This window comes from Roseobacter sp. MED193 (assembly GCF_000152965.1).
In the GTDB taxonomy this organism is placed as follows: domain Bacteria; phylum Pseudomonadota; class Alphaproteobacteria; order Rhodobacterales; family Rhodobacteraceae; genus Pseudophaeobacter.
The window spans coordinates 420,813-476,599 of sequence record NZ_CH902583.1 but is presented as its reverse complement, the minus strand read 5'-3'; the positions used below and the strand labels follow the sequence as shown (position 1 = coordinate 476,599).

Sequence of the window (55,787 nt, the reverse complement as noted above, 5' to 3'; positions counted from 1 at the left end):
TTCGCGATGGCGCCTTGATGGCCCATCTCGGGGCCCCGGATATGCGCCATGCCATTGGCTATGCGCTACACTGGCCCGAGCGCCGCGACCTGCCAGTTGCACGGCTGGATCTGGCGGCCATCGGCCAGCTGAACTTTCGCCAGCCCGATCTGGCACGCTACCCGGCACTGGCGCAGGCCCGCGACGTCATGCAGCGCCGCGGCCTGATGGGCGCCGTGTTCAATGCTGCAAAGGAACGCGCATTGGACCATTTCATTGCCGGAAGCATCCGGTTTACTGACATGGCGGAGATCACCGCCCGGGTTTTGGAACAAATTGAGACGCAAAGCAGCCTCATTGATTCCGCAATGACCCTTGATAGTGTCACTCAGATTGACCACATCGCCCGCAAGGCGGCTGATGTGGCTGCAGCTCAAAGCATAGGGTAAAGTTTTGGACCTAATCGCACTTCTCCCGCAGCTGAGCGGGCTTTTTTATACTGTTGTCAGTTTTGTTGTAGCGCTTTCGGTGATTGTGGCGGTGCATGAATATGGCCACTATATCGTCGGGCGATGGTCCGGCATTCATGCCGAAGTTTTTTCGCTCGGCTTTGGTCCAGTGCTGTGGAGCCGCCAAGACAAGCGCGGCACTAAATGGCAAATCGCAGCCTTGCCGTTTGGGGGGTATGTGAAGTTTCTGGGGGATGCGGATGCGGCCTCTGGCAAGGATTCAGACGTGATCAAGGCAGCAGCGGCCGATCCGGTGCAGCTGCGGCGTACGATGCATGGGGCGCCGCTTTGGGCGCGTGCCGCTACCGTTGTCGCGGGGCCTGTGTTCAACTTTGTCATGTCGATCGCCGTTTTTGCCTCCCTGTCACTCTATTTTGGAATGGTGCGCGACCCTTTGACTGTTGGGGCTTTGGTACCTGTTCCGGGCGTTGAAAACACGCTGCGCTCAGGAGATGAGTTGTTGGAGGTTGGTGGCAAACCTGTTCCTGCGCTGAGCGACACAGTGGCTTGGACTGAATTTCGTGATGCATTGCCGCTCACTCCAAGTCTGGACTATCTGGTCCGCCGCGATGGGATGGAACTTAGCCTCACGGACACCCATTTTGCTCCAGCCTATGTCGCGTCTGTGACGCCACGCAGTGCTGCTGCGGATGCGGGGCTGCAAGCGGGAGATTTCATCACTGCGGTGGACGGCGAGCCGGTCTTTGCCTTCGGTCAACTGGTCGATAAGGTCGCAGAAACAAAAGGGTCGGAGCTGTCTCTAGAGATCTCGCGCGAGGGAGCAACGCTGGAAATGTCGCTGTCGCCGCGCCAAATGGACCTGCCCACAGCGGATGGAGGGTTCACCAGTCGTTGGCTGATCGGCATTGGCGGCGGCAACCTTATTGAATATGAGACCGTACCAACCTCCATTGGCCGGGCGCTTTCGACAGGCGTCGGCCAGGTCTGGACTGTCGTCCACTCTTCTATTTCGGGGCTTGGTCATATCATTACTGGCGCGATCAGCACCTGTAACCTGTCTGGTCCTATTGGTATCGCCAAAGCCTCTAGTGATACAGCAAGCCAGGGTGCGGCCAGTTTCATCCGGTTTATTGCGGTTCTGTCGACGGCTGTTGGACTGCTCAACCTGTTTCCAATCCCAGCCCTGGATGGGGGCCATCTGGTTTTTTACGCCTATGAGGCCGTGGTGGGGCGCCCGCCCAGTGACCGTGCCATGCAGATCTTGATGACCGTGGGCATTGCGATGATCCTGTCATTGATGGTCTTTGCGCTGAGCAACGACATCTTCTGCTGACAGGGGGCTCAGTCCCTCCTAATGATGCGGTGAGATCAAAGAGGGGCGCCCCTTCCTCATTCGGGCCGTGCCAAACTCATGCCACATTCTTGGATTAGTGATTTGGTAATCTGCATTAACGCGCAGGGTTTGACCGACCAGACCTGGTGAAAGGCCCTATAGGGGCCCCAGGGAGCACGTCAGAACCTGAGCCTGTCCTTGGGGGAACTTGTCATGCAAAGCCAGATGTTAAAACCGGCTGAAACTGAAAATGGACTTGCTCTATTATTGCGTCTGAATTGGGATCGGGCGCTCTCTGCAACCTTCATCCTGTTGTCCCTCTGCGCTGGCAGTTGGCTGGCCGCTTTGTAATATCATCATAAGTTTGAATTTTCTCAGCCAGTCAACGCGCGGGTTCCTGCTCGCGTGTTTTTTTCTTGGTTTTGACAACCGCTCCCAAACCCGGTACGCACAGTGTTAAGCTGCTATTAATTTCGGGTAAATACTGATGGTCTGGGGCAAGAACGTGGGCATATCCTGCGGTAAGCGCGTGAAGCGTACCAATATTTTGTATCGGGGTGTATCTGTTATCGCCCTAACCGTTACCTTCGGGCTTGGGCTGTCACCCAACTTTGCCGAAGCGCAAAACTACCGGTTCAACAATGTTCAGGTCGAGGGTAACCAGCGTATCCAAAGCTCTACTATTGTTGCCTATACTGGTATCGAGCGCGGCAAGACCGTCTCTGCCGGTAAGCTGAACGACGCCTATCAGAATATTCTCGACAGTGGCGTTTTCGAAAGCGTCGAGCTGGTTCCCAAGGGGAATACTCTGGTCATCAAAGTGACCGAGTTCCCGACTATCAATAAGATCAATTTCGAAGGCAACCGCCGGATCAAGGATGAGAATCTCTCTGAGATCATCGAATCATCCCCGCGCCGTGTGTTCGATCCTGCCGTCGCAGAACAGGACGCTGCCGCAATTGCAGAAGCCTACGGTGTGCAGGGGCGGCTTGCCTCGCGTGTGACCCCACGGATCATTCGCCGCAGCGATAACCGGGTGGATCTGGTGTTCGAGATCTCCGAAGGCGACACTACAGAGGTTGAACGCGTTTCCTTCCTTGGCAACCAGGTCTATTCTGATCGCAGGCTGCGGCGGGTTCTGGAAACCAAACAGGCCGGTTTCCTGCGCGCCTTTATCAACAAGGACACGTTGATCGAAGATCGGATCGATTTTGACAAACAAGTCCTGCGTGATTTCTACCTGTCGCGCGGCTATGTCGATTTCCGGGTCAATAGTGCCAATGCAGAAGTCACCCGTGAGCGCGATGCCGTGTTCCTGGTTGTTGATGTCTCTGAGGGGCAGCAGTTCTCCTTTGGCGATATCACGGTGACCAGTGATGTGCCTGAGGCCGATGCGGATGAATTCCGGGCCGCGCTTAAATCCAAACCGGGCATCATCTATTCGCCAACGATCGTCGAGAGAGAGATTGAGCGGCTTGAAAATCTGGCGCTGCGTCTGGGGATTGATTTCCTGCGTATCGAACCTCGGGTGACGCGCAATGACCGCGATCTGACCCTTGATGTGGAATATACCCTTACCCGCGGGCCGCGGGTCTTTGTTGAGCGTATCGATATCGAAGGCAATACCACGACTTTGGATCGGGTCATTCGTCAGCAGTTCCGCACCGTAGAGGGTGATCCGTTCAATCCGCGTGAAATTCGGCGCACCGCGGAACGCATTCGGGCGCTTGGGTTCTTCTCTGAATCCGACGTCGATGTGCGCGAAGGCAGCTCTCCGGAGCAGGTCGTTGTTGATGTTGATGTCGCCGAGCAGCCAACGGGCTCTTTGAGCCTTGGCGGGTCTTATTCTGTGAACGATGGTTTAGGCATTGCAGTTGGCCTGACAGAGAACAACTTTTTGGGCCGTGGGCAACGTCTGTCCTTCTCCATCGCGACCGCAACTGAATCAGATGAATATATCCTGGGCTTTGTGGAGCCGCATCTCTTAGGCCGGGATCTTCGTTTCAGTTTTGACCTTGGGCTTGCGGAATCGGATTCTAGTTTTTCTGAATATGATACCAAGCGGGCGTTCTTTTCCCCTGCGCTTTCGTTCAAGCTGAGCGAGAGTTCGTCATTACGGATGAGCTATCGTTGGGAAACCTCAGAGATGATTGCTCGGGCAGATGGGACCTTTACTGGGGGCACTTACCCAGCTGCGGCACCCACAGTTGTCAACGAAATCGCACAAGGGGAGCGGTCCAGCAGTATTGTGGGGCTCAAGTATACCTATGATAGCCGGTTGACGGGACTGGATCCCAACGCAGGATTTCTTTTTGAAGTCGGCGCAGACTATGCCGGACTTGGTGGTGATAACGAGTATCTGAAAACCAGCACAAAGTTTGTGGCTCAGAAAATGATCCTGAACGAAGAGGTGACCCTACGGGCCACCTTGGAAACCGGGGCTCTGCACTGGATGGGCAATAACAGCAGCCGGTCGTTGGACCGATATGTTCTGTCTCCTGCTATTATGCGCGGTTTTGAACCGGGCGGGATTGGCCCTCGGGACGTTTCGGCGCGCGCTGATGGCGGGACGTATAATGACTTCCTGGGCGGCAACGTTTTTGCCGTAGCCCGGTTTGATGCCGAGTTCCCGCTGGGACTTCCAGAAGAACTGGGGCTGCGCGGGGCGCTTTTCTATGATGTTGGCAATCTTTGGGGGCTCAACGATGTTGATACCTCCGGCAGTACCAACATTGTTGGGCGCGATGGGTCTTTCCGGCATGTCGTTGGGTTTTCTATCTTGTGGACAACCGGACTGGGTCCGCTGCGGTTCAACTTCTCCAAAGCGCTCAAGAAAGAAGACTTTGACCAAGAACAGAGCTTCGACCTAACTCTGCAGGCGCGGTTCTAACGCCTTGAATGGGCATGTGATGACATATCTGCCTGTTCGAAAATACCAAGCGCTGGCCTTCGGGCTGGCGCTTACTGCGCTGATGTCAGGGGGGATGCCATCCCATGCGCAGCAGGCTCTGCCGCTTGGCGGGTTCGAGCTGGGGCGCGAAGTTCAGCTTGGAACGCCCCAAAGCGGTTTGCTGACCATTCAGCCTGACCGGCTGTTCTCAGAAAGCCTGTTTGGCAAGAGGGTCGCCCGAGAAATCGAAGCAGAAGGTGCTGTTTTGACAGCAGAGAACCGCAATATCGAAGCCGATTTGCGCGCTGAGGAGCAAGACCTGACCCAGCGGCGTAGCACCATGGAGGCAGAGGCCTTTCGTACCCTCGCGGATGCCTTTGACCGGAAGGTGCAAGAAACCCGCAGTACACAGGATCACAAGCTCCGCGAGATCAACCAGATGGGAGAGACCGCGCGCCATGAGTTCTTTGTCGCCTCGCTGCCAGTGCTGGAGGGGATCATGCGTGAAACCGGCGCTGGTGCGATCCTAGACCATTCCACCGTTTTTTTAAGCGCCGATGTTGTGGATATTACCGATCTTGCCATTTCCCGGATCGATAAGGTTCTTGGAGATGGGCTTGGCCAGCCAGAGGTGGCTGAGGACCAATAGAGCGCCGCGAGCTTGCTCAAAATTGCCCTAGTTGATAGGGACGTTTCAAACACATCAAAGACAGGATACTTGCCATGACCGCTGATCTGCAAAGCGCCGATATTCACCTGATCCAGCGGATCCTGCCGCATCGCTACCCGTTTCTCTTGGTTGATAAGGTTGTGGACATTGATGGCATCAACTCAGCACGTGGCATCAAGAATGTGACCATGAACGAGCCCCATTTTCAGGGTCATTTTCCTGGCACGCCAATCATGCCGGGGGTTACCATCGTTGAGGCCATGGCTCAGACCGCTGGTGTGATGTTGGGGGTTGCGTTGGATATGGTCGACCGCGACCTGTTGATCTACTTCATGAATATCGACAAGTGCAAATTCCGCCGCAAGGTTATTCCTGGCGATGTCCTGGAGATGAAGGTTGAAATTCTGCGCGGCAAGCCTGGCGGCAAAGTCTTCAAATTCAAAGGGCTTGCCACGGTTGAGGGGGAAACCGCGGCGGAAGCAGAGTTCACCGCCATGGTGGATGTGCAAAAGGATTGAATAAGATGAGCCAAATTCATCCCAGTGCCGTAATCGAAGAGGGCGCCACAATCGGCGCGGGCTGCGAGATCGGCCCCTTCTGCCATATTGGCCCTGAAGTGGTACTGGGGGAGCGGGTCACGCTGAAGTCTCATGTGGTCGTGGCTGGCGACTGTGAAATTGGCGATGACACTGTTGTGTTTTCTTTTGCTGTTCTTGGCGAGATTCCACAGGATTTGAAGTTCCAGGGCGAAAAAAGCCGTACCGTTATCGGCAAGCGTAACCGCATTCGTGAACATGTCACGGTGAATGCCGGGACCGAAGGGGGCGGCGGTATCACCCGAATTGGCGATGATGGGCTGTTTATGGCGGGCTGTCATATTGCCCATGATGCCATCATCGGCGATCGGGTCATTGTGGTGAACTCCGCTGCTGTGGCCGGGCATTGTGTGCTGGAAGACGATGTGATTATTGGCGGCTTGTCCGGCATTCATCAATGGGTGCGCATCGGCCGTGGTGCCATTATTGGCGCTGTCACTATGGTGACCAATGATGTGATCCCTTACGGCCTGGTGCAGGCACCGCGTGGCGGTTTGGATGGTCTCAATCTTGTGGGCCTCAAGCGCCGCGGAGTCACGCGCTCAGATATTACTGCCTTGCGGGCGGCCTTTCAGATGCTGGCCCAGGGCGAAGGGACTTTCCAGGAACGGGCCCGCCGTTTGGGGGAGGAGACCGAGAGCGCTTATGTCGAAGAAATCGTTACCTTTATCACTGGTGAGACTGATCGCTCTTTCCTGACGCCCGGAGGCTAAACCCATGCTCGCAGTCATTGCCGGAACCGGCCTCTTGCCCAAGGAAGTCTGTGATCGTCAGCTCAAGCGACCTTTGATCTGTGCCATGGAGGGCTCTGAGCCGGACTGTGTTGATGCGGAGATTTCTTTTCGCATCGAACATCTGGGTAGTTTTTTGGCGCGGCTGAAATCAGCCGGTGTTACTGAGGTCTGCCTCGCCGGGGCGGTCAATCGCCCACCTATTGATCCAACGGCCATAGACGCCGCTACCTTGCCCATGGTGCCAGTGATCCAGGCTGCTTTGGGGGCCGGGGATGATGGCGCATTGCGGGCTGTCATGGGGCTTATTGAGCAGGCGGGTTTTACCCTGCGGGCAGCCCATGAGGTCGCTCCAGAGCTGTTGATGGCAGAGGGCGTGGCCAGCAAGTTTCAGCCCGGGGCCTTGGACAAGGCGGATGCGGATCGGGGCGCTGAGGTGGTTGCCGCCATGAGCGCAGCGGATATTGGTCAGTGTTGCGCCATTCGCGCCCGGCAGGCCATTGCGGTTGAGAACACATTTGGCACCAATTGGATGCTACAGAGCCTCCGGCAGCGTCCCGATGGGCAGGGGGGCATTTTGTTCAAAGCGCCAAAGCCCGGTCAGGATCGGCGGGCGGACCTGCCTGCTGTGGGGCCGCAGACCGTTGAACTGGCAGCGCAGGCTGGATTGTCCGGGATCGTGCTTGAGGCTGGGAGCGTCATCGTGCTGGAACAAGAAGAAGTGGTTGCTGCCTGTGACCGCCTTGGTCTGTTCCTCTGGTTGCGCGCCTCGTGAGCCTCAAGGTCTTTATCCTGGCGGGTGAACCCTCGGGAGACAGGCTGGGGGGAGCCTTGATGGCTGGGCTGAGGGCCCTGCGCCCCGACCTGTGCTTTGAGGGCATTGGCGGCGCCCTGATGGCAGAGCAGGGGCTGCGCTCTCGCTTCCCTATGGAAGAACTGTCGGTAATGGGACTGGCTGAGGTCCTGCCAAAGTACCGCCATCTGAAACGTCGCATTCGTGAGACAGCAGAGGCGGTGATCGCCCAAAAGCCTGACGTTTTGATCACAATCGACAGCCCAGATTTTTCTCTGCGGGTGGCTAGCCTGGTCAAGGCGGGCAGCAACATTCGCACGGTCCATTATGTGGCGCCTTCGGTCTGGGCCTGGCGGCCCAAGCGGGCCGTGAAGATGGCAAAGAGCATTGATCAGGTTCTGGCATTGCTGCCTTTCGAGCCCCCACTGATGGAAGCGGCGGGGATGGAATGTGACTTTGTTGGCCATCCGGTGGTGGCAGAACCCTTGGCCACAGAGGCGGAGATAAGCGATTTTCGCATCCAGTTTGATCTTGGCGATGCGCCGCTGGTCCTGGCTTTGCCCGGCTCCCGACGATCCGAGGTCACACGGTTGGGGCCGGTTTTTGGGGAGGCTCTGCAAGCTTTTGCGCATTTCCACCCTGGCTACCGGGTCGTTGTTCCCTGTGCTGCCCCCGTGGCTGATCTCGTGCGGGCCCAGGCCGCGAACTGGCCCGAAAACACGCTGTTTCTGGACCCCAATGCCTATGAGGGCGCGACCTATGGCGCGATAAAACGTGCCGCCTTTGCCGCGCCTGATCTGGCGCTTGCTGCTTCAGGCACGGTCTCATTGGAGCTGGCAGCTGCCGCAACGCCGATGGTCATCGCCTATCGCTTTCAGTGGTTAACCTGGCAGGTGATGAAGCGCATGGCGCTGGTGGATACCGTAACGTTGGTCAATCTGGTGAGCGAGACCCGTGTGGTGCCGGAGTGTCTGGGGCCAGAGTGCACTTCGGAAAACATCGCTGCGCAACTGGACACGCTGGCGAAGGCGCCGCAGCTGCAAAAGGCGGCGATGGCAGTCACCATGCAGCGGCTGGGGCAGGGGGGAGAGGCACCTGGTTTGCGTGCTGCGAAGGCCGTGCTGCGAGGGTTGGCCCACTAGGCGCGGGCCCTATGATTTGTTGCCCGCGCGAATTCCGGCTTGCAGCAGGGCGACCATCTGCTGGGTTGGCGCTTCTGGTGCGGAATCAAAACCGATACTGTCTGGAGACAACAATGCCGCGAGATCGGAGATCGTAATACCTTTGAGTAGGGACTGATCTTCCTGATCTGCCAGGATCTGCAGAGCTTGCCCGCGGGCCTGATGGAAACTCGCCAGCCGTTGGAGATAGCGGTATCGGTTAACCACGATCTGTACGAGATAGATCAGCATGCCAATAACGGCGACCCGCGTTGCGGTTTGGGTGATCTGGCGCGTCAATTCATTGCTTCGCAGAGATTGATCCAAAGCTGCACGGACCTCGTCATATTTATTGATCGAGTCTTCCAGCGTCTTTGAATAGGCACTGGCGCGTGCGACAATTTTCTGCTGATCGTCAATAAGCGGACTAACAGTTTCGATATCTCTAAGCTGGTTTTCCAATTCACGTAATGTGTCAGCGGTTCCTGGTGGTGACAGGTCCGGGCTATTAAAGCGGTTCTGCTCCAATTGAGCGGAAAGACTTTTGTCCCCTTGGTCCTCTAATTGAAAACTGAGGAAGTTCCCCTGTCTGCCACTTGTGAAGATCTCACCAGAGGGGAGAGAGGTGAATTGCGTAAAGGGGGAGTCCAGACCGGATCCGTATTGTTCAAAACTCAGAGCTGTCCAACTCGTACCACTTCTCGAAAGCCAGATTCTGGGGGATTTTTGCTCTCTTGTACCCACCATGCCAGCTGCGACAAATCCGTATCGTTCACTATAGGTCAGTGCGCTGACCTCAGTTGGGGTTTCCCCTTGAGGCCGTTGCCACGTCAGGCCGTCCACGGAGGACAACAGGCGGTTTGGGCTTTGGAAATTAGAGGTGATGGCCAGGATACGAGGGGGCGATTCAGGCGCATCAAGAGGCTGGCCAATGACCAGTTCTTTTGGGCTCTGATCCGAAAGTTGGGCGCGGTTTTCAAAACCTGGCACTATATCTACCGAAGCCCAAACAGCTGTGGGGCTGCGCGACAGGGTAAAGCGGGTATTGCCGGTTCCCGCAGGGGTCATCGTGAGCCCATAGACAATCAATGTTCCATCTGCGCGATCCAAAACGGAGGTAATCATGCTGTCTGTGGGGATAAGGTTCAAGGCGTCCTGCACCGGTTTAGGTTGGCCCAGTCCGACAACTTGGATCAAAACCGGTTCCGTTTGTGTTTCTGATACCTTGCTAGATCCAAAGGCAAAAACCTCTCCGGTTTCTGTAGTTTTAATGTCTACAAGAGTACCTGGCGCTGTGTAGATCTCCTGCCAGCCATCCCTGTCTCTGCGGGTAATGTGAAACTTGGGGTTTCCACTCTTGAAGCCAGAGTTGCTCCCGACCAATAGCGCGCCCGAGGGCAGCTGGGTCATCGCGGCGAATGTTACATCATCGGAGAACGTATTGGGGAAGGGAGAGGTTTCGAAAATGCCATTTGACCATTCCACAAATACCGCCTGCCCTGGGGAGCTATTCATATCCCATGCCATGCCGGCCAATGTGTCGTCCGCAAGGCGGCGGTGGAGCTGGACCTCGATCTTGTCGTATCCATAGGGCCCTACTTCCTCCCATGTCGAGAGTGGCGGAGCCAGGGTGCGTCTCAGGTCTGCTTCGAGTTCTTCTACAGTCGAAACAGCCTGATTACGCTGGGTGGTCAGCTCACTAAGTCTGCTGGTCACGGTTTCTCTGTCAGCGTTCTGGTTGGTCTGGATGTCCTTTAAGGACTCGTCCACGGTTTTGGCGTCTTCGATAATGGCGGGATCAAGTTTGCGACCTTCGGATAAGAAGTCGTCCAATTTCTGAATGATGAACGGAAGGACCAGCACCAGAGCCAATCCTCCCATCAACAGTAACCAAATGGTCTGGAACTGATTTTGCGCCAGACGGTGGTTATGCTGGGCGGTGTCATTGCATTCCTCTGCCATGCTGCGAATGACAGAGCGGGTGACCTGGCTGGAGGGCTTGGGGTCCGCGTCACCTTTGGTCTCAGGTGGATCTGATGGCATCGTTCTATTCTCTACAGTGCTAAAATTGAGCAACTGTAGCATGTAGAGGGGGGATGCCTAGCACCTAAATGCTGATTGTTTAGTAGCCGCGCCAGATCCAACCACCGCCAAAGATACGGCTGCTGTCGCTGTCATAGAACACGCAAGCCTGTCCGGGGGACACACCTTCTTCTGGGGTCAGTAGCTCCACTTCGGCCGTCGTGGCGCTGAGCGGGCGAATGATTGCTTCGCGCGGCGGGCGGGTGGAGCGCACCTTGACCATGACATTCCACTCCTGGCGGCTGTCAAATGGCGCATCCCCCAGCCAGTTTATTTCGCGTACCGGAATGGTGCGCGTGGCCAGCAGTTCTTTGGGGCCGACAATCACCTGTTTTTTGTCCACGTCCAAACGCACCACATAGAGCGGCTCTGTCAAACCGCCGATGCCCAGACCGCGACGTTGGCCGATCGTGTAATGAATGACACCGGTATGGGTTCCCAACACGCGGCCATCCGCATGGACGATTTCACCGGGCTCTGCCGCGCCAGGACGCAATTTCTCGATAACGGAGGTATAGTTTCCATCCGGGACAAAGCAGATGTCCTGACTATCCGGTTTATCCGCGACCGCGAGGCCATATTGCGCCGCCATTTCGCGGGTCGCGTCCTTGGAGGGCAGATGCCCCAGAGGGAAACGTAGATAATCCAGCTGCTCTGGGGTGGTGGAGAATAGGAAGTAGCTTTGGTCGCGATTCGCATCTTCCGCGCTATGCAATTCTGCTCCATTGTCGCCCATCTTGCGCTGAATGTAGTGGCCTGTTGCCATACAGTCGGCCTCCAGGTCGCGGGCCGTTTCCAGAAGATCCTTGAATTTCACCCGCTCATTGCAGCGAATACAGGGCACAGGCGTGGCCCCTGCAAGATAGCTGTCGGCAAATTCATCAATCACGGCGTCTTTGAAAATATTTTCATAATCAAGTACATAGTGCGGAAAGCCGCGCTCTTCAGCGACGCGGCGGGCATCGTGAATATCAATCCCCGCACAGCAAGCGCCTTTTTTCGCCAAAGCTGCCCCGTGATCATAGAGCTGCAGAGTGACCCCAATCACATCATAGCCTTGATCCGCAAGATAGGCGGCGACCACGGAACTGTCGACGCCCCCGGACATCGCCACCACCACGCGGGTTTCAGCGGGCGGTTTGGCAAAGCCAAGGGAGTTCAGCGGAGTGTCAGTATCCAGTGCCATCAGGCAATTCCTTAGATCAAGGGGGCAAGCATCGCAGAATATATGAAAATCCTACAGACTCTCAAGGGGGCAGGTTCATGGCTCATTAAGTAGACTAGGCAAAAACTGTCTCTGACCGGATTTATGATGCATCGAACAAGGGTAAAGGCATGTTCCTGAAGAAAGTTGAGGGCCCGCGCGCCGTGACATTGCCGGATGGCACTACGATGACACGCGCGGATTTGCCACCAGAAAACACCAGACGCTGGGTGGCCTCGCGCAAGGCCGCTGTGGTGCGCGGGGTGCTTTATGGGTTGATTCCGCAAACTGAAGCTCTGCGCCGTTACGGGCTAAGCGAAGAGGAGTTCCGCAGCTGGATTTCCGCCGTCGCCGACCATGGTGAAGAGGCGCTCAAGACCACCCGTCTAAAACAGTACCGTAAACATTGAGGCCTTTTTCAAGTGAAGACTTGAGTCAAAGTTGATTATTAACGATTATGGTAACGGGCCATTAACCTTTTTCGATCAGGGTTAACGCAACCTAAGGGAAACAGTTACAGGCGGAGACTTTCAACATGCGCATTCTACTGGTCGAAGACGATCCAACCACAGCAAAAAGCATTGAGCTGATGCTGACCCATGCCAACCTCAACGTCTATTCTACGGACCTGGGTGAGGAAGGGATCGATCTAGCAAAACTCTATGATTACGATTTGATCCTGCTGGATCTTGGTCTACCGGATATGAATGGCCACGAAGTTTTGCGCCAGCTGCGTATGGCCCGCATTGAAACGCCAATCCTGATCCTGTCTGGTGCGGATGATACTGATAATAAGATCAAAGGCTTCGGCTTTGGTGCAGATGACTACCTGACCAAACCATTCCACCGCGAAGAGCTGGTGGCGCGGATCCATGCCATCATTCGCCGCTCCAAAGGTCATTCCCAGTCGATCATCAAAACTGGCAAGATTGCCGTAAATCTGGATGCCAAAACTGTTGAGGTAGACAGCAAGACTGTTCACCTGACGGGCAAAGAGTATCAGATGCTGGAACTGCTCAGCCTGCGGAAGGGAACCACCCTGACCAAGGAGATGTTCCTTAACCATCTTTATGGCGGCATGGACGAACCCGAACTGAAAATCATCGATGTTTTCATCTGCAAACTGCGCAAAAAGCTCAGCACGGCGACAGGTGGCGACAATTATATCGAAACCGTTTGGGGGCGCGGATATGTCCTGCGCGACCCTCAGGAGGATCAGATGTCTGGTGGCCACCGCATGGCCGTAGGCGCCTAAGTCGACAGTTTGTGGCCGGTTAGGTGAACTGCCTATCAGACCAAAGTGGCGGACCTGGGTTAGGGTCCGCATAAACTCTTGCGATGTTGCGATATTGCAATTCTGGTTAACGCTGCACTCCCATGCTGCGATGAAAAACCCGCTTCGGCGGGTTTTTTGTTGTTTGGACAGGATGGTTCCCTGCGCCAGTGACTCCTTCATGGTGCATTTTCTTACGCTGGGATCACTGGACGCGGCGAGAAACGCGTTTTATCACACGGATCAAACTTGGACGATGGGGGCCGCGCGTGAAACAGATCGAACCATTAGATCCCTCGGGGCTTTCCCAGGAACAGGCTCAGGCTGAGTTTTTGGAGTTGCAAACCCAGCTCGCTGCTGCCGATCAGGCCTACCATCAAAACGATGCCCCCTTTCTGAGCGATGCCGCGTATGATGCAGCCAAAAGGCGCTATAAGGTCTTAGCGGAGGCCTTTCCGGAGCTAAAGGACATTGCAACGCAGCTTGATTCCGTTGGGGCGCCAGTCACCTCGGGATTTGGAAAAATTCAGCATGTTGTGCCGATGCTCTCCCTGGGCAACGCGTTTGAAGACTCGGATGTGGCGGATTTTGATCGTAGTATTCGCAACTATCTTGGCTTTGGGGCCTCGCAGCCCCTGCGCTTTACCGCAGAGCCCAAAATTGACGGGCTATCCCTATCTTTGCGCTATGAAAAGGGCGTGTTGATACAGGCTGCGACGCGCGGAGATGGGGCTACCGGGGAAAATGTCACTGCCAATGCCCGCACCATTGCGGATATTCCGCAACAGCTGAGTGGGGCGCCGGAGGTGCTGGAAGTCCGCGGCGAAGTCTACATGAGCCACGAGGACTTTGCCGCTTTGAACGCCCGGCATACGGAGCGTGGCGGAAAGACCTTTGCCAATCCCCGCAATGCGGCGGCGGGTTCGCTCCGCCAGTTGGATGCGGAAATTACCCGTCTGCGGCCATTGCGTTTCTTTGCTTACAGTTGGGGAGATCTCTCTGCCCCTCTGGCGCAAACCCAGACAGGGGCAATTGAACGGCTGCATGAGCTGGGGTTTCAGACCAACCCGCTGACACAGACCTGTGCAAGCGTGGCCGAGATGATCGCCCATTACCGCCAGATCGAAGCGCAGCGCGCCACGCTGGGCTATGACATCGATGGGGTGGTCTACAAGGTGGATGACCTGGCGCTGCAGGGGCGGCTTGGGTTTCGCTCTACCACCCCGCGATGGGCCATCGCGCATAAGTTCCCGGCTGAATTGGCTTGGACCCGGCTCGAGGCCATCGACATTCAGGTTGGCCGCACCGGGGCGCTGAGCCCTGTGGCGCGATTGACTCCCGTTACTGTCGGCGGCGTAGTGGTCTCCAATGCCACCCTGCATAACGAGGATTATATTCGAGGGCGGGATAATAAGGGCGAAGAGATCCGCGGCGGCAAGGAGATCCGCATCGGCGACTGGGTTCAGGTCTATCGTGCCGGTGATGTCATCCCCAAGGTCGCCGATGTGGACTTGACCAAACGCAACGGAGATGAGCAGACCTTTGACTTCCCCGAGACCTGCCCGGAATGCGGCTCGCCTGCGGTGCGCGAAGAGGGAGATGCCGTGCGCCGCTGCACGGGTGGCATTATTTGTCCTGCACAAGCCATTGAAAAATTGAAACACTTCGTCTCTCGCAAGGCCTTTGATATCGAAGGATTGGGGGCAAAGCAGCTGGAGATGTTCTATAATGATCCAGACCTTCCCATCCGCACGCCCGTTGATATTTATACATTGGAGCAGCGGGACCTAGGACAATTCACCAAGCTCAAGAACCGGCCTGGCTGGGGCGATCAAAGTGCGGCAAATCTCTTTGCTGCGATCACTGAAAAGCGCAATATCTCGTTGGGTCGTATGATCTTTGCGCTCGGCATTCGCCATGTAGGTGAGGTTGCCGCCAAGGATCTGGCTTTGCATTTTGGCAGTTGGGAGGATCTTGCCAGCGCAGTAGATGCGGCCCGCTCTGCAGCGCTGGCGCATCGCGCCGCAGATTTGGCCGAGGATCAAGAGCGTGAACGGGCCAGTAGCGAAGGCCGCCGTGCCAAGATCAAAGAAACGCGCGAGGCTGCGCTGTCGGTTCTGGAACTCCACCGCACGGCCCGCGAGGCCTGGGAGGATTTGATCGGTATTGACGGGATTGGGGCTACTGTAGGTCTGTCACTCTCTGATGCGTTGGCAAATATGCAGGAACGCGCGGTGATCGATGATCTTGTGGCACAGTTGAATATCTCGGCCCCTGCCGCCCCATCGCAGGAAAGCCCGGTTGCTGGGCTCACAGTGGTCTTTACCGGCAAGCTGGAAAAGATGACCCGCGACGAGGCCAAGGCGCGGGCGGAATCTCTGGGGGCCAAGGTTTCTGGCTCGGTGTCAAAAAAGACCGACATCTTGGTTGCTGGTCCAGGGGCGGGTTCGAAGGAGAAAAAGGCTCTGGAGCTCGGCATTCGTATCTTGGATGAGGATGGCTGGTTGGCGGAGATTGCAGCCTCATGACTGGTCGCCCCGAAATCCTGTTTCCGCTTTTTGCAGGGGCGGAAACTCTCAAAGGGGTGGGGCCAAAAACAGCCCAGAGCCTGGCCCAGATCGGGCTGGAAACGCCACGGGATTTGGCGTTTTCGCTGCCGCATTCGATCCTGGACAGGCGTCGGCGTGATACGATCAAAGGGCTGGACCTGCCTGCCATTGCCACTGTGGAAGTAGAGGTGGGACGCCACCTGCCTGCACGCAATCGGGGTGGGGCGTACCGGATTAATGTCGCTGATCAAGAAGTTGAATTCCAACTGGTATTTTTCCATGGGCGGAGCCGCTATTTGGAGGCCCAGTGCCCAGAAGGCTCGCGGCGTCTTGTCTCGGGCAAGGTGGAGTTGTTCGATGGTGTTGCCCAGATGGTGCACCCCGATCACATGCTTCCCCTGGCCGAGGCGGAAGATATCCCGGAGTATGAGCCGGTCTATCCGCTGACCCATGGGGTAACCCAGAAAACCATGACCAAGGCGGCATTGAGCGCCTTGGAGCGGCTGCCAGAGCTTGCAGAGTGGATCGACCCGGAGCAGGCCAGGCGCGAGGGGTGGCCCGCCTGGAAAGAGGCGCTGAACGCAGCTCACCATCCGCAGTCGCTGGAAGATCTGTCGCCAGAGGCGCCAATCCGGACTCGGCTTGCCTATGATGAGTTGTTTGCGCACCAATTGACCCTTGCCCTGGCAAGACAGGCTGAGCGCAAATCCCCGGGTATCGTTAGTGAGGCCACAGGACGGTTGCAAGCGCCGGTTCTGGCCGCATTGCCGTATCGCCCCACTGGCGCGCAGGAGCGAGCGATCAGAGAAATATCGGAGGATATGGCGCGGGACCGCCGGATGAACAGATTGCTGCAAGGCGATGTGGGTTCAGGGAAAACTCTGGTTGCCTTTATGGCGTTACTGGTCGCGGTTGAGGCCGGCGGGCAGGGCGTAATGATGGCCCCAACGGGTATTCTGGCGCAGCAGCATTTTGAGGGGCTGCGTCCCTTGGCAGAGCAGGCCGGTGTGGTACTGGAACTGCTCACTGGGCGCGACAAAGGCGCCGAGCGGCGGGCCAAGCTGGCTGCGCTGGAGGCAGGTGATATCCAGATCCTGGTGGGCACCCATGCGGTGTTTCAACAGGATGTTGTGTTCCGCAGGCTGCATCTGGCCATCGTCGATGAACAGCACCGTTTTGGGGTGCGACAACGGATGGAATTGGCGGAGAAGGGCAAAGGTGCCGACGTTCTGGTGATGACCGCCACTCCGATCCCGCGATCATTGGCGCTGGCGCAGTATGGCGACATGGATGTTTCGGTTCTGGATGAAAAACCACCCGGCCGTAAGCCGGTCAAGACAGCGGTGCTGAGCACGGAGCGCATGGAGGAGGTGGTCAACCATCTGCGCCGTGCCATTGGTGAGGGGCGCCAGTGCTATTGGGTCTGTCCATTGGTCGGGGAATCCGAGGTGATGGATCTCATCGCCGCCGAGGAACGTTTCAAACATCTGCGCGCCACCCTGGGGGAGGGCGTGGTCGGCCTTGTGCATGGGCAGATGCCCCCTGCCGAAAAAGACGCCGCGATGGCGGCGTTTCAAAAGGGCGAAACCAAGGTTTTGGTGGCCACCACGGTGATCGAGGTTGGGGTAAACGTTCCAAATGCTTCCATCATGGTGATTGAGCGCGCCGAGATCTTTGGATTGGCGCAGTTGCATCAGTTGCGCGGTCGCGTTGGTCGAGGCAGCGCGGAATCGACCTGTCTTTTGATGTATCAGCCACCTCTGTCCGAAGGGGGGCGCCGTCGGTTGGAGGTTCTGCGCGAAAGCGAAGATGGGTTCAAAATATCTGAGACCGATTTGCAAATGCGCGGGGCGGGCGATGTTATTGGTACCGCACAGTCCGGGTTGCCCCGTTTCCACATCGCGGACCTTGAACGACAGGCCTCTTTGATGGCGGTGGCGCAGAGCGATGCACGGTCTTTGCTGACAATGGATCCCGGATTGCAGAGTGACAGAGGTCAGGCCGCCCGTGTTCTGCTTTGGCTGATGAAGCAGGATCAGGCAATTCGTTTAATTTCAGTCGGTTAGACTGTTTCGCAGACCCGTGTTCTTGCTGATGTTCTAAAAAGTTCGCAAATGTTCTTAAAAAGTTCTTTACAGCAGCGGCGTAAAATGAGAACAAATAAGCAACAAGAGGCCGACAGAGAGCGGCGTAGCGAAATGCTGAACCCCGACAGAGAGTAGTGGAGACAATCCTGATGATGACCCAGTTGAAGACAACCCTGCACAATGCCCAATCCACTTTGCTACAGGATGCGCTTGGTGCAGCTGCTCTGATTGTTATGCTTGTTGTTGCCCTTCACCTGCCGGGGTTTATGTAATCGCGCGGTCGTGAAGCTGCGGCCTCTTTTTCCTGCCTTATGAAACCCTATTTCTAGTTTCTGCCTGCTGTCTTTATGTCAGATGCGTTGACATCCATCCCGATGTCATTGGATCCCCGCCTAACCTTTCCAGCCGGTTGCGCCTAACAGCCGGAACGCTCATCTGAACCCCGCATAAAGACGCATTTCCTGCCGCCACCATCTGCCCGGATGTGTGGCGGCTTTTTTTGGGGGCAGGGGCCGATGGGGATTAGGTCTTGAACCCCATACGAATACCGCCCCAATGTCGGCCACCGACAAAGACGGGCACCGACAGATCTTTCATCATCACAAAGTTTCCGGCCCCCATATCGCGACGATAGACCTGCATCAAAAAGGGTTCAGAATTTCGTCCGGCCTTGAGCCCCACCCGGTCATCAAAAATCCGACGATTGCGGCAGTTGGCGGTGTTCCAGTCGGGATCTGGACCCTGTGGGTGAGAAAAGATCTTGTTGTGGGTTGGCAGGTAGCCATTGATATCAATAGCCGCGCAAAAGACCACGCGTGGATCAAATTCCAAGGCAGCCTCCAGCAGCGGCGGCAGGGCCGCATCCGTAAGAGGCAGAAAGCCAGTGGTATATTGCGCGGGGTTGGTGCCAGGGATCAGTTGATATTTTTTGTCGAACAGGGCATCGGCAGAGATTTTTCCGGCGTCGAGGGCCGCTTCAAATATGGCGGCGACCTTCTGGCTGAGCTCGGTCACATAAGAGATAAACCGTTTGTCCGTGGACTTGCCCCCCAGGGCGACAGTGCCTTGAACAAGTTGTTCAGAGGAAGAAATCAGGTTTTCGACCCGGGTATGGGTGTCATGGATGCCGGTTGTGGTTTCCTCAACCGATTTGCCGATTCCATTGATGTTTGGGGCAAAGCTGTTCATGGCGTTTTTGACCACGGAGGCTTGGCTAAGAATTTTGGCGGTCTGTGCGTTCACCTCTGTGGCTTTTTCTTCGATACTGAGAAGAGAGCTGTCGGTTTCCCGTGCCTGGCCTAGGATCTTTTCAGCCGAGCGAGAGATTTCAACTGTTTCGTCGTGCAACAGGGTGACCCAGTTTGATAGGTTCTCAATATTGCTGCCAATCTCACGCGCCGCTGTTTGGGTGCGTTTGGACAGGTCATTGATCGCTTCGGCCACCACAGCGAATCCACGCCCCGCATCCCCCGCACGGCTGGCTTCAATCTTGGCGTTGATGGCGAGGATGTTCACCTGGGCAGCAATATTGGTGATCATTTCGTTGTTTTTGCGCACAGCATCTACAGTGTCGCCAATTTGATCTGTGCGTTCTTCCAGATCGTTGACCCATTCGGCAACTTCCTGGCTGCGGCCGCTGTTATCGCGGACAAACTTTACCGAGGTCTGGACGGACTGGAGCGTTTGCTCCGTGGTGGTCGAGACCGTTTCAATGGTGTCAAGAACTTGGCCATTTGAGCTGATGACCTGATCCGCCTCTCTGGTGAGTTCCTGTAGTGCAGAGAGTTGGCTCTGTGATTTTTGGTCGATCTGATCCAGGAAACCGGCAATATCGACGATTTCATAGCCCAACTGAGATGAGATTTGTGTCAGATGGTTGAGCTGCAGATTGCGTGCGTCAGATCGCTCTGTATCGTCGGGCCAATCGCTTGCGCCAGATTCTGCTGTGTTGGCTGAAGTCGCCAATTGTGGGGGAACTGACTGCATGTGTGGGGCCCATTTTTACTAACGGACCCACACTATTTGATTAAAATAAAGGCAAGGTTAAGCGCAGTTTTTCTGCAAGGCGGCCTTGAAGGCTTCCAGGCTGGCCTCCAGGCAAAGCAGGATTGATGCGTGGCGGTTTTTGAACTCCCGTGCCGGGATGAGAACTTCCAGATCCGCAAAGGGGGCTTTAGGGGCAGGCTGGCCATCTGTGAGCATGGCCTTCAGCTCATCACGTGCGGTTTCCACTTCTGCAAGGGTGCGCCCTATTATGTTTTGTCCGACCACCGAGGCCGAGGCCTGGCCCAGAGCGCAGGCTTTGACATCCTGGCCAAACTCCACAATGCGCCCCTCATCAATATTGAGATCAACAGTGACCGTCGACCCACAAAGGGGCGCACGTTTCTTCGCGCTGGCGTCTGGATTCTCCAATCTCTCCAGAAAGGGAATATCTGCAGCCAGGGCAAGGATGCGGGAGGAATAGAGCTTGATGAGATCGGTTTCGCTGGACATTGGCTGCCTTGGGCTTTCCCTTGGGGTTTCTTCCACATACATAGGCAGACAAATGCCAGATGCAAAAGGTTTTTACGATGTCCTTTGATCCCAATAGTTTGAAGTATGACGCAGCGGGACTAATCCCCTGCATTGCCCAGGATGAGGTGAGCGGCGAGGTCTTAATGATGGCCTGGATGAATGCGGAAAGTGTTGCAAAGACCCTGGAGAGCGGCAAGGTGACCTATTGGTCCCGGTCACGCCAGGCATTTTGGGTAAAGGGCGAAAGCTCCGGCCATGTGCAAAGCCTTGTCGACCTGCGGCTTGATTGTGACAGGGATTGTCTGCTGGCTCTGGTACGGCAGGTCGGCCCTGCCTGTCATACCAATCGCCGTAGCTGTTTTTATACGGCGGTGCGCGAGGGCGAAGAGCAGGAGTTGATGGCACCCATGGCTTAAGACGGGGTTCCCAAAGCGAAAGGGGCGGCGCCAAGGCGCCGCTGCCTCCGGCGGGAATATTTTTTAGAAAGATGATGATGGGAACTGTCTGTTAGCCCAGGCCGACAAGCTGGCGGATGTCTGCTGGGCTCGCGCCCTCGGCGCGGTATTTGGCGATAGCCCGCGCGTCATCGCGTTTGGCCAGGCGTTTGCCCTGATCGTCGCGGATCAGGCGGTGGTGGTGGTACACTGGCTGGGACCAGTATTGGTAGAGTTCATCGTCAAGGAGCCAGCCGATGAGCAGCTGGATGATGGTTGCTTCCAAAAGATCCGCGCCGCGGATGACATGTGTGACCGCCTGTTCCTGATCGTCGACCACCACAGCCAGATGATAGGATGCGCCCATATTCTGGCGCGAGACCACAAAATCTCCGATTTGGTTGAGAATGAACTCTGAGGTGAATTCATATTGTCCTATCGCCGTGTTCGCGTGCGGCCCGGTTTCCACGAAGGATGAGACGTCCAAGTGTTCTCCGGCGCGCGGGGTGAAATGAGGGCGTAGGTCGTGACCTGCAAGTGCTTTGGCGACATCCAGGCGGAGCGTGACGTTTTTAGGGCGTTGTCCTGAGGGGCGATTCTGGGGGCGGCAGGTGCCCGGGTAGATCAACCCGTCCGGCCCAAATTGTAGCCCCCCCTCCTGTGGCGCGGATTGAGCCTCTTTGATGTCACGGCGCGAGCAAGAGCATTGATAGAGCAAGCCTTTGCGCCAGAGCACGTCCAGGGCTTCATCATAATCTGCCTGACAGGCGGATTGTTTGCGCACTGGCGTCGGCCAGGAGAGTCCGAGCCAGTGCAGATCCTCATAGATCTGAGCTTCCCAGGAACAGCGCGACCTGGACTGATCCAGATCATCAATACGGAGCAAGAATGTGCCTCCCTGCTCCATTGCCATGTCATGGGCCAGCAGGGCGGAATAGGCGTGGCCTAGGTGCAAGGGGCCGGTGGGCGAGGGGGCGAAACGGGTGATGAAGGTCACAGGATCTGCCCTCTCTTCAGCGGTTCAGGCGAAGGTTTCCAGCCACTTGGTCCAGGCTGCCTTGGCGCGGTCGGTATAGGCTTTGTAGCGGTCCTTGCGGCCGCGACGCCCCCCTTTGAGGCCCTCAACCGGTTGGAACAGGCCAAAGTTCACATTCATGGGCTGAAAGGTCTTGGCCTCGGCACCGCCGGTGATGTGATGGATCAGCGCCCCCATGGCACTGTCCTGGGGCACTTGGGGTAGCTCAAGCCCGAGGATTTCAGCCGCTGCCATGCGGCCTGCCAGCAGTCCCATGGCAGCACTTTCCACATAGCCTTCAACCCCGGTGATCTGGCCGGCAAAACGCAGATGTGGCTTGGATTTCAGACGCATCTGATCGTCCAGCAGTGTGGGGGAGTTGAGGAAGGTATTGCGGTGGATGCCGCCCAGCCGGGCAAAGCTGGCCTGTTCCAGCCCTGGGATCATCCGCAGGACCTCGGTTTGGGCGCCGTATTTCATCTTGGTCTGGAAGCCGACGATGTTGAACAGGGTGCCAAGCGCGTTGTCGCGGCGCAGCTGTACCACGGCATAGGGTTTAACATCCGGCTGGTGGGGGTTGGTGAGGCCAACGGGTTTCATTGGACCAAACCGCAGAGTCTCACGGCCGCGCTCGGCCATGACCTCGATCGGCAGGCAGCCGTCAAAATAGCCGGCGGTTTCGCCCTCGTGGAACTCGGTCTTGTCAGCCGCCAAGAGCGCGTCGATGAAGGCCTCGTATTGGGCCTCAGTCATAGGGCAGTTAAGGTAGGCTGTCCGTTCTTCCTCGGTCTCGCCCTTGTCATAGCGCGACTGCATCCAGGCCTGCGACATATCGATGCTGTCAGTATAGATGATCGGCGCGATGGCATCAAAGAAGGCCAGAGCCTCAGCTCCGGTCTCTGCCTGAATGGCCTGGCCAAGGGTGCCAGAGGTCAAGGGGCCGGTGGCAAAGATCCAGTGCCCGTCTTCGGGCAGGGCGGTAATTTCCTCATAGGAGACTGTGATATTGGGATGGGCCTTCAGCTTGGCTGTTACCGTCTCAGCAAAGGGATCGCGATCGACGGCCAGGGCGCCGCCGGCGGGCAGACGGTGTTCCTCGGCGGTGGCCATGATCACGCCATTGGCGGCGCGCATTTCCCAATGCAGTAGGCCGACGGCGTTTTGCTCGTCATCGTCCGACCGGAAGGAGTTGGAGCAGACCATCTCGCCCAGATTGCCGGTCTGATGGGCAAAGGTTTCCACTTTGGGCCGCATCTCGTGGATCACCACGTTGACGCCCATGTTCGCAGCCTGCCAGGCCGCTTCGGAGCCGGCCATGCCGCCGCCCACAATATGCAATGTCTCTGTCATAGGGGGCAAATAGGGCAGACTGGGCCGTTAAGCAATATTGTGCAGGCGCAAATGTGGCAGCAAAGGGGCGAAATGGGGCAGGGATGTCAGAGGCAATTTGCCGGACCCTCATCGGTGCGGAGGCTGATGGTCAATGATCGGAAATCGCAGGGTGGGACACAGTTGCATCAATACCGGGGTATCGTTTCTGTCCTGCGTACAATCGGGCAGAAACAGGGGCCGTATATCCCAAAGTGTGGGTCTATGATCTAAAGGAGAGGGGAATTTGGGGCCGCTGAGCGGGAATGTCGCCCGGGGAGAGAGATTCCCGGTTGGAGGGACCTTCCGCTTCAGCGGCCCAAATTGTGACGGGGTCAGAATCTGTGTCTTAACCCGTGCCCAATCTTTGCCATTATCTTGCCCAGATTAAAAGGCCTGATATAGAAACAATAATTCCTGAACGGTAAACAAAGCCTAAATTTTTCTGACAAATTGTCATTATTCCCAGTCAGGGCGCCTTTTTTCGATAAAGGCCTGCATGCCTTCGACTGTGTCGGGCTGCATCAGGTTGGTAACAATCACCTCACTGGTATAGGCATAGGCCTCTTCAATTGGCATCTCCAGCTGCTGGTAATAGGCCTCTTTGCCGACCTTCACGGCGGCGCCGAGTTTTGAGGCAATCGTGTCGGCCATGGCGCGGGTCTCGGACTCGAGCTGATCGGCTGGAACAGCACGGTTGATCAGCCCCAGATCCGCGGCGCGTGGCGCGGACATGAATTCACCGGTGGTGAGCAGCTCAAAGGCGTGTTTGCGCGGGATGTTGCGCGACAGGGCCACCATTGGGGTGGAACAAAACAGGCCAATATTGACCCCATTCACCCCAAAACGGCAGTCGTCAGTGGCAATGGCCAGGTCGCAGGAAGCCACCAGCTGGCAGCCCGCCGCAGTGGCGATCCCATGAACCTGGGCAATGACCGGCTGCGGCAGGTGTTGCAATCCCAGCATCACAGAGGTGCAGCGGGCAAACAGCCCCTCGAAATAGGCGCGCCCCTTGTCCTCGCTATCGCGCCCGGCCGTCATCTGGCGAATATCATGGCCGGCGCAGAAGGCCTTACCATTGCCGGACAAGATTACCGCCTTGATGCTGCTGTCATCTTTCAGGGCATCAATCTGCGCCTGCAGGGCCGCCAGCATCTCATCCGAGAGGGCGTTAAGCCGTTCCGGGGCGTTCATCTTGAGATGGGCCACCGCATTTTTGTCGTGACGTTCCAGAATTGACATCTTGCTCTCCCTTGATGTTCCGGGTGAACACTAGGGCGCAACGAGGGAGAGGAAAAGCATGGGTTTGGCATTTGATGTCGCAGGGCTAGAGGCCTATATGGAGGCAATCTTTCCACAGGTCGCAAATGACTTCGCTATTGATGCCCTGTCGATGGAGGGCATCACCATGCGCCTAAAAGTGGCAGAGCGTCATCTGCGGCCTGGCGGGACAGTTTCTGGGCCATCGATGTTTTCGCTGGCGGATGTCACCGTCTATGCGCTGGTGCTGTCGCGGCTGGGGCCCAAGGCGCTGGCAGTGACCACCAATTGTTCGCTTGATTTCATGCGTAAACCCGAGGCCGGGCGTGACATTATCGCCAAGGGACAGTTGCTGAAACTGGGGCGCAGCCTTGCGGTGGGGGATGTTCATATGTTTTCGGCAGGATCAGACAAGTTGGTGGCGCGCTCCACTATGACTTATTCAATTCCGCCAGAACGTTAGGGATCCGATAGAAGGTTAAGCGATTGCGCGCGCCAGAGGCTGGCCGACCTTGACCAGTGTCTCGCGGCCCTGAGCGCTATTGGCCACAAGATCCTCGCTGAAGGTAATTTGACCTGGCTGAAAAACCACTACGACGGTGGAGCCGCCAAATTTGAAGTAGCCCTTTTCCTGCATCTTGCTGACCGCGCCTGATGCGGTGGTGTTGATGATAGATCCAACCCCAAAGGCACCGACTTCGCTAAAGCAGTAAGTTCCGACCCTATCGTTTTTAATCAATGTGTTGCACCGTTTGTTTTCCCCAAAAACATCTGGCCCAGCGCCCAGGGCAATCGGGTTGACCGAATGCAGTGCGCCGGGGATGTGCTGGCTGGACAGAATCTGACCACCTGCGGGGAAATGGTAGCGGTGATAATCTGCCGGGCAGAGCCGCACGATCGCCAGCGTCCCGCCCAGGAACTGTTTCGCCCGTCCGGGCAGCATCGAGGTGATCGACATCGGATGGCCCTTGACTGGCACAAAGACGTCTCTGTCCAGCTTGGGAAAGACCAAAACACGGCCATCTGCGGGGGCGACAACCTCGTCCGGATCATCTGAATAGGGGCGGGCTTCGGGTTTTAGATGGCGGGCAAAGAAATCATTGAAGGAACGATAGTCCGCCGCTGGCCTCACGGCCTCGGACATGTCAATCGAAAGCGCATCAATGACGGAACTGATCTTGCTCCGAGACATTGGGCTGTCATACCAGAGCCCGAACAGGCGGCTCATCACAGAGGAGCGAAACAGCAGCCGCTCGATCAGGTTGGAGCTGGCATCCTGATAGGCCCAGCGGATCCATTTTTCGCCGAGAATGACCTCGTCAAAAATCTGGCCTGTGTCCCGGTTGACCACCTGAATGGGAGTATTACGCATGTGATCCGCCTTGCTTTGCCTCAACTCTTGCCGCCTAGCAGAGGCAGGTGCGGGGGCTCAAGTGGCATTTTGGCGGGGTAAGCCTCCTTGAATGGCGAAGTGATCCCTTGGTATAGTTTTTATCAATATCAATCATTCCCGTTATCTGTTTGTCCAATGGGTGCGAGCTGTGCAAGCGTCTTTCCAGAGATGCCAGGGGGGTGGCTTGGATGCCGAAAGCCCCCGAGAGAGCTGACCCGAACCGACAAAGGAGAGATACCCATGACAACGCGTAGAACGCTTTTGAAAACCACATTCGCCGCTGGCCTTGCGCTGGCCGCGACCTTTACCACCGCCAATTTTGCTGCGGCAGAAGAGCTGGATCAGATCAAAGAAGACGGCGTGATCCGGATCGCCATGAGCGGCGCTTACCCTCCCTTCAACTTTGTCAATGACAGCAATGAGGTTGTGGGCTTTGATCCGGCCGTTGGCGCCGAGATTGCCAAGCGCATGGGCGTTGAGGTTGAAATCGTTACCACTGCCTGGGATGGCATTATTGGCGGTTTGTTGGCCAATAAATATGACGCCATCGTTGGTTCCATGTCGATCACTGAGGAACGCCAACAGGTGGTTGATTTTGTTGGGCCTTATTACACGACCAAACGTGCGATCTTTGCCAAGCCTGGCGGCATTACCTCAGCTGCGGCTCTTGGTGATGCCAAGGTTGGCCTGACCCTGGGCGAGACGCATGAGGCCTGGGCCCGTGAAATGGGCTATGACGTGCGCACCTATAAGGGGCTGCCCGAACTGCTGCTGGAACTGGAACATGGCCGTGTTGACGTCATCGTCAATGACTCGATTGCGGCGATCCTGGCGATGAAAGAAACCGGTCAGGACTATGTGATGATCACCGATTTCGAGACCGAAGAATTCGGTGCCGGTATCGCCATCCGCAAGGGCAACCCTGAGCTGGCTGCCGCCATGCAAGGCGCGCTGGACGCGATGATGGAAGACGGCACCTATCTTGAGATTGCCAATGAATGGGTTGGCGGCGACATTCGCTAAACCGTTCAAGACGCGGCCCCGCCCAGGTTTCTCTGCGAGACGCCGGGGCGGGGCAGTTACATGCGCGGCTGCCTGGCCCTATCAGCGGGGCGGCAAAACAAGTGCGGTTCGAGGAGACTGACGACAGTGGACTATGCCCTGATGCAACGGGTCTTTCCCTTCTTTTTGGAGGCGGCCTGGATAACCATTTTGCTGTCGGTGCTCACCGCCATTCTGGGCCTGATCTGCGCCATGTTGGGAACCGCAGCGCGTTTGTCGCGTTTCCGGGTTCTACGTTTCCTCGGGGCTGCCTATGTCAGTGTGTTCCGAGGCACCCCGGCGTTGATTCAGCTGTTTATTCTATACTTTGGTGGACCGCAGATTGGCATCCAGCTGGACGCCTTTGAGGCCGGGGTGATTGGTCTCGGCGTCAATGTCGGCGCCTATATGACCGAAACCATGCGTGGCGCCATTATTTCAGTAGACAAGGGGCAGGGCGAGGCAGCCCGAACCCTGGGGATGAGCAAGTGGCAAGCGATGCGCAATGTCATACTGCCGCAGGCAATGCGCCTGATGATCCGTCCACTGGGGGTGAACCTCAATACCCTTATCAAGAGCACCGCGCTTGTTGCGGCCATTTCGGTGGTGGAGCTGACCTACACCGCGCAGCGCTACATTGGTTCCACCTATAAACCCTTCGAGATGTTCCTGATTGCAGGGCTTTTGTACATGATCATCATCTATGTTGTTGGATTGGCCGTCACCTGGGCCGACCGCAAAGCCCGCCTGAACTGATCGGGGAAAGGACACGCCATGGGACTCGATTTTAGCGTTATTCCAAAATACCTCGATATCGTGCTTCTGGGCGCGCTCTGGACGATCGGCATTACTGTTGGGGCGGCCCTTGTCAGCTTCTTTGGGGGCATTTTTCTGGCGGTGATTGCGCTTTATGCACCCGCAGTAGTGCGCTGGCCGTTTCGGATCTTTTCCTTTCTGTTTCTGGGCACGCCGCTGCTACTGCAGCTGTTTCTGATCTATTTTGGCCTGGTACAGATCGGTATTGATGTGCCGGCCTTTGTCGCCGGTGTGATCGGGTTGGGTTTGCATTTTGCCGTCTATAACTCCGAATTGTTTCAGACCAGCATTCTGGCCGTCGACAAGGGCCAGATCGAGGCTGCCCGCACCCTGGGCTTGTCGCGGATGCAGGCGCTGCGCAAGGTGGTGGTGCCGCAGGCGGTGCGCGATGTCATCCCGCCTATTGGCAACAATATGATCGCGTTGCTGAAAGATTCTGCGCTGGTCTCGGTTATCGGTGTCTCTGAACTGACCCTGTCGGCGCAACGTGCCATTGGCAGCACCTATCGCCCCTTTGAATTCTACGTTCTGGTGGCAGCTATCTATTACATTATCAACCTCGGCATGGAGGCGGTACTGCGCCGCGTGGAACGCCGCATTCAGGCCTCGAAATGACCGGGCAGGAGAGAAACATGAGCGCCCAGAAACCTTTCATCGATATTCGCCACGCCAAAAAAAGCTTTGGCACCTTGGAAGTGTTGAAAGACATCAGCCTACAGGTGGACCGCGGCCAGATCGTCGCAATCATCGGGCCATCCGGGTCCGGCAAGAGCACCCTTTTGCGAGCTATCAATGATCTGGATCCGCTGACGGGGGGGGAGATCTGGCTCGAGGATAAGCAGATCAATATGGATCTGCCCCACCGCCAGTATGAGCGCCATATCAATGAGGTGCGCCAGGAAATTGGGATGGTTTTCCAGCATTTTAACCTGTTTCCTCATCTGAAAGTGCGCGAAAATGTGACGCTGGCGCCCAAGATGCTCAAAGGCTTGACTGATGCTGAGGCCAACGCCCTGGCAGAGGAGCAGCTGACAAAGGTCGGCATGATCGAGCGGATTGATTACTACCCCTCGCAGCTGTCGGGCGGGCAAAAACAGCGGGTTGCCATTGCCCGGGCCCTGGCGATGAAGCCGAAGGTCATGCTGTTTGACGAGGCCACCTCGGCACTGGATCCTGAGCTGGTTGAAGAGGTCAATCTGGTAATGAAACAACTGGCCGAAGAACATATGACCATGATTATCGTCACCCATGAAATGGGCTTCGCCGAAAGTGTCTGTGATCGGGTGTTGTTCATGGACCAGGGCGTGGTGGTCGAAGAGGGCCCGCCAGAGGTGATCTTTCGCAATCCCAAGAGCGAGAGGACGCAGAATTTTCTGCGCAAGCATCTGGCCGGCCAAAAGGCCTAACAGGCCTAGCTGTAGCTGCGGTCTTCGATAGGGGTCTCGTCGATTGCCGCGATCAAGCGATCCAGCAGGATCTGCTCGGCCCTGTTCTTGGTCGCGCCTTCGCTCCAGACTAAGTAAACATCGATTGGGGGGAGATCCTCGAAGGGGGGTACCTGCCAGAGTTGGCCATCGCGCACATCCCGAGCGGCGACGTGGATGGGGAGGGGGCCGACGCCCAGTCCAGAGACGATCATCCGCCGCACCTCTTCTAGGTGGCTGGAAACACCGGTGATTTTCTGACCCAAGGCGGCCTGTGCCCGCATCACGGTGATGGGTTTCAAAACATCCTGCAGCCGATCCGTCTCAAAACTCACTGAGGAATGCCCTTCCAAATCGGCGGTGGTCAGATCGTCACGGCCAAACAGTGGGTGCGGCGGGCCGCAGAAGAGCCCAAAGTATTCGCGAAACACCCGGCGGTATTCCAAGTTTGGATGATGATCCCCCACGAGGCAAATGGCAAAGGAGGCGCGTTTGGCGGCCACTTCTGCGATGGCCTTGGAGCTGGATAAAACCTCAATTTTAAGGGTGGCGAGCGGATGATCACGGTGAAACCCGGTGAGGGCCTGATTGATCAAGGGGCTCACCACATGGCTGGCCATGGTAATGTGAACATGGCCTCGTACATCATCAGTCATCTCCCGCATCAGGGTCGACAACCGCAGGACCGATCCATTGATCTCCACGGCTTCGCGGTACAGCAATCGCCCAGCTTCGGTCAGGTCGTAATGGCCGGGGGAGCGATTGATCAATTTGCGTCCGACCCGATCCTCTAGCCGCTTTAAGGCCGTAGAAACAGAGGGTTGCTTGAGCCTTAGCTGATTAGCAGCATCGGTGACAGAGTGGCTTTCGGCCAACACCACAAAGGTACGCAACAGGTTCCAGTCCAGTTCGCGGGCGATGCGTTCTGGTGCGTAGTGAGGGTCATCTCTGCGCATAGTTCATCTCTATATCAAGAATTCCAATTATCTATTTGAACTATAGTAGCGGCTCTCGCATGGTTCCTTCAAGCCCGCATTCCGGCCATTTGTCCTTGCGACGCACTCCTGTTGCGCCTGGGTATTTGCACCGAACAACAAGGCGGGAGGGAGTTGGAAAGCGAAGAATGAGCAATCTTTTTTATCAGGCGCAGGGGCGCAGGCCGGTTCTGGATCAGGCACGCGGCGTTTACATGTGGGACAAAGATGGCAAACGCTATCTGGATGGTTCGTCTGGAGCGATGGTTTGCAATATTGGCCATTCCAATCAGGAGGTGCTGACCGCGATGCGCCGCCAGATGGAAAAATCCACATTTGGCTACCGGCTGCATTTTGAAACAGAGGCCTCCGAGCAATTGGCGCAGAAACTCGCCGGGCTGATGCCGGGGGATTTGAACCGGGTGTTTTTTGTCTCTGGCGGTTCCGAAGCGGTGGAAAGTGCCATCAAACTGGCCCGGCAATATGCTTTGGTCAGTGATCAGGGCAGCCGTTGGAAAGTCATTTCCCGCGCGCCCAGCTATCATGGCTGCACCCTCGGTGCTCTCGCAGTGACCGGCTACACCCCGCTAACCGCGCCCTTTGCGCCGATGATGCAGGACATGCCAAAGATCCCAGCACCACGCGCCTATCTGGATGGGCTGGACCCCAATGACCCGGCCACAGGCCATCACTATGCCGATTTGCTTGAGGCCCAGATCCTCGCTGAGGGGCCTGAGAGTGTGCTTGCATTTATCGTTGAGCCCGTCGGCGGGGCCTCCACCGGTGCATTGGTGCCACCGACGGGCTATATGGAGCGGATCCGGGAGATTTGCACACGCTATGGTGTTCTTTTGATCATGGATGAAGTGATGACCGGGGCCGGGCGCACCGGCAGTTTTCTTGGCTCGGATCACTGGTCGGCACAGCCGGATATTGTCGTCATGTCCAAAGGGTTGGGTGCGGGATACATGCCCCTGGGGGCGGTGGTCGCCGATGAGCGTCTGGTGGCACCGATCCTTGAACAGGGCGGCTTTGCCCATGGGTTTACCTATGCAGGCAATCCATTGGCCTGTGCCGCCGGGCTGGCTGTGGTAAATACGCTTGAAATGAATGGCTTGTGTGACAATGCTGCCAGAATGGGAGAGACCCTTTTGGCGCGGCTGAACGGATTGATGCAAAAGCATGAACTGATTGGCGATGTGCGCGGCAAGGGGCTGCTTACGGCCTTTGAATTCATGGAAGACCGGGACAGCAAGGCGCCGCTTCCGGCGCGGTTGAATGCTCACCAGCGCTTTGTCGATCTGGCCTATGCAAAGGGGTTGATCGTTTATTCTCGCCGCACGCGAGACGGTATCGAGGGCGATCATATCCTGGTTTGTCCGCCGCTGATTGTTACCCAAGACCATATCGACGAGATCATCGAGGGCCTTGATGCCAGCCTGGTTCAGTTCAGCCAGGACATCCACTCTGAACTCAAGGCAGGCTGACCCATGAGCAAAATTCTGATTACCTGTGCCGTCACCGGCTCTATCCATACCCCGTCGATGTCGCCCTATCTGCCAGTGACCCCCGCGGAAATCTCGGATCAGGCCCAGGGCGCGGCCGCGGCAGGTGCCGCGATCCTGCATCTGCACGCGCGCAACCCTGTGACCGGCCAGCCCTCGGCTCGTGAAGAGGATTTTATGAGCTTCCTGCCTCAGTTGAAACAGGCCAGTGATGCGGTGCTCAATCTGTCAACTGGCGGCAGCGCGGTGATGACCCTGGATGACCGTCTGGCCGCCCCAAGACGGGTGGAGCCAGAGATGTGCAGCCTGAATATGGGCAGTATGAACTTTGCGCTTTATCCAGCGGCGGCGCGGATTTCTGAATGGAGGCATGACTGGGAACAGCCCTTCCTGGAGAACTCGGATGATCTGGTGTTCAAAAACACCCCACGTGACATTGCCCGTATCCTGACCGAGCTGGGAGTGGAACGGGGCGCCCGGTTCGAGTTTGAATGCTACGACATTGGTCATCTTTATATGCTCAAACATTTTGTCGATCGTGGATTGGTGAAAAAGCCCCTGTTTATCCAGTTTGTTTTCGGGGTCTTGGGCGGCATGGGAGCGGATCCGGAAAACCTGATGCATATGAAGGTGATCGCAGACAAGCTGTTTGGCGACGACTATATGTTTTCCGTTTTGGCCGCTGGACGTCAGCAGATGCCACTGATCACCATGGCAGCCGCGATGGGCGGACATGTGCGGGTGGGGCTGGAGGACAGCCTGATGATTTCACGCGGGGTTTTGGCAAAAGATAACGCAGAACAGGTGCGCAAAATCCGGCGCATTGTCGAAGACCTCGGCCGTGAGGTGGCAAGCCCGGATGAGGCCCGTGACATGCTGGGTCTCAAAGGCGCTGACCGCACCGCGATCTAACATGACACATAAAGGCAGGACAGGCAGATGAAAGCGATCTTTGACGCACGCCAATGGCATCACGACCCCAAACATTTTATGGCCAACGGCAAGGCGCAGCCAAACCCGGAACAGCCCAAACGCATTGAGGTTCTGCAAAACGGCGCTTTGGCGGCGGGTTGCACATTCTCAGAACCTCAGGATGCGGGTCTTGGCCCGATCGCTGCGGTACATACGGCCGAATATCTGACTTTTCTCAAGAATATCTATCGCCGTTGGCAATATATCAAAGATGCAGGCGAAGAGGTGATCCCCAATATTCACCCAGCCAACCGCAGCGACAGCTACCCCAAATCGGCCACTGGTCAGTCAGGCTACCACCAGGCAGATACCGCTTGCCCAATCGCTGCGGGCACCTGGGAGGCCTCCTATTGGTCGGCGCAGTCGGCGATTTCAGGCGCTGATTACCTGCTTGAGGGCGGCCAGTCCGCCTATGTGCTGGCGCGCCCCCCTGGGCATCACGCCTTTGCCGATATGGCCGGCGGCTTTTGTTTTCTGAACAACTCGGGCATCGCCGCCCAACGGCTGGCTGCTGCAGGTCTGCGGCCGGCGATTGTCGATGTGGATGTGCATCACGGCAATGGCACCCAGGGAATATTCTACAATCGCGATGATGTTTTGACTGTCTCCCTTCATGCGGATCCTGAGCGGTTTTACCCGTTTTTCTGGGGCCATGCCCAGGAACGTGGTGAGGGGGCTGGGCTGGGCTATAACCTCAACCTGCCCTTGGCGCGCGGCACCGATGACGAGGGCTTTCTCAAGGCGCTTGATGTGGCACTGCAACGGGTGACCCTGTTTGGCGCTGACGTTGTGGTGGTGGCTTTGGGGCTGGATGCCTCGATTGATGATCCGTTTCAGGGGCTTGCGGTGACCAAAGAAGGGTTCTCTCGTATTGGCGCGGCCTTTGCACATCTTGGCCTGCCGGTGCTGTTTGTCCAGGAGGGCGGCTATCTGAGCGATAGTCTGGGGGAAAACCTGACCCGCTGCCTGACAGGCTATCAAACCGCCACCTGACGAAAACGCCTCCCCCACGGGGGGGGCGAAAAGGAAAGAAGCCGATATGACAGCCGTACTCACCAACACCCAGTTGACCTATCTGCAATCTCTGCGCCGGGAACTGCATCAAAGCCCCGAGATTTCAGGCGAGGAGGTGGAAACCGCGGCGCGTATCACACAGGAGCTGACGCGCGCCGGGGCCGACCAGATCTGGACCGGGCTTGGCGGTCATGGCGTCGCGGCTGAATTTCGCGGGCAGCAGGAGGGGCCGACAGTCCTGATCCGCTGCGAGTTGGACGCTTTGCCGATCCTTGAAATTTCGCAGCTCCCTTATCGTTCGCAGGTGGAGGGCAAGGGGCATCTGTGCGGCCACGATGGCCATATGGTGATGGTGCTTGGCGTTGCACTGGCGCTCAGAAAGCGGCCTGACTGTGGCCGGGTCATTCTGTTGTTCCAGCCCGCAGAAGAAACCGGCACCGGGGCTGCGGCCGTGATCGACGATTCACGCTGGTCTGAGTTGCGACCTGACTTTGCCTTTGCCTATCATAATGTTCCGGGTCGCCCATTGGGTGAGATAGGGCTGTGTTCGGGGGTAAGCAACTGCGCCTCCAGGGGGATGAAAATTCGCTTTGGCGGCAAGACCTCCCATGCGGCAGCGCCTGAAGACGGGGTTTCGCCAGCGCGGGTTATGGCGGATTTGATGCAGAGCCTTCCGGAGTTGGGCCCTGGTGGCGATATGGGGGCTGACTTTGCCCTGGCGACATTGACCCATGCGCAGCTTGGCGCGGCCAGTTTTGGCATTGCGCCAGGGGCCGGAGAGCTGCGCATGACCCTGCGCAGCCAGACAGATGCGCGAATGGAGCATTTGGTACAGGAGGTCAAGGCCCAGCTGGCGCGCGCTCTGGCAGAGGCTGCTGGGCGATCTGGGGGGCAGGCCGAGCATCTGTCCGCCAGTGTAACCTGGCACGACGTGTTTTTGGCAACGGTAAATGATGTTAGTGCTGTCGCAATCGCCAGCCAAGCAGCCTCCACCCTTGGCCTGTCAACAATATCCATGGGCCAGCCGATGCGTTGGTCGGAAGACTTTGGCCGTTTTGGTCTGGATGGTGCCAAGGCGGCGATGCTGTTCATCGGATCCGGAGAAACCCAGCCGCAGTTGCACAACCCCAACTATGACTACCCGGATGACCTGACCCGCATCGGCGTCACTTTGTTGGTCGAGATTCTCAACCAACTGTTGGGCGCGCCGGGAGGCACATCTGCAGAGCCAAACCTCCCTGGCAACTGAACCTCATGATGGATCCCCCTAACGAAAGCGCCTGGTGCGAGATCTCCCCAGCGCAGATCTCGCAGAACCTCCGCCATACATTGGACCGGTTGCCTGCGCAGACTCGGCTTTGTGCGGTGATCAAGGCAGATGCCTATGGGCATGGCATTGAGAATGTTGTACCCGCGCTGCTGGCCCAGGGGGTGCGCCATATCGGGATTTCCGCCAACAGCGAGGCCCGCGCGGTGCGGGCGGCAGGTTTTACCGGGGCAATCCTGCGCCTGCGCACGGCCACCCCAGAGGAAGTAGAGGACGCTCTGAGTTACAACGTCCAAGAGCTGATCGGCTCGGTGGGCGGGATGCAGGCGATTTTGAACCAGTTGGGCGCGCGGGGACTGCCCCCGGTGCACCTGTCGTTGAATGCTGGTGGGATGTCGCGTGATGGGGTGGAGCTTTCCACGCAACAGGGACGGACTGATTGCGGCAGAATTCTGGAGCTGGGCGCCGAGCGGATTGTTGGGCTTTGCACTCATTTCCCCAGCAACAGTTTCGACGAACTGGCCGATAACATAGCGCGGTTTCAACAGGACTTGGCTTGGGTTTTTGCCAATAGTTCCCTGCGGCGCGAGGATATTTTGACCCATGCAGGTAGCACGCTCACCCTTGCTGCAGGGCAGGATCCAAAGGTGGATATGATGCGTTGTGGGGCTATTTTGTTTGGAATCGCAGGAGCTGGGCCAGAGTTCCGACCGGCAATGCAGCTGAAATCTCGGGTGATTAGCCTCGGCACCTATCCCAAAGGCAGCACGGTTGGCTATGATCGCACCTGTGTTTTGCCTGATGACAGGCTGCTGGCCAGTGTCGCTATGGGCTATGCCAATGGCTATAGCCGCCAGATGTCCAAGGGCGCGCAGGTGCTGATCCGGGGACAGATCTGTCCGGTTATGGGAGCGATTTCAATGAATACGCTTGTGGTTGATGTGACAGAAGTTCCCGGTGTTGCAATCGGTGATGAGGTGGTTGCTTTTGGCTCACAGGGTGGGTGCGAGATCGGGGCGGCGGCCATAGAAGGGGGCAGCGGAACGATCTTGGCTGACCTCTTCTCTGATTGGGGGCAGCGAAATCCTCGCCTTACAAAGGATCCAAAAGATCTGGTTTGCGGGCAGATCGTTTAGCCGTTGCTGCGACTTTCGCTGCCGAGCAGCTCAGCGCCGCGCAACAATTCCCGCACCGCAACCTGCGTTGTGGCAAAGGCGTCTTTGAACACCTCAACTGCCTGCCAGGGGTCCGCGTCGCCGCACATAAACACGTCAAAGGCACCATAGCCAATTTCTGGCCAAGTGTGGACCGTGATATGACTCTCGCCAAGCACTGCAACGCCAGAGATCCCTTGCGGCGAGAACTTATGGGTATGGATATGAAGCAGGGTTGCGCCGCAACGCTCTGCGGCCTGGCGAAAGGCCTGCTGTATCTGGATCTCGCAGTCCAGCCCGCTGGCCTCCATTACCTCAACGATCAAATGCGTCCCGGCAAAAATCCTGTCATCGCGGCGGATAAAGTGATCAGTGCGATCGGCCTGTGCCATAGCGGCCAGAGTGGTGGAGGTGGCTTTGCGGGGCAGACTTGGCGGCACACTGCTGGATGTCGCGGGCAGCTCGTTTGGGTCAATCGCAACGTCACTCAGGTCTTTCCCCGCAGCTTTCCTGGCAGAGCAATCTGGTTGATCCAACGGGCACCTTTGGGTTTGGCGGTAGTCTTTCGGTGGTCTTATTGCCAAGCAGAATGGCTAATTTACGAAACCGGGCGAGAGGGGCGTCATGAAAATTCCTGCGTTCTGCCTAACATGAGCAATCAGGGGACTGCAAGCGAGGGGCTTTGTTCTGCGGGCAGGGCCACGGGTCAGGGGCTCAGCTGGGAAGACGTAAAAAAGGCCGGGGACAAGCCCCGGCCGAAAGTTGGTTCCTTTGCCCAGGGGATCAAGGGCGCCAGAACGGAAGAGTTCCTTGATAATGAGCCTCTTGGCGAGTGATCCCAATGTCTTTTAGTTGCTCTGCGCTAAGATGGCGCAGCTCTTTTCGCGTATTGTGACGGATGGACCATTTGGTGACGAGGACTGCAAAGGCAACGGCCGCTTGTGCCAGCACCGGCAGGGCAGGGCGGCTGTTCAAGTAGGAGGCGTGTGAGGGGCTGTGGGTTGCAGAAGAAGTCATTGTGATGGTCCTTTATTGTGTTGATACAATCCCGATGTTCTGTTACAGAGTTTTGATACAATGCTCGTGTCTGTCTGTCTAAGGAATGATTGTAATGGGTACAATTTGGGAGCCGGATCTCGACGGAAAGTCGGGGCCAAAATATCAACGGGTGGCAGATACCATCCGCGCGGCGGTTGGTGACGGTGTTTTACAATGCGGCACCAAGTTGCCTCCGGTTCGCGAATTGGCCTATCAGCTCAAGATTACCCCCGGCACTGTGGCGCGGGCCTATACACTGTTGACAGACGAAGGGCTCCTGCAGGCTGAGGTGGGGCGAGGCACCTTTGTGGCAGAGCAGCAAAGCCGGGTGATGGATGATGTCTGGTCGCGGGAGTTGCACCTGCAAGAGGCGAAGGACCCCCACCACGTCAGTCTGTTTAGTCCCCGAATTGTCGATGTAGGTCAGGTGGCTGCCCTGCGTGAGGCGATGGAACGTGTGGCTAGGGGGGACCCGCTGTTGTTCTTGAACTACCCCACACGCGATGCCTATCTACCTGTGCGACAGGCGGTGGTGCAGTGGTTGGAGGGGCAGGCGTTGGGGCCCTTGGGGGAGGCGGATGTTGTCCTGACCCATGGGGGGCAAAACGGCATTCTTACCGTGTTGCAGACTGTTTTACGTGATCCGCAGCCAGTTATTTTGGTTGAAGACCTCTCATACGCAGGATTCCGCCGGGCGGCAGAGCTCTTGCGGGCCAAAGTTGTCGGCGTTGCCATGGATGAATATGGGATTGTACCAGATTCGCTAGAACTCGCTATTCGGAAATCTGGCGCCCAGGTCCTTTGTACCAGTCCAGAAGTGCACAATCCGACAGGCCTGTTCACCCCTTTAGAACGTCGGCGGGAAATCGTCAGAGTTGCGCAGCGCCATGGGGTGCAGATCGTCGAAGATGACTGCTATCGTATGGGGGAGGCCAAAGCGCCGAGCTACCGTGCCTTGGCGCCAGACATGACCTGGCATGTGTTCTCGATCTCCAAAAACCTGACACCGGCGCTGCGCGTCGGCTTTGCCCTGGCTCCAACGGGGCGTTCGCAGGAGCTGCGTCGCGCTGCGGAATACAGCTATTTTGGACTTGCCCAACCCCTTGCAGAAATAACCCGGATTTTGTTGTCAGATCCCCGTACCAAGGACTTGGCTGTGCAGGTGCGCCGGGAGATGGCCAAATACATTCGGGTGGCGGTGAATACACTGGGTGGGTTTGAACTGGTCTGGAACGATGAGGTGCCGTTTTTGTGGCTCAAGCTGCCCTCAGGTTGGCGTTCAGCTGCCTTTACCCGTGCGGCAGAGGCCAAAGGGGTGCAGATCCGGTCGGCGGATGAATTTGCCCTACGAGATGGGCGCGCGCCAAATGCTGTGCGCATCTGCGTTAACGGGCATGTCAGTCTCAAACGGTTCGAAGATGCCATGCTGAGATTGCGCGCCCTTCTTGACAATCCACCAGAGCAGATCAGCGTGTAAGCGGCTAGGAGTCGCTCAGATACTGATTGGCGATGTCGGCGATCTCCTGCGCCTTGTCGAGCCCATTGATGACCTTGCGTGCATGGAAAAAGTCGGTCTGTGTTCGATTGACGTATTGCTCTAGTGTGCGTTGGGTGAATGTGCCTGTTTTCATCCCATGTGCCAGGACAAAAAGCGCGACGTCCGGGCGCATCGCAAGATCGGGATCGCCCAGCAGATCAAGCCCTAGAATACCACTATACATCCGGTAGTTATTCTCCCAGGTCAGTTGGACATAGCCACGCCCATAGTAAGGGTAATACCGCAGGTTCTTTTTGCGCCAGCTCTCCGAGAGCCAAAAGGCCTCGCGGACGGGTTTGAAGGTATGGGCCGTTTCCCATTGTGTGGTTGCAAGCCCATAGGAAATTTGCGTGGTAAGCGGCAGCCCGATGAATTTGAACATCGCGGCTATCTGATCTTTCACATCTTCTTCAGTGGAGCTTGGGCTGGCCAGGATCGTGATCAGTTTTTTATTTCGGGACTTTAGGTATGTCAGAACATCCTCTGAAACAATGGAGGGGTGACCATGCCCGGTATCGGATACCAATTCAGCAAAGGCATTTCGTGTCTTTGGTCCATGCAGCCCATCCACGTCACCTATGGGGTATCCGCAGATGGCAAGACCACGTTGAACCGCTGACAGCTTGGTCTTGTTCAGTTCAGAAAGCGGGGTTCCTGGATCAATTTTGTCCAATGGCTTTAGGTCCAGCATCATATATTCCTGTTTTTTGAATGTCCGGTTTTCTCAATGGGTGTTTCTAGATACTGAAGTATCGCATAGGTTGATGTATAATCCAAATCTGTGGCGGGGAAATATGGGGTAATATGATACCTAATTGCTAACGCGTTGGTTTTGCTTATTTTAAACTTTGTTTCTGCGGTTGACCCAGTGGCGCCAACAACGTAGACCCCTCACATCAAATCGGGCGCAGAACCTTTGTTTTGCGTCGTCACGACAAACAGGATTGACCTGCCATGAAAACCTTCTCTGCTACACCGGCAGATATCGATAAGAAATGGATCATCATCGACGCCGAAGGCGTGGTGCTGGGCCGTCTCGCATCGATTATTGCCATGCGCCTGCGTGGTAAGCACAAAGCCACATTCACACCGCATATGGACATGGGTGACAACGTCATCGTGATCAATGCTGAAAAGATCCAGATGACCGGCAAGAAGCGCGAAGAGCACTTCTACTGGCACACTGGCCACCCCGGTGGCATCAAGTCCCGCACCAAGCAGGAAATCCTGGAAGGCAAGCACCCCGAGCGTGTTGTCTATCAGGCCGTCAAGCGCATGCTGCCAGGCAACCGCCTGTCGCGTCAGCAGATGACCAACCTGCGCATCTATGCTGGCACCGAGCACGGGCATGAAGCCCAGGCGCCCGAAGTTCTGGACGTGAAGTCCATGAACAAGAAAAACACGCGGAGCTGATATCGATGTCTGATCAGATCAACACTCTCGAAGAGCTGAGCGCCGTTGCTGGCGTTGAAGTGATCGCCGAAGAAACCATTTCCCGTGAGCCCGTCCGTGACGAGCTGGGCCGTGCCTATGCAACCGGCAAGCGTAAAGATGCGGTTGCTCGCGTCTGGATCAAACCTGGCTCCGGCAAGGTTGTGGTCAACGGCAAAGAAATGAAAGCCTACTTTGCCCGTCCGGTTCTGCAGATGATCCTGCGTCAGCCTTTCACGGTTGCAGGCGTCGAAGACCAGTTTGACGTCTACGCGACTGTCAAAGGTGGCGGTCTGTCCGGTCAGGCCGGTGCGGTTAAGCATGGTGTTTCCAAAGCTCTGCAGCTTTACGATCCCGCCCTGCGCGGTGCACTGAAAGCCGCTGGCTTCCTGACACGTGACAGCCGTGTTGTTGAACGTAAGAAGTTTGGCCGCCGTAAAGCGCGTCGTTCCTTCCAGTTCTCCAAGCGCTAAACTACAAGGATCCTTTTGGATCAAAGGGCTCGCCAGTGGCGGGCCCTTTACTTTTTCTGATTAGCGGTTTGGGAAACCTCCGGGAAAGCTGCGGCGGGTTAGTCCTGATCGATCAGACCCAGACCGCGCAGATAGATGCCGATACCGGTTTCCAGCAGGTCCTCTGGTGGAAATGGTGAAGTGGCGCCAGGGGTGTTCCGGGCATAGAGCTCAACCACTCCGTGGCTCATGGCGAGAATATGGGCGGAAAACATCGACGCAGGCGGGCGTCTATCAGCGGGTATGTGCTGGCTCAGATCTTCTGCTGCGCGTTCAAGAATGGCGCGTGCGCGGTGGGCTGCATTGGCCAACTCTGGACTGCGGTTACTGGAAATACCACTTTCGAACATTGCGATGTAATGGCCAGGGTTCTTGCGGGCAAAGGCAAGATAGGCGCGGCCCGTGGCCTCAAAAGCAGCCAAGGCTGAGGGTTGGTATTTATCATAGGCGTGCTGCATCAGGTCAGCAAACATGATGAACCCCTGGCGGGCAGCCTCGGCAATCAGGTCTTCGCGGCCCTCAAAATGCCGATAGACCGCTGCGGGGGTAACTCCGGCTTGTTTGGCGGCCTCGGATAGGGTGAAACCGGTGGGGCCTTTTGCTTCGATCAACTTCAACGCGGCCTCGACCAGAGCCTGGCGTAGGTTGCCATGATGATAGCCGCGTTTAGGCATCCCAGTTTTCCGGCCCAATGCAGATTTTACTATTCACAGGGCCAATGGCTTTCACATCTTTGTTTTTATAGTCAATAGCATGCAGGACAGTTCGGATAGCAGTGAGGCGGGCCCGCCGTTTATCATCGGATCGGATCACAGACCAGGGCGCATGGGCGCTGTGGCTTTTATCGAGAGTCTCACCGATGGCACTCGTGTAGTCCTCCCATTTCTCCAGCCCTTTGACATCGATGGGGCTTAGCTTCCACTGCTTCAGCGGATCCCCTTCGCGGGCCAAAAATCGGCGCAGTTGCTCAGGGCGGCTGACGTTTAGCCAGAATTTGAACAGAATAATCCCGTCATCGACCAGGGCTTCCTCAAAGCCGTTCACCTGACGAAAGAACCGTTTGCGCTGATCTGGGGTGCAGAAACCAAAAACATGCTCGACGACCCCGCGGTTGTACCAGCTGCGATCAAAGAAAGTGATCTCACCACCCGATGGCAGGTGGTCAATATAGCGCTGAAAATACCATTGGCTTTGCTCAGGCTCACTTGGTTTTGACAAGGCCACCACGCGGGCTCCGCGCGGGTTCAGGTTTTCGCGGAACCGTTTGATCGTGCCCCCCTTGCCAGCCGCATCGCGACCTTCAAAGACAATGGCGATCCGCGCGCCGCTGTCCTTCACCCAGGCCTGCAATTTGACCAGTTCGATCTGCAGGGCTTTGATTTCTTTTTCATAGGATTTTCGATCCATGCGCTCTGCATAGGGGAAATCATCTGCGAGAATGTCATCCTTGTCGCTGCCTGTGATGCGCTTGGCTACGCTTTTGGGAGCCTTGGCTTTAAAGTAGCGGCTGATCGCCCCGTCAAATGGCAGTTTCATTGGGAAAACTCCTCTCTCGTCAATCTCTTATAGGACAAAACGGCGAAAGATGTGAATCGCTTTTACTCACGCCCCCGCAGAGGGGCCCTGTGGTCCGCCTATGTGGCCTGTTTGGGGCGCACGGGTGCGGACCGCAGTTTATTTTCCTATGTCAGCCATATCAAACGGGGTCGACTGATAGATCTCATTGATCCAGTTGCCATAAAGCAGATGGGCATGGCTGCGCCAGCGGTTTTGCGGTGGGCGACTGGGGTCGTCATTTGGATAGTAGTTCTGCGGGACATTGATTGCATTGCCGCTGGCGACGTCGCGATCATATTCCTGTTTCAGCGTATCGCTGTCATATTCAAAATGGTTGAAGATATAGAGAGCCCGATGCTTTGGATCCTGTACCAAACAGGGGCCGACTTCATCACTGCCAAGCAGGGTGGTCAGATCGGGACATTCGTCAATTTCTCCCTGTCGGATTTCCGTCCAGCGTGAAACCGGGATCACGCAGTCATCGGAAAACCCGCGCAGATAGGGGGAGGAGGCGGCAAGATTCTGGTGCCGGAAACAGCCAAAAGCCTTGTGATCCAGCAGATGCTTTTTCACACCATTAAAGTAATTGATCATCGCCATCCCCCCCCAGCAGACGCCAAAGGTCGACTGTACATTGGTCTGGGTCCAGTCAAACACCTCGCAGAGTTCCTCCCAATAGGTGACCTCCTCAAAGGGCAAGTGTTCGATGGGGGCGCCGGTGATCAACAGCCCGTCGAATTTTTGGTCCTTCACTTCCTGGAACGAGTGATAGAACTCCTCCATATGTTCGGCGGCGGTGTTGCGGGTCTGGTGCTCGGTCATGCGGATGAGTGTGAGGTCAATTTGCAAAGGTGTTGCGCCAATCAGGCGGGCAAATTGATTCTCTGTCTGGATCTTTTTTGGCATCAGGTTCAGCAATCCGATGCGCAGCGGTCGAATATCCTGGCGGGCCGCTTGATCCGGCGACATGACCATGACGCCTTCGTTCGTCAGAACGTCATAGGCGGGCAGGTCAGAAGGGATCTTGATAGGCATGTCAGGTCCTCGATGTTGAAAAACAGTCAGCAGAGTTGTGGTAGATAGGCAGGTTTACGTTAGGGCTCAAGTGTTCGAGCGATCAACTCATTGAAATCACGCTCGCTTTTGATCGCATAGATTTGATCCGCAGTCACAGTAACGCCCCAGTTCTTCGCCATGGCCGCATAGCGTGGTTGGCGGTGGGCCAGAGCTTGGGAATAGGTCCAGCGAATAAAGGCATCAGGGTCGACATCCCGTTCTGATAGGCCCATTTGGTTGAGATAGTCTTCCCAGCAGGTTTGCAGGAATTCAGGTTGATAGGACATCGGCTTGGGCGCGCGATCAAAGCGGCGGATCAGCTCCTCAGTATGGGCGTCATCGCCTTTGATCCAGACCATGAGGCATTGTTTTGACAGCTCTGTCAGGATCTGGTCCTTCGGATCATCGGCATCTACCCATTCGCAGATCGACCCGCCAGTGTCGCAGATGAAATTGGGATAGTCATAAAGTCGGGTGGCCCGGTCAGCAAAATATTGGGTGTCCAACAAGGCATGCACCTCAGCCATGCGGAACTGGTCCTGCCGGCGGCGATATTCATTTATCTCAAGCCCCCCTTTGGCCGGGTCGCCAGGCTTGCCCAGATAGGAAGAAACGGGGGTCAGGTTCTCGAAGGTGATATTGGACCCGATGTAGATCGAGTCAGAGAGCAATAGATCCCGCAAAAAGGGGTTTTTCATGGCCTCGGCTTTGGCATTATCGGCGATATACTCCCCCATGTAGCGGGTGCCGATGCGGTAATCGATCGAGTAGTGAAACCAGCTGCCAGCGCTGCGCAGTATGTTGCTGACATAGGTCTTGCCAAGACCGGACATCCCAAAAAACAGAACCCGTTTTTGCGGCGCATCGCGCCAGTCTTGTGCAGTCTTGTATAGCATAGCCTGGTCTTTCATGTTGTCGTCTGGCCTTGCTAGTGCGCTCATGCGACATGGTCAATTCTGCAGTGTCGTCGCAGCCCTCTCAGGAGCTGCGTGCTTTGCCCGCACCGATACGTCCGGCGGCTTCTAGGATGTTGAGATAATTGGCAGCAAAGATCAGCCCTGCGCCGACAAAAGTCCAGATCACCACCTCTTCTCCGTAGATCACCATAGCCAAAAGAGCGATCACCGGCAGGCGGGCAAAATCAAATGGCACAACCACGGTCGCTGGGGCAATGGAGAGCGCATTGGTGAAGCAGAAATGGGCCGCGAGGCCGGCGCAGCCGATGAGCAAAATCCACGGCAGGATCGCCAGGCTGGGCAGGGCAAAATCCCCGTCCCACCCAGCCATGATCAGCCCCATAACAAGCTGCATGGAGGTAAGCCAGAAAAGGATTGAGGCAATCCCTTCGTGGCGTGTCAGCCGCTTGGTCAAGATCACGGTGAGGGCAAAGAAAATGGCGCAGCTGGCAGCGGTGATCACGCCGGCGTTAAGAGGCGCGGATGTTGGGCGGGCCACAATCAAAATGCCAATAAAGCCAAGCAGTACGCAAAGGCCACGGATCAGTGTCAGGCGCTCCCCAAGCAAAAGGGGGGACAGAACAATCACCCAAAGCGGGGAGGTGAATTCAAGCGCAAAGACCTGGGCCAGGGGGATGAGGGTAACAGCAAAGAACCACAGGTTTTGTCCGGTGAAATGGGCCAGGTTTCGAAGGAAGTGACTTTTGATCCGGTCCGTTTTTACACTCCGCCAATTTCCACCGATCGTAATCACCAGGGTGACGATGAGCAGGCCAACCATGCTGCGGTAGGCCATGATTTCAAAGGTATCGAGCATCTGACCTGCTTCCCGCCCTGCAATTGCCATGGCGGAAAAAGAAGCGATAGCGCCGGACATCCATAGGGCCGCTGGCAAGATTTTGGTTTCAGCAGTCATTGATCGCTTCCTTTGGAGTTCGCCGCCACAGGACCCGGTAATGGCCGCGGGGTCAATGGGGCGAGAAAGCGATGGCGCAAAAGAAAGCCCCGACGCTGGGTCGGGGCTCGCAAAATCTTTCAGGATTGGGGGGTTATTCCCATTCAATCGTTCCCGGAGGTTTGGAAGTGATGTCATAGGTGCAGCGGTTGATGCCCTTTACCTCGTTTATGATCCGCGTGGCCGTTTCCCCCAGGAATTCATGGCTGAAGGGGTAGTAATCCGCTGTCATGCCATCCACTGATGTCACCGCACGCAGGGCGCAGGCAAAATCATAGGTTCGCCCATCGCCCATCACGCCGACCGTGCGCACGGGAAGAATGGCAACAAAGGCCTGCCAGATCTCGTCATAGAGACCATGCTTGCGAATCTGGTCAATATAAACGGCATCGGCCTCCCGCAGGATATCCAGCTTTTCACGGGTGATCTCGCCAGGGCAGCGAATTGCCAAGCCGGGCCCAGGGAAGGGGTGGCGTCCAATGAAGCTGGCAGGCAGGCCGAGTTCACGGCCCAGAGCGCGGACTTCGTCCTTGAACAGCTCGCGCAGGGGTTCAACCAGCTTGAGGCCCATCTTTTCGGGCAGGCCGCCCACATTGTGGTGGCTTTTGATTGTAACCGATGGGCCACCAGAGAAGCTCACCGATTCAATCACATCGGGGTAAAGCGTGCCCTGTGCCAGGAATTCGGCACCGTCAATCGTATTGGCGTGTTTCTGGAACACATCAATGAACAGTTTGCCGATGATCTTGCGTTTGGTTTCGGGGTCGGATTGCCCCTCCAGCTCGCCCAGAAACAGGTCCTGCTCATCCGCGTGAATGAACTGCATATTGTAGTTGTCGCGGAACATCGTGACGACCTCTTCGGCCTCACCTTTGCGCAACAGCCCATGGTCAACAAAGACACAGGTCAACTGGTCGCCAATGGCTTCGTGCAGCAAAACCGCAGTAACCGAGCTGTCAACACCACCGGAAAGACCGCAGATGACCTTTTTGTCGCCAACCTGTTCGCGGATGGCTTCGATCGCCTGCTCACGGTACAGACCCATGGTCCAGTCGCCACTGAACCCGGCTAGGCGCACAAAGTTCTCATAGAGCTTGGCACCATTGGGGGTGTGGTGCACTTCGGGGTGGAACTGCACGGCATAGAAGTTGCGCGCTACATCAGCGGTGATTGCAAAAGGGGCATTGGGGGAGGTGCCGTAGACCTCAAACCCCGGAGCGATCTTGCTCACATGGTCACCGTGGCTCATCCAGACTTGTTCGCGGTCTTCGTCATCCTGGAACCAGCCTTGCAGCAGGGGCAGGGAGGCAACGGTGGGTTTGACATAGGCGCGACCAAATTCAGCGGTGCCATGGCCGCTTTCGACCATCCCGCCAAGCTGGTGCATCATGACTTGCTGGCCGTAGCAGATCCCGAGGATCGGCACGCCATAATCAAAAATCTCTTGTGGGACGCGGGGACTGCCTTCGCGGGTCACACTGTCTGGGCCACCGGAAAAGATCACGGCCTTGGGCGCCATCTGGCGCACAAATTCCATTGTGACGTTCTGGTAGGGGTGGATTTCGCAATAGACATTCAGTTCACGCAGGCGACGCGCAATCAGCTGCGTTACCTGGCTGCCAAAGTCTATGATTAGGAGGCGGTCATGGGATGTCTGGCTCATGCCTACGCGCATAGGCCGGGTTGGCTCAGGTTTCAAGTCCCATTCCATGCTGTGGCGCATTCTGCAGGCAGGAGCCTTCCAGGTACCCGTCAAAAGGAAGTCGGTTAAGTGCTGGATTTATTGTTGGTTGAAACGGGCCGAGGTGACCCCGGGTTATGGGGAAAAGTTGCGGTTTTTGCCCATGGATTATGGAGCATTCCCACGGCAAGCGGCGTCTATGAATGTCTTTGTATCGTACCTGGTTCCGCGCGGCATTTTTCAGTTCGCGCTTCACTATCTGCTTTGGATGATCTTTATCATCTGTCTGTATCTCCTGCAGAAGTTTCTCTTCGATGGGGGATTGGAATATGGCTATCTTCAGCCTTTGCGCACAGTCTTTGTGATCGCTACCCCCTGTCTGTTTATCGGTTTGTCCTTGGCCGTGAAACTGGAGGCTCAAAGAGAAGAAATTTCTCGATTGGCGCGAACGGACGTGCTGACAGGCTTGCTTAATCGTGGAGCAATGGATGCGGTGCTTGCCAGCGCCATTTCAAACAGGGCTGGCAGCCTGTTATTGATGGATATCGACCATTTCAAATCGGTGAATGATGACTTTGGACATGCGGCCGGTGATGAATGCCTACGCGCTGTGGCCAAGTTTTTGCGCCAGGTCCTGCCAGAGGAGGTTGAGCTGGCCCGCTGGGGTGGTGAAGAGTTTGTCGCCTTGGTGCGGCGCCAACAGGTGTCAGAGGTCGCGCCTTTTGCCAATAGGTTGGTCAAGGGCTTCTCGCTACCGATTACAGGGCGTAACCAACCCATCAGAATCACCTTTTCCATAGGTGTGGCAAATCTCAGCGAAGTTGGCCCTGTCGATGCGCTTCTCAAGCTGGCGGATACCCGGCTTTATCTCGCTAAATCCTGGGGGCGGGCGCAGTGGGTCGGTCCCGATGCGGAGCCCTTGGAGTCCTGAGCGATCAGCTTCACCTTGGGTGTGAAGACAATTCGGCGGATTTGGACGGGGTAAATGTCGCTTTCCAACCGGATAGGCCGTTATCCTTCGGCGAAGCGCGCTGGGGGCGGGGTAAATGTCTGTCAACGAAATCTCTTCAAGAGGGAAGACCATGGCTGAAGAAGCACCCCGTCGTCGGAGCCGAGGTGGCGGCGGCGCCGCTCGCCGCGCAGAACGTACCAGCATCAAGATCGAGACCGCAAAGTACATTCAGCGCAATATTCCCAATTTCGAGGTTCTGACCCAGGAGGCCCTGGAGACCATCGAAGCCAATGCGGATATCATCCTCGAAGAAGTGGGCGTCAATTTTGTTGACAACCCAGCTGCTTTGCAGCGCTGGCGCGACGCCGGTGCAGATGTTCAGGGCGAACGGGTCCGTATCCCACGTGGTCTGGCCCGCAAGCTCTGCGCCACGGCGCCTGCTGAATTTACGCAACATGCGCGCAACCCCGAAAAATCCGTGGTTATTGGTGGCAATAACATGGTTCTGGCCCCTGTCTACGGCCCACCGTTTGTACGCGATGCCAAGGGCGGACGCCGCTATGCCACGATGGAAGATTTCAACAAGTTCGTGAAACTGGCCTATATGTCCAAGTGGTTGCACCACTCGGGTGGCACAGTCTGTGAGCCGACGGATATTCCAGTGAATAAACGTCACCTGGATATGTTGCTGGCCCATATGACCCTGTCGGACAAACCCTTTATGGGATCGGTGACAGAGCCAAGCCGGGCGCAGGATTCGGTTGAGATGTGCGAGATTCTGTTTGGTAAGGAATTCGTGCAGAACAACACCGTGATGACATCACTCACCAATATCAACTCACCGATGACGTTTGATGATGTGATGATGGGCTCTTTGGAGGTCTATGCCGCCAATAATCAGGCCTGCATCATCTCTCCCTTTATTGTCGGTGGTGCCATGGCACCGGTTTCGGTTGCAGGCACGTTGACACAGGTTCTTGCCGAGGTACTGGCAGGCGTTGCCTATAGCCAGCTGGTGCGCCCTGGTGCCCCAGCGATCTTTGGGGCCTTCGTTTCATCGATCGATATGAACTCTGGTGCGCCGACCTTTGGCACGCCTGAGGCCTCGCTGGTTACCTATGGCGCAGGCCAGCTGGCGCGTCGTTTGAACCTGCCGTTCCGTTCGGCTGGCTCGTTCTGCGGGTCTAAACTGCCGGATGCACAGGCTGCTTATGAAACTGCCAACTCGCTCAACATGGGGCTTTTGTCTGGTGTGAACTTCATGCTGCATTCCTGCGGGTGGCTCGAAGGCGGTCTGGTTGCGGATTTTGAGAAATTTGTCATGGACGCTGATCAACTGGGCGCGCTTCACGGCCTCGCCAAAGGTGTGCCCGTCAGCGAAGACGATCAGGCGATGGATGCAATCCGTGAAGTTGGTCCTGGTGGGCACTATCTTGGCTGCTCCCATACCCAGAACAACTTTAAAACGGCCTTCTGGAAATCTGATTTGCTGGATTACAAACCCTTTGAAACCTGGGAGGAAGAGGGCGCGCGTGATACCTATGCTCTGGCCAGCAACCGAGTAGAGTACCTGCTGTCAAACTACCAGGCTCCGCCACTTGATCCGGCTATTAAAGAAGCCCTGGAAACCTATGTTGCCGAGAAAAAAGCCGCGTCCCCGGACAGTTTCATGTAGAATTGACGCTGCCTTGATAAGGTATTGAACTCCCGTATAGGGCGAACTATTAGAGGCGGTGGCCATTCAGGCCGCCGCCTGTTTTTGTTTGGCATAGGCTTAGGTTTCCCAACTCTGTCTCTGGGGCCCCGTCCTCGCGCTCTGGGCGGACCAGGTAGGCAGCTTCGCCTGTCAGTGCAATCAAGATCTCGACATGGCGGGTAATGGCATAGCCAGCGTCTCCATTTAGGCGCTGTTGGTTCACCTCTTGTTCAAGATCCAGCAGGCGCAGGATCGCAACGGCAGATCTGGGGAGATGTCCATAGCCAAGAATACGGCATAAATCCCGATCACGGCTGTAGTTCGCCGCACCTATGCGGGCAGTTCTAACCAAAAGTCTTGGGCGATGAAGGGTTTTTAAACGGCTCAGGAGGTCCTGCATATCAGTATTCCTTTTGAAAGCGTGTGAGCCCCCTATATCACAACCCATACGGGTGTTGCCCGGAAGCGCCGTTTGCCGCGCGGTCTATTGTTTGTTGATTGATCCAAATTTGGAAACAATGATGGATAAACCGAAGTTCTGTTCAAAATCAGGTGGGTAGACTCTCTGGCGCTGTGGGCAACTATGGGGGCAGCATGTGGACTATTTGCCTGAGTGACGACCGGAGATCAGCATTCATGCAAAGACAGTTGGCACAATCACTGCCGGAATGGGTTCCCGCTGAGGTCCAGAGATACCTAGACCATACCGAAGGCGGGATCTCGATCCGCCAATTGGCAAGAAACCTGAAATGCCACCCCTCCACGGTGCTTCGTCAGGTCCGTCGTGTTGAAAACCGCCGGGACGATCCTTTGGTGGATGGCGCTATTGCTGCATTGGCGGCGGTGCACTTTGAGGGAAAGACCGCACCAAGCCACCAGAATTTTGCGGATACGGTGATGCTCAAAACGGCAGCTCTAGAGGTATTGGCCCGTTTGTGTCAGAGCGGCGCGGTTTTGGCTGTTGCAGATGGCATGGAAAAAGCCGTGGTTGTGAAAGAAGGGGATGCCGCAATGACCAGACTTCCGGTAGATCAAGCCCTGGCCGGGAACCTGGCGCTGCTGGGCTGGATCAGCTGCACTCGGCCTGGCCGACTGCGTCGCTACCACATAACGTCAGCAGGGCGTACGGTTTACAGCCGTTTGATGGCAGAGCGTGAGAACCAGGCGCGCGCCAAGCTGGAGGGCGGCTTTAGCGAAGCCCAGAGAGGGTTTCTTGCCGCGCCAGGGGACAAGGCCAAAGAGCGCCGCGCGCGGTATGGGCAGGCGGAGACACCTTTAGACATGTTGGCGCGATTGCAGGACAAAACGGGGGAGCCGTTTCTGGACCGCACATTGGTGGAGGCTGGGAAACGTCTGCGGGAAGACTTTGAACTGGCGCAAATCGGCGACCATCTGGAACAGAGTAGGGCGTATTTTTCCGCCTCTGAAAATTGTAACCGAGCCCTGCCAAAGCAGAGCCCGGCTTCAGTGGCCGCAAAAAAGCGGGCGGCTGATGCTCTGGCTGCTCTGGGGTCTGGGCTCAATGATATCGCTCTGCGGTGCTGTTGCCATCTCGAAGGCCTGGAAGCCGCAGAGCGCCAACTGGGCTGGTCTGCGCGCTCGGGGAAAATTGTTCTGAGGATTGCGTTATCCCAGCTCAAGGCCTTTTACGAAGACCTGGATGAACGCCTGGGCGTGGCTCGGAGCAATCAATTGATCGGTTAAGGCAGCAGAGCGGGTTGCGGGGCCGGAGCAACAGAACCAACAAACTGCGGGGCTGAGAATATCCGTCTCTGAGATTTTTGAGTAAGGCTTATAAATCTTCATTGTGGGCTGCCGCTGGTTTGATAAACAGGGATTATGAACTTTACACTTCGACAGCTAGGCTACTTTCGGGCGCTTTGTGAGCATCGCAATTTTGGTCGTGCCGCCCAGGCCTGCCATGTCTCTCAGCCCGCGCTGTCCGTTCAGATCAAGGCTCTGGAAGATCTGATGGGGGGTATTTTGGTTGAACGGCGTGCGCGGGATGTGATCTTGACGCCGCTGGGGCGCGAAGTATTGGCCCAAAGTGAAGAGATTTTGATGGTGGCCGGGCGATTGGAGCGCCTGGCGCGGGACCAAAGCAGCGGCCAACGCAGCCTGTCGCTCGGGGTGATCCCGACGATTGCACCCTATTTGTTGCCTGGGTTGCTGGCGGATCTGCGGGCTCAAGATTTGCATTTGAACATACAAGTACGTGAGGCAAGAACCGAACGACTGCTTGAGGCCTTGCAAAGCGGGGGCTTGGATGTGGCCATTATGGCCCTTCCCAGCGGCGGCGCTGGCCTGGTCGAAGAGGCGCTTTTCGAAGATCATTTTTTGCTCGCAGGGTCGGCCAATCGTCTGGCGCAGGTCAATGCGGGACATCCTAAAGTGGACCCTTCGGACCTAGAACCGGATCATTTGATGCTGTTGGAGGATGGTCATTGCCTCACCGATCAGGCGTTAGAAGTCTGCGGCGTTGCGCGTTCGGCGACGGGGATCAATATGGGGGCAGGCTCGCTGGCCACACTGTCGCGGTTGGTCGCAGCAGGATTTGGCCTTACCCTGATGCCAGAGCTCGCCCTGGCGGCAGAATGTAACGCAGCTCAGGGGCTTTGTGTGCAACGCTTTGCCGCCCCAGAGCCAAAGCGTCGCATTGGCTTGATCCGGCGCGCCAGCACCGCAGAGGCGCAGTGGTTTCAGGATCTGGCAAGAGTGGCACGACAGGCCGGGCAGAGTATTCTTGCCGAGGCTCAAAAAGACTACGGGCCCGCCATTGGCGAGCCCGAGCCTCAATAGATCTTGAAACACTGTGGCGTTTAGGCTGCTGCCGTTTCTTTAGCTGCCTGCAGGTGCTTCATAACGTTTTCTGGGGAAGAGACGCCATAGGGGTCTTCGCCGTGGTTGTCACAGAGGCCGGGCTCTTCGAACCAGGCTTCTACAACACCATCGTTGACGATGGCTGCATAACGCCAGGAGCGTGCGCCAAAGCCCAGATTGTCTTTGGCAACCAACATACCCATCTTGCGGGTGAACTCACCAGAGCCGTCAGGGATAACGCCAACGTTTTCCAGGTTCTGCGATTCGGCCCATTTGTTCATCACAAAGCTGTCGTTCACGGACATGCAGTAGATGCCGTCGATGCCTTCGGCGTGGAAATCGGCGTAGCCTTTTTCAAAGCCAGGCAATTGATAGGTGGAACATGTGGGGGTAAAAGCGCCGGGCAGGGAGAACAGGACAACGCGCTTGCCGGCAAAGTAATCTGCGGTTGTTTTGTCTTCCCAGCGGAATGGGTTCGGGCCACCCACGGCTTCGTCGCGTACGCGCGTTTTAAAGGTCACGTCGGGCAGTTTTACGCCAGCTTTCATCTTTCAACTCCATGGATGATGAACCAGTTTTTCAGGCATTTATAATAGTTCTAAATTGAGCGCAACCACTCCAGAGGGCTGTTACGAAACTGTCATCACCTTTTGTGGAGTGTGTTGAAAATATGAACAAATTGCCCAACTATTGTGCTGGCATGTCATTGAGCGCACCACCGATACAGAGAAAGGGTTTTTGAACCAAATGACCTTAGACACTGATGCTATGCGTTATCTGCAAGGCAGAAATTTCAATGTCGCGGTGACGTCAAGGAATGAACGTGCTAAGTCAGCTACAAACATAGGCCAGAAGCGGACCCACCATGCGTGATCTCAAAATTCCCGAGCAACGGCATCCTGAAAAGGCAAATCGCCCGGACAATGCCCAGCCAAAGAAACCCAGCTGGATCCGGGTCAAGGCCCCTGGCGGCAAGGGCTATGCGGAAACCCATAAGATCATGCGTGACAATGGGCTGGTGACTGTCTGCGAAGAAGCAGGCTGCCCCAACGTTGGCGAATGCTGGAGCCAGGGTCACGCAACCATGATGATCATGGGCGAGGTCTGCACCCGCGCCTGTACCTTCTGCAACATTGCCACCGGCAAGCCGCCCGAGGATCTGGATGCCTTTGAGCCGGGCCGGGTTGCCCATGCGGTGCAGAAGCTGGGGCTGAACCACGTGGTTATCACCTCGGTGGATCGCGACGATATCTCAGATGGCGGGGCAGAGCATTTTGCCCAGACCATCCGCGCCGTGCGCCACCGCAGCCCCAAGACCACCATTGAGATCCTGACGCCAGATTTCATCAAATGTGATATGGCGGTGATTGAGCAGATCATCGAGGCCCGCCCCGATGTGTTCAATCACAATCTGGAAACGGTGCCTGGCCTCTACCCCGAGGTGCGCCCCGGTGCGCGCTATTTCCACTCCCTGCGTCTGTTGCAGCGGGTGAAAGAGCTGGATCCATCGATGTTTACCAAATCTGGCATCATGGTTGGTCTGGGTGAGGATGAACAGGCCGTGCGGCAGGTGATGGACGATATGCGCGCTGCGGATATTGATTTCCTCACCATTGGCCAGTACCTGCAGCCGACGCCGAAACACCACGCTGTGGATCGCTTTGTGACCCCGGATGAGTTCAAATCCTATGAGAAGGCCGCCTATGGCAAGGGCTTTCATATGGTTTCAGCCACGCCGCTGACGCGTTCCTCGTATCATGCTGGCGATGATTTTGCCCGCCTGCGTGACGCGCGTAATGCCAAGCTGGGTCTGGCCTAATCAACCATGGGTCTGCGATGGGCACCATATCGCTGGACGTGGTGCCCGCCGTTTTTAGCCTGTGTTGTCTCGGTCACGTAAATACCGCCGAGTGCCAGTGAATGTTGGCAACCAGGCTTCGCGGCGAAGGCACCACAATTCATAGCTTGGGATCAGTCGGCCTGGCTGATCCAATATGCCCAGATGCAGCTCGATCTCGCCAGGGCTGCAGGAATAGACTGAGGATCCGCAACGGGGGCAGAAGTGACGGCCCTGATAGCTGTTGGTCTCCCCTTGCACGGTTACGGCCTGCGCCTGAAACACGGCTGATGCATGAAACAGCGCACCATGGTGTTTGCGGCAGTCCTGGCAATGGCAGAGCCCCACCCGGTCGGGCGTGCCCTGCGCCAAAATCGTGACAGCGCCACAGAGGCAGCTTCCTGAATGATCCGTCATCTGGGTGTTTCCAGTTGGGGTGCGGGCAGGGGAGATGTTGCGGGCGCTTATGACTCGTCGGTAAAGCGGACCTTGCCAATATAGGGCAGGTTGCGGTTGCGCTGCGCAAAATCGATGCCATAGCCCACAACAAATTCATCCGGGATTTCAAATCCGATCCAGTCCGAACGGAAATCCACCTCACGCCGCGATGGTTTGTCCAACAAAGCGATGGACTTCAGCCGCGCCGGTTTTCGGCTTGCCAGCAGTTTGGTGACATGGTTCAGAGTGTGGCCAGTATCGACGATATCCTCGACCACCAGCACGTCACGACCCTCAATAGCGCCGCGCAAGTCTTTGAGAATACGAACTTCTCGGCTGCTTTCCATGCCATCTCCGTAAGAAGACGCTTCGAGAAAATCGACCTCAATCGGCAGGTCCAGCTCGCGCACCAGGTCGGCAATAAAGACAAAGCTGCCGCGCAACAGGCCGACAACAACCAGTTTGTCCGTGTTGCCAAATTCCTCTGTGATTTCATCGCACAGCTCTTCGATACGTGCTGCAATGGTTTTGGCTGAAATCATCACATCGATGACATATGGACGCTGTGGCATGTCTGACCCCTTGAAATTCCCGCGCGTTCATAGGACATGACGCGGCACGATCATAGCAAGAAAATAGATGCCGCCCATGCCAGTTCACTCAGAAAACCGCCAGATGCCCTATACCGCACAGCAGATGTACGGGCTGGTGGCGGATGTGGGGCAATATCCCAAGTTTCTGCCCTGGTGTGCCGCTGCACGTATCCGTAGCCGTAGTCAGCAAGGGACGGCTGAGGTCATGGAGGCGGATCTGGTGATCTCCTTCAAGGTGTTCCGCGAGCGCTTTGGCAGCCGGGTGACGCTGTTCGCCGATGATATGAAAATCGACACCGAATATCTGGATGGCCCCTTTCGCTATATGAAATCGAATTGGAGCTTTGCCCCGCGCGAGGATGGCACCTGTGATGTGAGCTTCTTTGTCGATTTTGAGTTCAAAAATGCGGTGTTGCAGGGCATCATCGGGGTTGTCTTTAACGAGGCGATGCAGCGTATTGTAAAAGCATTCGAGCGCCGCGCGGCTGAGCTATACGGCTAGGCTGCCCTGAACACAGGAAGCCTGAACGATGAGCAGTACTTTCACGGGCCAGCTGGCCGCTTTTGCAATTTCTGACACCCGGCCCAACAGCGCGGCTCTCAAGATGGCGCAGCTTTCGGCCCTGGATTGGCTGGCCTGTGGTATTGCCGGAGTGACGGAGCCAGTTGCGCAGATCCTGCGCGCCCAGGCTTTGGCGGAGGCAGGCGCGGCGCAGGCAACGCTGTTTGGCGGCACTGCTGTTCCCGCGCGCATGGC

At 56.5% G+C, this 55,787-nt stretch carries 55 protein-coding genes (2 of these 55 cut by a window edge); 33 read left to right on the top strand and 22 right to left on the bottom strand.

The annotated features are described in order from the left end of the window. The 8 genes from dxr to lpxB form a co-directional block, all read left to right on the top strand. Positions 1-428: the 3' end of a 1-deoxy-D-xylulose-5-phosphate reductoisomerase gene (dxr, locus tag MED193_RS04750; protein WP_009808512.1), read on the top strand. 745 nt of this gene lie to the left of the window's left edge; only the last 428 of its 1,173 coding nucleotides appear in the window; its start codon lies off the left edge, out of view; it ends in the stop codon at positions 426-428. 4 nt (positions 429-432) lie between these two features. Beyond that, complete coding sequence (gene rseP / locus MED193_RS04745) at positions 433-1,782, top strand: RIP metalloprotease RseP (RefSeq protein ID WP_009808511.1); 1,350 nt, start codon at positions 433-435, stop codon at positions 1,780-1,782. 487 nt (positions 1,783-2,269) lie between these two features. Then, positions 2,270-4,672, top strand: coding sequence for an outer membrane protein assembly factor BamA (bamA, locus tag MED193_RS04740; protein ID WP_009808509.1), 2,403 nt, complete (start codon positions 2,270-2,272; stop codon positions 4,670-4,672). 94 nt (positions 4,673-4,766) lie between these two features. Next, positions 4,767-5,321, top strand: a complete 555-nt coding sequence (locus MED193_RS04735; RefSeq protein ID WP_039966656.1) for an OmpH family outer membrane protein — start codon at positions 4,767-4,769, stop codon at positions 5,319-5,321. A 74-nt stretch (positions 5,322-5,395) separates the two neighbouring features. Then, complete coding sequence (fabZ, locus tag MED193_RS04730; RefSeq protein ID WP_009808507.1) at positions 5,396-5,860, top strand: 3-hydroxyacyl-ACP dehydratase FabZ; 465 nt, start codon at positions 5,396-5,398, stop codon at positions 5,858-5,860. Between the two features lie 5 nt (positions 5,861-5,865). Next, positions 5,866-6,651 carry an acyl-ACP--UDP-N-acetylglucosamine O-acyltransferase gene (lpxA, locus tag MED193_RS04725; protein WP_009808506.1) on the top strand — a complete coding sequence of 262 codons (786 nt, stop codon included), beginning with the start codon at positions 5,866-5,868 and terminating at the stop codon, positions 6,649-6,651. Positions 6,652-6,655: 4 nt separating this feature from the next. Then, positions 6,656-7,444, top strand: coding sequence for an LpxI family protein (locus MED193_RS04720; protein ID WP_009808505.1), 789 nt, complete (start codon positions 6,656-6,658; stop codon positions 7,442-7,444). Continuing rightward, complete coding sequence (gene lpxB, locus MED193_RS04715; RefSeq protein ID WP_039965893.1) at positions 7,441-8,604, top strand: lipid-A-disaccharide synthase; 1,164 nt, start codon at positions 7,441-7,443, stop codon at positions 8,602-8,604. The genes MED193_RS04720 and lpxB overlap by 4 nt, the downstream gene beginning before the upstream one ends. 9 nt (positions 8,605-8,613) lie before the next feature. Here the strand turns inward: lpxB and MED193_RS04710 are convergent, their stop codons facing one another. Both MED193_RS04710 and mnmA read right to left on the bottom strand, forming a co-directional pair. Continuing rightward, positions 8,614-10,665 carry a hypothetical protein gene (locus MED193_RS04710; RefSeq protein ID WP_009808503.1) on the bottom strand — a complete coding sequence of 684 codons (2,052 nt, stop codon included), beginning with the start codon at positions 10,663-10,665 and terminating at the stop codon, positions 8,614-8,616. Positions 10,666-10,744: 79 nt separating this feature from the next. Next, on the bottom strand, positions 10,745-11,890 hold the full coding sequence (gene mnmA / locus MED193_RS04705; protein ID WP_009808502.1) for a tRNA 2-thiouridine(34) synthase MnmA: 1,146 nt from the start codon (positions 11,888-11,890) through the stop codon (positions 10,745-10,747). A gap of 149 nt (positions 11,891-12,039) precedes the next feature. Between mnmA and MED193_RS04700 the strand changes: the two genes are divergently transcribed. The 4 genes from MED193_RS04700 to recG all read left to right on the top strand — a co-directional run bounded on the left by MED193_RS04700 (position 12,040) and on the right by recG (position 17,796). Then, entirely contained in the window at positions 12,040-12,318 is a 279-nt protein-coding gene (locus MED193_RS04700; RefSeq protein WP_009808501.1) for a DUF1153 domain-containing protein, read from the top strand. 125 nt (positions 12,319-12,443) lie between these two features. Beyond that, positions 12,444-13,163: a response regulator transcription factor CtrA gene (ctrA, locus tag MED193_RS04695; protein ID WP_009808500.1), complete on the top strand. Its 720-nt coding sequence runs from the start codon at positions 12,444-12,446 to the stop codon at positions 13,161-13,163. 287 nt (positions 13,164-13,450) lie between these two features. Beyond that, positions 13,451-15,709: an NAD-dependent DNA ligase LigA gene (ligA, locus tag MED193_RS04690; RefSeq protein WP_009808499.1), complete on the top strand. Its 2,259-nt coding sequence runs from the start codon at positions 13,451-13,453 to the stop codon at positions 15,707-15,709. Then, positions 15,706-17,796 (top strand): ATP-dependent DNA helicase RecG, encoded by a 2,091-nt coding sequence (recG, locus tag MED193_RS04685; RefSeq protein ID WP_009808498.1) that lies wholly within the window; start codon positions 15,706-15,708, stop codon positions 17,794-17,796. The genes ligA and recG overlap by 4 nt, the downstream gene beginning before the upstream one ends. A gap of 543 nt (positions 17,797-18,339) precedes the next feature. On the opposite strand, the gene MED193_RS04680 is transcribed toward recG, so the two are convergent. Both MED193_RS04680 and MED193_RS04675 read right to left on the bottom strand, forming a co-directional pair. After that, positions 18,340-19,803, bottom strand: a complete 1,464-nt coding sequence (locus tag MED193_RS04680; protein ID WP_009808496.1) for a methyl-accepting chemotaxis protein — start codon at positions 19,801-19,803, stop codon at positions 18,340-18,342. 57 nt (positions 19,804-19,860) lie between these two features. Continuing rightward, positions 19,861-20,313: an iron-sulfur cluster assembly scaffold protein gene (locus tag MED193_RS04675; protein WP_009808495.1), complete on the bottom strand. Its 453-nt coding sequence runs from the start codon at positions 20,311-20,313 to the stop codon at positions 19,861-19,863. A gap of 59 nt (positions 20,314-20,372) precedes the next feature. On the opposite strand from MED193_RS04675, the gene hisI reads away from it, so the two are divergent. Beyond that, entirely contained in the window at positions 20,373-20,750 is a 378-nt protein-coding gene (gene hisI / locus MED193_RS04670) for a phosphoribosyl-AMP cyclohydrolase (protein ID WP_009808494.1), read from the top strand. 91 nt (positions 20,751-20,841) lie between these two features. Here hisI and gluQRS read toward each other — a convergent pair whose 3' ends face one another. The 3 genes from gluQRS to MED193_RS04655 all read right to left on the bottom strand — a co-directional run bounded on the left by gluQRS (position 20,842) and on the right by MED193_RS04655 (position 24,393). Beyond that, positions 20,842-21,765 (bottom strand): tRNA glutamyl-Q(34) synthetase GluQRS, encoded by a 924-nt coding sequence (gene gluQRS, locus MED193_RS04665; protein ID WP_009808493.1) that lies wholly within the window; start codon positions 21,763-21,765, stop codon positions 20,842-20,844. Between the two features lie 24 nt (positions 21,766-21,789). Beyond that, complete coding sequence (trmFO, locus tag MED193_RS04660) at positions 21,790-23,133, bottom strand: methylenetetrahydrofolate--tRNA-(uracil(54)-C(5))-methyltransferase (FADH(2)-oxidizing) TrmFO (RefSeq protein ID WP_009808492.1); 1,344 nt, start codon at positions 23,131-23,133, stop codon at positions 21,790-21,792. 477 nt (positions 23,134-23,610) lie between these two features. Further along, entirely contained in the window at positions 23,611-24,393 is a 783-nt protein-coding gene (locus MED193_RS04655; protein ID WP_009808491.1) for an enoyl-CoA hydratase, read from the bottom strand. Between the two features lie 58 nt (positions 24,394-24,451). On the opposite strand from MED193_RS04655, the gene MED193_RS04650 reads away from it, so the two are divergent. Then, positions 24,452-24,874, top strand: a complete 423-nt coding sequence (locus MED193_RS04650; RefSeq protein ID WP_009808490.1) for a PaaI family thioesterase — start codon at positions 24,452-24,454, stop codon at positions 24,872-24,874. 15 nt (positions 24,875-24,889) lie between these two features. Here the strand turns inward: MED193_RS04650 and asd are convergent, their stop codons facing one another. Beyond that, entirely contained in the window at positions 24,890-25,783 is an 894-nt protein-coding gene (gene asd, locus MED193_RS04645; protein WP_009808489.1) for an archaetidylserine decarboxylase, read from the bottom strand. A 261-nt stretch (positions 25,784-26,044) separates the two neighbouring features. Between asd and MED193_RS04640 the strand changes: the two genes are divergently transcribed. From MED193_RS04640 to MED193_RS04625, 4 genes are all read left to right on the top strand, one after another. Further along, entirely contained in the window at positions 26,045-26,827 is a 783-nt protein-coding gene (locus tag MED193_RS04640; RefSeq protein ID WP_009808488.1) for a transporter substrate-binding domain-containing protein, read from the top strand. Between the two features lie 126 nt (positions 26,828-26,953). Next, positions 26,954-27,601 carry an amino acid ABC transporter permease gene (locus MED193_RS04635; protein ID WP_009808487.1) on the top strand — a complete coding sequence of 216 codons (648 nt, stop codon included), beginning with the start codon at positions 26,954-26,956 and terminating at the stop codon, positions 27,599-27,601. A gap of 18 nt (positions 27,602-27,619) precedes the next feature. Then, positions 27,620-28,276 (top strand): amino acid ABC transporter permease, encoded by a 657-nt coding sequence (locus MED193_RS04630; RefSeq protein ID WP_009808486.1) that lies wholly within the window; start codon positions 27,620-27,622, stop codon positions 28,274-28,276. Positions 28,277-28,293: 17 nt separating this feature from the next. Further along, positions 28,294-29,067, top strand: a complete 774-nt coding sequence (locus MED193_RS04625) for an amino acid ABC transporter ATP-binding protein (RefSeq protein WP_009808485.1) — start codon at positions 28,294-28,296, stop codon at positions 29,065-29,067. Positions 29,068-29,072: 5 nt separating this feature from the next. Here the strand turns inward: MED193_RS04625 and MED193_RS04620 are convergent, their stop codons facing one another. Beyond that, complete coding sequence (locus tag MED193_RS04620) at positions 29,073-30,041, bottom strand: LysR family transcriptional regulator (RefSeq protein ID WP_009808484.1); 969 nt, start codon at positions 30,039-30,041, stop codon at positions 29,073-29,075. A 167-nt stretch (positions 30,042-30,208) separates the two neighbouring features. Between MED193_RS04620 and MED193_RS04615 the strand changes: the two genes are divergently transcribed. Genes MED193_RS04615 through alr form a run of 5 tightly spaced genes read left to right on the top strand, consistent with a single transcriptional unit; the run spans position 30,209 to position 35,953 of the window. Beyond that, positions 30,209-31,546, top strand: a complete 1,338-nt coding sequence (locus MED193_RS04615) for an aspartate aminotransferase family protein (RefSeq protein WP_009808483.1) — start codon at positions 30,209-30,211, stop codon at positions 31,544-31,546. A gap of 3 nt (positions 31,547-31,549) precedes the next feature. Next, positions 31,550-32,476: a 3-keto-5-aminohexanoate cleavage protein gene (locus MED193_RS04610; RefSeq protein WP_009808482.1), complete on the top strand. Its 927-nt coding sequence runs from the start codon at positions 31,550-31,552 to the stop codon at positions 32,474-32,476. Positions 32,477-32,503: 27 nt separating this feature from the next. Further along, positions 32,504-33,529: a histone deacetylase family protein gene (locus MED193_RS04605; protein WP_009808481.1), complete on the top strand. Its 1,026-nt coding sequence runs from the start codon at positions 32,504-32,506 to the stop codon at positions 33,527-33,529. Positions 33,530-33,575: 46 nt separating this feature from the next. Then, positions 33,576-34,799 carry an amidohydrolase gene (locus MED193_RS04600; protein ID WP_009808480.1) on the top strand — a complete coding sequence of 408 codons (1,224 nt, stop codon included), beginning with the start codon at positions 33,576-33,578 and terminating at the stop codon, positions 34,797-34,799. 5 nt (positions 34,800-34,804) lie between these two features. Then, positions 34,805-35,953: an alanine racemase gene (gene alr / locus MED193_RS04595; RefSeq protein WP_009808479.1), complete on the top strand. Its 1,149-nt coding sequence runs from the start codon at positions 34,805-34,807 to the stop codon at positions 35,951-35,953. On the opposite strand, the gene speD is transcribed toward alr, so the two are convergent. Both speD and MED193_RS22535 read right to left on the bottom strand, forming a co-directional pair. Beyond that, the gene (speD, locus tag MED193_RS04590) at positions 35,950-36,507 is read right to left on the bottom strand and encodes an adenosylmethionine decarboxylase (RefSeq protein ID WP_009808478.1); all 558 of its coding nucleotides are present in this window, start codon (positions 36,505-36,507) and stop codon (positions 35,950-35,952) included. The two genes, alr and speD, sit on opposite strands and share 4 nt — an antisense overlap. 247 nt (positions 36,508-36,754) lie before the next feature. After that, positions 36,755-36,988, bottom strand: a complete 234-nt coding sequence (locus MED193_RS22535; RefSeq protein ID WP_083790450.1) for a DUF1127 domain-containing protein — start codon at positions 36,986-36,988, stop codon at positions 36,755-36,757. Positions 36,989-37,082: 94 nt separating this feature from the next. On the opposite strand from MED193_RS22535, the gene MED193_RS04580 reads away from it, so the two are divergent. Next, positions 37,083-38,486, top strand: a complete 1,404-nt coding sequence (locus MED193_RS04580; protein WP_009808476.1) for a PLP-dependent aminotransferase family protein — start codon at positions 37,083-37,085, stop codon at positions 38,484-38,486. Between the two features lie 4 nt (positions 38,487-38,490). Here the strand turns inward: MED193_RS04580 and MED193_RS22240 are convergent, their stop codons facing one another. Then, positions 38,491-39,237: a peptidoglycan-binding protein gene (locus tag MED193_RS22240; protein WP_157041267.1), complete on the bottom strand. Its 747-nt coding sequence runs from the start codon at positions 39,235-39,237 to the stop codon at positions 38,491-38,493. Positions 39,238-39,500: 263 nt separating this feature from the next. Between MED193_RS22240 and rplM the strand changes: the two genes are divergently transcribed. Beyond that, positions 39,501-39,959 carry a 50S ribosomal protein L13 gene (gene rplM, locus MED193_RS04570; protein ID WP_009808474.1) on the top strand — a complete coding sequence of 153 codons (459 nt, stop codon included), beginning with the start codon at positions 39,501-39,503 and terminating at the stop codon, positions 39,957-39,959. A 5-nt stretch (positions 39,960-39,964) separates the two neighbouring features. Continuing rightward, the gene (rpsI, locus tag MED193_RS04565; RefSeq protein ID WP_009808473.1) at positions 39,965-40,450 is read left to right on the top strand and encodes a 30S ribosomal protein S9; all 486 of its coding nucleotides are present in this window, start codon (positions 39,965-39,967) and stop codon (positions 40,448-40,450) included. Positions 40,451-40,548: 98 nt separating this feature from the next. Here rpsI and MED193_RS04560 read toward each other — a convergent pair whose 3' ends face one another. From MED193_RS04560 to guaA, 6 genes are all read right to left on the bottom strand, one after another. Then, positions 40,549-41,163, bottom strand: a complete 615-nt coding sequence (locus MED193_RS04560) for a TetR/AcrR family transcriptional regulator (protein WP_009808472.1) — start codon at positions 41,161-41,163, stop codon at positions 40,549-40,551. Further along, a complete protein-coding gene (gene ppk2 / locus MED193_RS04555; protein WP_009808471.1) occupies positions 41,156-42,025 on the bottom strand; it encodes a polyphosphate kinase 2 in 870 nt (289 codons plus the stop codon). Before ppk2 ends, MED193_RS04560 begins: the two co-directional genes overlap by 8 nt. Before the next feature lie 138 nt (positions 42,026-42,163). Next, entirely contained in the window at positions 42,164-43,081 is a 918-nt protein-coding gene (gene metA, locus MED193_RS04550) for a homoserine O-succinyltransferase (protein ID WP_009808470.1), read from the bottom strand. A gap of 59 nt (positions 43,082-43,140) precedes the next feature. Further along, a complete protein-coding gene (locus tag MED193_RS04545; RefSeq protein WP_039966648.1) occupies positions 43,141-43,998 on the bottom strand; it encodes a hypothetical protein in 858 nt (285 codons plus the stop codon). A gap of 82 nt (positions 43,999-44,080) precedes the next feature. Then, positions 44,081-44,974, bottom strand: coding sequence for a DMT family transporter (locus MED193_RS04540; RefSeq protein ID WP_009808468.1), 894 nt, complete (start codon positions 44,972-44,974; stop codon positions 44,081-44,083). 133 nt (positions 44,975-45,107) lie between these two features. Further along, positions 45,108-46,676, bottom strand: a complete 1,569-nt coding sequence (gene guaA, locus MED193_RS04535) for a glutamine-hydrolyzing GMP synthase (protein WP_039965888.1) — start codon at positions 46,674-46,676, stop codon at positions 45,108-45,110. 217 nt (positions 46,677-46,893) lie between these two features. Between guaA and MED193_RS22235 the strand changes: the two genes are divergently transcribed. Together MED193_RS22235 and MED193_RS04525 are read left to right on the top strand one after the other, a co-directional pair. Then, on the top strand, positions 46,894-47,625 hold the full coding sequence (locus MED193_RS22235) for a GGDEF domain-containing protein (RefSeq protein ID WP_198133851.1): 732 nt from the start codon (positions 46,894-46,896) through the stop codon (positions 47,623-47,625). 151 nt (positions 47,626-47,776) lie between these two features. After that, positions 47,777-49,321, top strand: coding sequence for a trimethylamine methyltransferase family protein (locus tag MED193_RS04525; protein ID WP_009808465.1), 1,545 nt, complete (start codon positions 47,777-47,779; stop codon positions 49,319-49,321). Positions 49,322-49,370: 49 nt separating this feature from the next. On the opposite strand, the gene MED193_RS04520 is transcribed toward MED193_RS04525, so the two are convergent. Next, on the bottom strand, positions 49,371-49,742 hold the full coding sequence (locus MED193_RS04520; RefSeq protein ID WP_009808464.1) for a DUF6477 family protein: 372 nt from the start codon (positions 49,740-49,742) through the stop codon (positions 49,371-49,373). Positions 49,743-49,978: 236 nt separating this feature from the next. Here MED193_RS04520 and MED193_RS04515 point away from each other — a divergent pair, with 236 nt between their 5' ends. Next, complete coding sequence (locus MED193_RS04515; protein ID WP_009808463.1) at positions 49,979-51,046, top strand: DUF6456 domain-containing protein; 1,068 nt, start codon at positions 49,979-49,981, stop codon at positions 51,044-51,046. Positions 51,047-51,181: 135 nt separating this feature from the next. Further along, positions 51,182-52,141 carry a hydrogen peroxide-inducible genes activator gene (locus MED193_RS04510; RefSeq protein WP_009808462.1) on the top strand — a complete coding sequence of 320 codons (960 nt, stop codon included), beginning with the start codon at positions 51,182-51,184 and terminating at the stop codon, positions 52,139-52,141. Between the two features lie 20 nt (positions 52,142-52,161). Here the strand turns inward: MED193_RS04510 and MED193_RS04505 are convergent, their stop codons facing one another. Further along, the gene (locus MED193_RS04505; RefSeq protein WP_009808461.1) at positions 52,162-52,710 is read right to left on the bottom strand and encodes a peroxiredoxin; all 549 of its coding nucleotides are present in this window, start codon (positions 52,708-52,710) and stop codon (positions 52,162-52,164) included. Positions 52,711-53,027: 317 nt separating this feature from the next. Between MED193_RS04505 and lipA the strand changes: the two genes are divergently transcribed. After that, positions 53,028-53,981 (top strand): lipoyl synthase, encoded by a 954-nt coding sequence (gene lipA / locus MED193_RS04500; RefSeq protein ID WP_009808460.1) that lies wholly within the window; start codon positions 53,028-53,030, stop codon positions 53,979-53,981. Positions 53,982-54,035: 54 nt separating this feature from the next. On the opposite strand, the gene MED193_RS04495 is transcribed toward lipA, so the two are convergent. Then, on the bottom strand, positions 54,036-54,416 hold the full coding sequence (locus MED193_RS04495; protein ID WP_039965887.1) for a GFA family protein: 381 nt from the start codon (positions 54,414-54,416) through the stop codon (positions 54,036-54,038). A 47-nt stretch (positions 54,417-54,463) separates the two neighbouring features. Continuing rightward, positions 54,464-55,009: a hypoxanthine phosphoribosyltransferase gene (hpt, locus tag MED193_RS04490; RefSeq protein WP_009808457.1), complete on the bottom strand. Its 546-nt coding sequence runs from the start codon at positions 55,007-55,009 to the stop codon at positions 54,464-54,466. 76 nt (positions 55,010-55,085) lie between these two features. On the opposite strand from hpt, the gene MED193_RS04485 reads away from it, so the two are divergent. Both MED193_RS04485 and MED193_RS04480 read left to right on the top strand, forming a co-directional pair. Beyond that, the gene (locus tag MED193_RS04485) at positions 55,086-55,532 is read left to right on the top strand and encodes a type II toxin-antitoxin system RatA family toxin (protein ID WP_039966644.1); all 447 of its coding nucleotides are present in this window, start codon (positions 55,086-55,088) and stop codon (positions 55,530-55,532) included. 28 nt (positions 55,533-55,560) lie between these two features. Next, a protein-coding gene (locus MED193_RS04480) for an MmgE/PrpD family protein (RefSeq protein WP_009808455.1) crosses the window boundary here: on the top strand, positions 55,561-55,787 show its beginning. Its footprint extends 1,066 nt past the window's final position; the window shows 227 of its 1,293 coding nt (coding positions 1-227); the start codon lies at positions 55,561-55,563; its stop codon lies beyond the right edge, outside the window.

What these genes read in the sequence shown, in the direction of transcription:
- MED193_RS04560 (WP_009808472.1), bottom strand. Translation starts at nt 41,163, where the DNA reads ATGCCTAAACGCGGCTATCATCATGGCAACCTACGCCAGGCTCTGGTC.
- bamA (WP_009808509.1), top strand. Translation starts at nt 2,270, where the DNA reads ATGGTCTGGGGCAAGAACGTGGGCATATCCTGCGGTAAGCGCGTGAAG.
- rpsI (WP_009808473.1), top strand. Translation starts at nt 39,965, where the DNA reads ATGTCTGATCAGATCAACACTCTCGAAGAGCTGAGCGCCGTTGCTGGC.
- MED193_RS04520 (WP_009808464.1), bottom strand. Translation starts at nt 49,742, where the DNA reads ATGCAGGACCTCCTGAGCCGTTTAAAAACCCTTCATCGCCCAAGACTT.
- MED193_RS04540 (WP_009808468.1), bottom strand. Translation starts at nt 44,974, where the DNA reads ATGACTGCTGAAACCAAAATCTTGCCAGCGGCCCTATGGATGTCCGGC.
- MED193_RS04630 (WP_009808486.1), top strand. Translation starts at nt 27,620, where the DNA reads ATGGGACTCGATTTTAGCGTTATTCCAAAATACCTCGATATCGTGCTT.
- hisI (WP_009808494.1), top strand. Translation starts at nt 20,373, where the DNA reads ATGCAAAAGGTTTTTACGATGTCCTTTGATCCCAATAGTTTGAAGTAT.
- MED193_RS04510 (WP_009808462.1), top strand. Translation starts at nt 51,182, where the DNA reads ATGAACTTTACACTTCGACAGCTAGGCTACTTTCGGGCGCTTTGTGAG.
- ppk2 (WP_009808471.1), bottom strand. Translation starts at nt 42,025, where the DNA reads ATGAAACTGCCATTTGACGGGGCGATCAGCCGCTACTTTAAAGCCAAG.
- fabZ (WP_009808507.1), top strand. Translation starts at nt 5,396, where the DNA reads ATGACCGCTGATCTGCAAAGCGCCGATATTCACCTGATCCAGCGGATC.
- MED193_RS04495 (WP_039965887.1), bottom strand. Translation starts at nt 54,416, where the DNA reads ATGACGGATCATTCAGGAAGCTGCCTCTGTGGCGCTGTCACGATTTTG.
- MED193_RS22235 (WP_198133851.1), top strand. Translation starts at nt 46,894, where the DNA reads ATGAATGTCTTTGTATCGTACCTGGTTCCGCGCGGCATTTTTCAGTTC.
- mnmA (WP_009808502.1), bottom strand. Translation starts at nt 11,890, where the DNA reads ATGGCACTGGATACTGACACTCCGCTGAACTCCCTTGGCTTTGCCAAA.
- MED193_RS04700 (WP_009808501.1), top strand. Translation starts at nt 12,040, where the DNA reads ATGTTCCTGAAGAAAGTTGAGGGCCCGCGCGCCGTGACATTGCCGGAT.
- MED193_RS04655 (WP_009808491.1), bottom strand. Translation starts at nt 24,393, where the DNA reads ATGTCAATTCTGGAACGTCACGACAAAAATGCGGTGGCCCATCTCAAG.
- MED193_RS04600 (WP_009808480.1), top strand. Translation starts at nt 33,576, where the DNA reads ATGACAGCCGTACTCACCAACACCCAGTTGACCTATCTGCAATCTCTG.
- MED193_RS04525 (WP_009808465.1), top strand. Translation starts at nt 47,777, where the DNA reads ATGGCTGAAGAAGCACCCCGTCGTCGGAGCCGAGGTGGCGGCGGCGCC.
- MED193_RS04650 (WP_009808490.1), top strand. Translation starts at nt 24,452, where the DNA reads ATGGGTTTGGCATTTGATGTCGCAGGGCTAGAGGCCTATATGGAGGCA.
- alr (WP_009808479.1), top strand. Translation starts at nt 34,805, where the DNA reads ATGATGGATCCCCCTAACGAAAGCGCCTGGTGCGAGATCTCCCCAGCG.
- asd (WP_009808489.1), bottom strand. Translation starts at nt 25,783, where the DNA reads ATGCGTAATACTCCCATTCAGGTGGTCAACCGGGACACAGGCCAGATT.
- MED193_RS22240 (WP_157041267.1), bottom strand. Translation starts at nt 39,237, where the DNA reads ATGCTGGACCTAAAGCCATTGGACAAAATTGATCCAGGAACCCCGCTT.
- hpt (WP_009808457.1), bottom strand. Translation starts at nt 55,009, where the DNA reads ATGCCACAGCGTCCATATGTCATCGATGTGATGATTTCAGCCAAAACC.
- lipA (WP_009808460.1), top strand. Translation starts at nt 53,028, where the DNA reads ATGCGTGATCTCAAAATTCCCGAGCAACGGCATCCTGAAAAGGCAAAT.
- MED193_RS04710 (WP_009808503.1), bottom strand. Translation starts at nt 10,665, where the DNA reads ATGCCATCAGATCCACCTGAGACCAAAGGTGACGCGGACCCCAAGCCC.
- recG (WP_009808498.1), top strand. Translation starts at nt 15,706, where the DNA reads ATGACTGGTCGCCCCGAAATCCTGTTTCCGCTTTTTGCAGGGGCGGAA.
- MED193_RS04615 (WP_009808483.1), top strand. Translation starts at nt 30,209, where the DNA reads ATGAGCAATCTTTTTTATCAGGCGCAGGGGCGCAGGCCGGTTCTGGAT.
- rplM (WP_009808474.1), top strand. Translation starts at nt 39,501, where the DNA reads ATGAAAACCTTCTCTGCTACACCGGCAGATATCGATAAGAAATGGATC.
- MED193_RS04640 (WP_009808488.1), top strand. Translation starts at nt 26,045, where the DNA reads ATGACAACGCGTAGAACGCTTTTGAAAACCACATTCGCCGCTGGCCTT.
- MED193_RS04605 (WP_009808481.1), top strand. Translation starts at nt 32,504, where the DNA reads ATGAAAGCGATCTTTGACGCACGCCAATGGCATCACGACCCCAAACAT.
- MED193_RS04620 (WP_009808484.1), bottom strand. Translation starts at nt 30,041, where the DNA reads ATGCGCAGAGATGACCCTCACTACGCACCAGAACGCATCGCCCGCGAA.
- MED193_RS04675 (WP_009808495.1), bottom strand. Translation starts at nt 20,313, where the DNA reads ATGTCCAGCGAAACCGATCTCATCAAGCTCTATTCCTCCCGCATCCTT.
- MED193_RS04505 (WP_009808461.1), bottom strand. Translation starts at nt 52,710, where the DNA reads ATGAAAGCTGGCGTAAAACTGCCCGACGTGACCTTTAAAACGCGCGTA.
- MED193_RS04680 (WP_009808496.1), bottom strand. Translation starts at nt 19,803, where the DNA reads ATGCAGTCAGTTCCCCCACAATTGGCGACTTCAGCCAACACAGCAGAA.
- MED193_RS04580 (WP_009808476.1), top strand. Translation starts at nt 37,083, where the DNA reads ATGGGTACAATTTGGGAGCCGGATCTCGACGGAAAGTCGGGGCCAAAA.
- MED193_RS04515 (WP_009808463.1), top strand. Translation starts at nt 49,979, where the DNA reads ATGCAAAGACAGTTGGCACAATCACTGCCGGAATGGGTTCCCGCTGAG.
- MED193_RS22535 (WP_083790450.1), bottom strand. Translation starts at nt 36,988, where the DNA reads ATGACTTCTTCTGCAACCCACAGCCCCTCACACGCCTCCTACTTGAAC.
- ctrA (WP_009808500.1), top strand. Translation starts at nt 12,444, where the DNA reads ATGCGCATTCTACTGGTCGAAGACGATCCAACCACAGCAAAAAGCATT.
- MED193_RS04610 (WP_009808482.1), top strand. Translation starts at nt 31,550, where the DNA reads ATGAGCAAAATTCTGATTACCTGTGCCGTCACCGGCTCTATCCATACC.
- MED193_RS04720 (WP_009808505.1), top strand. Translation starts at nt 6,656, where the DNA reads ATGCTCGCAGTCATTGCCGGAACCGGCCTCTTGCCCAAGGAAGTCTGT.
- MED193_RS04735 (WP_039966656.1), top strand. Translation starts at nt 4,767, where the DNA reads ATGCCATCCCATGCGCAGCAGGCTCTGCCGCTTGGCGGGTTCGAGCTG.
- guaA (WP_039965888.1), bottom strand. Translation starts at nt 46,676, where the DNA reads ATGAGCCAGACATCCCATGACCGCCTCCTAATCATAGACTTTGGCAGC.
- MED193_RS04625 (WP_009808485.1), top strand. Translation starts at nt 28,294, where the DNA reads ATGAGCGCCCAGAAACCTTTCATCGATATTCGCCACGCCAAAAAAAGC.
- metA (WP_009808470.1), bottom strand. Translation starts at nt 43,081, where the DNA reads ATGCCTATCAAGATCCCTTCTGACCTGCCCGCCTATGACGTTCTGACG.
- MED193_RS04545 (WP_039966648.1), bottom strand. Translation starts at nt 43,998, where the DNA reads ATGCTATACAAGACTGCACAAGACTGGCGCGATGCGCCGCAAAAACGG.
- lpxA (WP_009808506.1), top strand. Translation starts at nt 5,866, where the DNA reads ATGAGCCAAATTCATCCCAGTGCCGTAATCGAAGAGGGCGCCACAATC.
- MED193_RS04485 (WP_039966644.1), top strand. Translation starts at nt 55,086, where the DNA reads ATGCCAGTTCACTCAGAAAACCGCCAGATGCCCTATACCGCACAGCAG.
- trmFO (WP_009808492.1), bottom strand. Translation starts at nt 23,133, where the DNA reads ATGACAGAGACATTGCATATTGTGGGCGGCGGCATGGCCGGCTCCGAA.